General features: G+C 67.0%; 54 protein-coding genes and 1 tRNA gene (1 of these 55 running past the window's edge). 17 read left to right on the top strand and 38 right to left on the bottom strand.

The genetic code is table 11. The features are described from left to right. The coding region (locus VSO01S_RS27480; RefSeq protein ID WP_506016896.1) for an SAM-dependent methyltransferase at nt 1–390 on the top strand (390 nt) is incomplete at its 5' end. Between the two features lie 9 nt (nt 391–399). Here VSO01S_RS27480 and VSO01S_RS27685 read toward each other — a convergent pair. From VSO01S_RS27685 to VSO01S_RS04090, 3 genes are all read right to left on the bottom strand, one after another. Then, nucleotides 400–1,395 (bottom strand): hypothetical protein, encoded by a 996-nt coding sequence (locus VSO01S_RS27685; RefSeq protein ID WP_153305128.1) that lies wholly within the window; start codon nt 1,393–1,395, stop codon nt 400–402. A 188-nt stretch (nt 1,396–1,583) separates the two neighbouring features. Beyond that, nucleotides 1,584–1,658 (bottom strand) — tRNA-Arg (locus VSO01S_RS04085). Between the two features lie 41 nt (nt 1,659–1,699). Then, on the bottom strand, nt 1,700–2,374 hold the full coding sequence (locus tag VSO01S_RS04090; RefSeq protein ID WP_068640528.1) for a TetR family transcriptional regulator: 675 nt from the start codon (nt 2,372–2,374) through the stop codon (nt 1,700–1,702). A 180-nt stretch (nt 2,375–2,554) separates the two neighbouring features. Here VSO01S_RS04090 and VSO01S_RS04095 point away from each other — a divergent pair, with 180 nt between their 5' ends. The 4 genes from VSO01S_RS04095 to VSO01S_RS04110 all read left to right on the top strand — a co-directional run bounded on the left by VSO01S_RS04095 (nt 2,555) and on the right by VSO01S_RS04110 (nt 9,211). Then, on the top strand, nt 2,555–3,820 hold the full coding sequence (locus VSO01S_RS04095; RefSeq protein ID WP_068640529.1) for an efflux RND transporter periplasmic adaptor subunit: 1,266 nt from the start codon (nt 2,555–2,557) through the stop codon (nt 3,818–3,820). Between the two features lie 16 nt (nt 3,821–3,836). After that, nucleotides 3,837–6,998 (top strand): efflux RND transporter permease subunit, encoded by a 3,162-nt coding sequence (locus VSO01S_RS04100; protein ID WP_068640530.1) that lies wholly within the window; start codon nt 3,837–3,839, stop codon nt 6,996–6,998. Between the two features lie 10 nt (nt 6,999–7,008). Beyond that, the gene (locus tag VSO01S_RS04105; RefSeq protein ID WP_373282869.1) at nt 7,009–8,478 is read left to right on the top strand and encodes an efflux transporter outer membrane subunit; all 1,470 of its coding nucleotides are present in this window, start codon (nt 7,009–7,011) and stop codon (nt 8,476–8,478) included. Nucleotides 8,479–8,638: 160 nt separating this feature from the next. Beyond that, a complete protein-coding gene (locus VSO01S_RS04110) occupies nt 8,639–9,211 on the top strand; it encodes a c-type cytochrome (protein ID WP_068640531.1) in 573 nt (190 codons plus the stop codon). Nucleotides 9,212–9,263: 52 nt separating this feature from the next. Here VSO01S_RS04110 and VSO01S_RS04115 read toward each other — a convergent pair whose 3' ends face one another. The 6 genes from VSO01S_RS04115 to VSO01S_RS04140 form a co-directional block, all read right to left on the bottom strand. Next, nucleotides 9,264–9,980: a B3/B4 domain-containing protein gene (locus VSO01S_RS04115; RefSeq protein ID WP_084241675.1), complete on the bottom strand. Its 717-nt coding sequence runs from the start codon at nt 9,978–9,980 to the stop codon at nt 9,264–9,266. 67 nt (nt 9,981–10,047) lie between these two features. Further along, the gene (locus tag VSO01S_RS04120) at nt 10,048–10,704 is read right to left on the bottom strand and encodes an AraC family ligand binding domain-containing protein (protein ID WP_068640532.1); all 657 of its coding nucleotides are present in this window, start codon (nt 10,702–10,704) and stop codon (nt 10,048–10,050) included. Continuing rightward, nucleotides 10,701–11,258 carry a DUF2946 family protein gene (locus VSO01S_RS04125; RefSeq protein ID WP_068640533.1) on the bottom strand — a complete coding sequence of 186 codons (558 nt, stop codon included), beginning with the start codon at nt 11,256–11,258 and terminating at the stop codon, nt 10,701–10,703. The genes VSO01S_RS04120 and VSO01S_RS04125 overlap by 4 nt, the downstream gene beginning before the upstream one ends. A 33-nt stretch (nt 11,259–11,291) precedes the next feature. Then, nucleotides 11,292–12,275 carry a YheT family hydrolase gene (locus tag VSO01S_RS04130; RefSeq protein WP_068640534.1) on the bottom strand — a complete coding sequence of 328 codons (984 nt, stop codon included), beginning with the start codon at nt 12,273–12,275 and terminating at the stop codon, nt 11,292–11,294. 4 nt (nt 12,276–12,279) lie between these two features. Beyond that, the gene (locus VSO01S_RS04135) at nt 12,280–12,726 is read right to left on the bottom strand and encodes a YybH family protein (RefSeq protein WP_068640535.1); all 447 of its coding nucleotides are present in this window, start codon (nt 12,724–12,726) and stop codon (nt 12,280–12,282) included. Between the two features lie 31 nt (nt 12,727–12,757). Continuing rightward, nucleotides 12,758–13,537 carry a Rossmann-fold NAD(P)-binding domain-containing protein gene (locus VSO01S_RS04140; protein WP_068640536.1) on the bottom strand — a complete coding sequence of 260 codons (780 nt, stop codon included), beginning with the start codon at nt 13,535–13,537 and terminating at the stop codon, nt 12,758–12,760. Between the two features lie 58 nt (nt 13,538–13,595). Between VSO01S_RS04140 and VSO01S_RS04145 the strand changes: the two genes are divergently transcribed. The 3 genes from VSO01S_RS04145 to VSO01S_RS04155 all read left to right on the top strand — a co-directional run bounded on the left by VSO01S_RS04145 (nt 13,596) and on the right by VSO01S_RS04155 (nt 15,779). After that, nucleotides 13,596–14,198 (top strand): LemA family protein, encoded by a 603-nt coding sequence (locus tag VSO01S_RS04145; RefSeq protein WP_174544708.1) that lies wholly within the window; start codon nt 13,596–13,598, stop codon nt 14,196–14,198. A gap of 113 nt (nt 14,199–14,311) precedes the next feature. Beyond that, complete coding sequence (locus VSO01S_RS04150; protein ID WP_176579522.1) at nt 14,312–15,250, top strand: TPM domain-containing protein; 939 nt, start codon at nt 14,312–14,314, stop codon at nt 15,248–15,250. Between the two features lie 4 nt (nt 15,251–15,254). Then, nucleotides 15,255–15,779, top strand: coding sequence for a TPM domain-containing protein (locus tag VSO01S_RS04155; protein WP_068640538.1), 525 nt, complete (start codon nt 15,255–15,257; stop codon nt 15,777–15,779). On the opposite strand, the gene pdeM is transcribed toward VSO01S_RS04155, so the two are convergent. From pdeM to VSO01S_RS04250, 19 genes are all read right to left on the bottom strand, one after another. Further along, entirely contained in the window at nt 15,776–16,444 is a 669-nt protein-coding gene (pdeM, locus tag VSO01S_RS04160) for a ligase-associated DNA damage response endonuclease PdeM (protein WP_068640539.1), read from the bottom strand. The genes VSO01S_RS04155 and pdeM overlap by 4 nt on opposite strands. A gap of 4 nt (nt 16,445–16,448) precedes the next feature. Beyond that, entirely contained in the window at nt 16,449–19,007 is a 2,559-nt protein-coding gene (locus VSO01S_RS04165) for a ligase-associated DNA damage response DEXH box helicase (protein WP_084241676.1), read from the bottom strand. Further along, nucleotides 19,004–20,656 (bottom strand): ATP-dependent DNA ligase, encoded by a 1,653-nt coding sequence (locus VSO01S_RS04170; RefSeq protein ID WP_068640540.1) that lies wholly within the window; start codon nt 20,654–20,656, stop codon nt 19,004–19,006. Before VSO01S_RS04170 ends, VSO01S_RS04165 begins: the two co-directional genes overlap by 4 nt. Next, nucleotides 20,653–21,690, bottom strand: coding sequence for a ligase-associated DNA damage response exonuclease (locus tag VSO01S_RS04175; RefSeq protein WP_068640610.1), 1,038 nt, complete (start codon nt 21,688–21,690; stop codon nt 20,653–20,655). The genes VSO01S_RS04170 and VSO01S_RS04175 overlap by 4 nt, the downstream gene beginning before the upstream one ends. Before the next feature lie 153 nt (nt 21,691–21,843). Further along, on the bottom strand, nt 21,844–22,407 hold the full coding sequence (locus tag VSO01S_RS04180) for a DUF3617 domain-containing protein (protein WP_245684101.1): 564 nt from the start codon (nt 22,405–22,407) through the stop codon (nt 21,844–21,846). A gap of 60 nt (nt 22,408–22,467) precedes the next feature. After that, nucleotides 22,468–23,631, bottom strand: coding sequence for a Gfo/Idh/MocA family protein (locus tag VSO01S_RS04185; protein ID WP_068640611.1), 1,164 nt, complete (start codon nt 23,629–23,631; stop codon nt 22,468–22,470). A 156-nt stretch (nt 23,632–23,787) separates the two neighbouring features. Then, complete coding sequence (locus VSO01S_RS04190) at nt 23,788–24,750, bottom strand: substrate-binding domain-containing protein (RefSeq protein ID WP_068640542.1); 963 nt, start codon at nt 24,748–24,750, stop codon at nt 23,788–23,790. A gap of 53 nt (nt 24,751–24,803) precedes the next feature. Beyond that, nucleotides 24,804–25,835, bottom strand: coding sequence for an ABC transporter permease (locus VSO01S_RS04195; RefSeq protein ID WP_068640543.1), 1,032 nt, complete (start codon nt 25,833–25,835; stop codon nt 24,804–24,806). Continuing rightward, nucleotides 25,795–27,324 (bottom strand): sugar ABC transporter ATP-binding protein, encoded by a 1,530-nt coding sequence (locus VSO01S_RS04200; RefSeq protein ID WP_068640544.1) that lies wholly within the window; start codon nt 27,322–27,324, stop codon nt 25,795–25,797. The genes VSO01S_RS04195 and VSO01S_RS04200 overlap by 41 nt, the downstream gene beginning before the upstream one ends. After that, complete coding sequence (locus VSO01S_RS04205) at nt 27,321–28,490, bottom strand: ROK family protein (RefSeq protein ID WP_068640612.1); 1,170 nt, start codon at nt 28,488–28,490, stop codon at nt 27,321–27,323. The genes VSO01S_RS04200 and VSO01S_RS04205 overlap by 4 nt, the downstream gene beginning before the upstream one ends. 280 nt (nt 28,491–28,770) lie before the next feature. Next, nucleotides 28,771–29,190 (bottom strand): F0F1 ATP synthase subunit epsilon, encoded by a 420-nt coding sequence (locus VSO01S_RS04210; RefSeq protein WP_068640545.1) that lies wholly within the window; start codon nt 29,188–29,190, stop codon nt 28,771–28,773. A 125-nt stretch (nt 29,191–29,315) separates the two neighbouring features. Next, nucleotides 29,316–30,731, bottom strand: coding sequence for a F0F1 ATP synthase subunit beta (gene atpD / locus VSO01S_RS04215; protein WP_068640546.1), 1,416 nt, complete (start codon nt 30,729–30,731; stop codon nt 29,316–29,318). Between the two features lie 52 nt (nt 30,732–30,783). Next, nucleotides 30,784–31,659 (bottom strand): F0F1 ATP synthase subunit gamma, encoded by an 876-nt coding sequence (atpG, locus tag VSO01S_RS04220; protein ID WP_068640547.1) that lies wholly within the window; start codon nt 31,657–31,659, stop codon nt 30,784–30,786. Nucleotides 31,660–31,689: 30 nt separating this feature from the next. Beyond that, the gene (gene atpA, locus VSO01S_RS04225) at nt 31,690–33,243 is read right to left on the bottom strand and encodes a F0F1 ATP synthase subunit alpha (protein WP_068640548.1); all 1,554 of its coding nucleotides are present in this window, start codon (nt 33,241–33,243) and stop codon (nt 31,690–31,692) included. Between the two features lie 37 nt (nt 33,244–33,280). Beyond that, nucleotides 33,281–33,811, bottom strand: a complete 531-nt coding sequence (locus tag VSO01S_RS04230) for a F0F1 ATP synthase subunit delta (RefSeq protein ID WP_068640549.1) — start codon at nt 33,809–33,811, stop codon at nt 33,281–33,283. A 22-nt stretch (nt 33,812–33,833) separates the two neighbouring features. Then, nucleotides 33,834–34,304 carry a F0F1 ATP synthase subunit B gene (locus tag VSO01S_RS04235; RefSeq protein WP_068640550.1) on the bottom strand — a complete coding sequence of 157 codons (471 nt, stop codon included), beginning with the start codon at nt 34,302–34,304 and terminating at the stop codon, nt 33,834–33,836. An 81-nt stretch (nt 34,305–34,385) separates the two neighbouring features. Then, nucleotides 34,386–34,649 (bottom strand): F0F1 ATP synthase subunit C, encoded by a 264-nt coding sequence (gene atpE / locus VSO01S_RS04240; protein ID WP_068640551.1) that lies wholly within the window; start codon nt 34,647–34,649, stop codon nt 34,386–34,388. 61 nt (nt 34,650–34,710) lie between these two features. Next, complete coding sequence (gene atpB / locus VSO01S_RS04245; protein ID WP_068640552.1) at nt 34,711–35,580, bottom strand: F0F1 ATP synthase subunit A; 870 nt, start codon at nt 35,578–35,580, stop codon at nt 34,711–34,713. Between the two features lie 25 nt (nt 35,581–35,605). Continuing rightward, entirely contained in the window at nt 35,606–36,076 is a 471-nt protein-coding gene (locus tag VSO01S_RS04250; RefSeq protein WP_245684107.1) for an ATP synthase subunit I, read from the bottom strand. A 201-nt stretch (nt 36,077–36,277) separates the two neighbouring features. On the opposite strand from VSO01S_RS04250, the gene VSO01S_RS04255 reads away from it, so the two are divergent. From VSO01S_RS04255 to lipA, 3 genes are read left to right on the top strand one after another with little or no spacing between them, the layout of a single operon-like run. Continuing rightward, nucleotides 36,278–36,586 (top strand): YbeD family protein, encoded by a 309-nt coding sequence (locus VSO01S_RS04255; RefSeq protein WP_068640554.1) that lies wholly within the window; start codon nt 36,278–36,280, stop codon nt 36,584–36,586. Nucleotides 36,587–36,594: 8 nt separating this feature from the next. Further along, nucleotides 36,595–37,290 (top strand): lipoyl(octanoyl) transferase LipB, encoded by a 696-nt coding sequence (lipB, locus tag VSO01S_RS04260; protein WP_174544707.1) that lies wholly within the window; start codon nt 36,595–36,597, stop codon nt 37,288–37,290. A 16-nt stretch (nt 37,291–37,306) separates the two neighbouring features. Continuing rightward, the gene (gene lipA, locus VSO01S_RS04265; protein WP_068640555.1) at nt 37,307–38,302 is read left to right on the top strand and encodes a lipoyl synthase; all 996 of its coding nucleotides are present in this window, start codon (nt 37,307–37,309) and stop codon (nt 38,300–38,302) included. A 15-nt stretch (nt 38,303–38,317) separates the two neighbouring features. Here lipA and VSO01S_RS04270 read toward each other — a convergent pair whose 3' ends face one another. Beyond that, nucleotides 38,318–39,085, bottom strand: a complete 768-nt coding sequence (locus VSO01S_RS04270) for a fimbrial biogenesis chaperone (protein WP_068640556.1) — start codon at nt 39,083–39,085, stop codon at nt 38,318–38,320. 240 nt (nt 39,086–39,325) lie between these two features. Between VSO01S_RS04270 and VSO01S_RS04275 the strand changes: the two genes are divergently transcribed. Then, complete coding sequence (locus VSO01S_RS04275) at nt 39,326–40,708, top strand: SdrD B-like domain-containing protein (RefSeq protein ID WP_084241678.1); 1,383 nt, start codon at nt 39,326–39,328, stop codon at nt 40,706–40,708. Between the two features lie 73 nt (nt 40,709–40,781). On the opposite strand, the gene VSO01S_RS04280 is transcribed toward VSO01S_RS04275, so the two are convergent. From VSO01S_RS04280 to VSO01S_RS04295, 4 genes are all read right to left on the bottom strand, one after another. Continuing rightward, nucleotides 40,782–41,801, bottom strand: a complete 1,020-nt coding sequence (locus VSO01S_RS04280; protein ID WP_068640558.1) for a fimbrial protein — start codon at nt 41,799–41,801, stop codon at nt 40,782–40,784. Then, nucleotides 41,798–44,533 carry a fimbria/pilus outer membrane usher protein gene (locus tag VSO01S_RS04285; RefSeq protein WP_084241680.1) on the bottom strand — a complete coding sequence of 912 codons (2,736 nt, stop codon included), beginning with the start codon at nt 44,531–44,533 and terminating at the stop codon, nt 41,798–41,800. The genes VSO01S_RS04280 and VSO01S_RS04285 overlap by 4 nt, the downstream gene beginning before the upstream one ends. A gap of 12 nt (nt 44,534–44,545) precedes the next feature. Then, complete coding sequence (locus VSO01S_RS04290; protein WP_245684102.1) at nt 44,546–45,391, bottom strand: fimbrial biogenesis chaperone; 846 nt, start codon at nt 45,389–45,391, stop codon at nt 44,546–44,548. Nucleotides 45,392–45,473: 82 nt separating this feature from the next. After that, entirely contained in the window at nt 45,474–46,001 is a 528-nt protein-coding gene (locus tag VSO01S_RS04295; protein WP_068640560.1) for a fimbrial protein, read from the bottom strand. A 385-nt stretch (nt 46,002–46,386) separates the two neighbouring features. Between VSO01S_RS04295 and VSO01S_RS04300 the strand changes: the two genes are divergently transcribed. Next, a complete protein-coding gene (locus VSO01S_RS04300) occupies nt 46,387–47,031 on the top strand; it encodes a glutathione S-transferase family protein (RefSeq protein WP_218002317.1) in 645 nt (214 codons plus the stop codon). A gap of 5 nt (nt 47,032–47,036) precedes the next feature. Further along, entirely contained in the window at nt 47,037–48,038 is a 1,002-nt protein-coding gene (locus VSO01S_RS04305; RefSeq protein ID WP_068640561.1) for a pyridoxamine 5'-phosphate oxidase family protein, read from the top strand. Between the two features lie 60 nt (nt 48,039–48,098). Here VSO01S_RS04305 and VSO01S_RS04310 read toward each other — a convergent pair whose 3' ends face one another. Then, entirely contained in the window at nt 48,099–48,998 is a 900-nt protein-coding gene (locus VSO01S_RS04310) for a LysR family transcriptional regulator (protein WP_068640562.1), read from the bottom strand. 173 nt (nt 48,999–49,171) lie between these two features. Here VSO01S_RS04310 and VSO01S_RS04315 point away from each other — a divergent pair, with 173 nt between their 5' ends. From VSO01S_RS04315 to VSO01S_RS04325, 3 genes are read left to right on the top strand one after another with little or no spacing between them, the layout of a single operon-like run. Continuing rightward, a complete protein-coding gene (locus tag VSO01S_RS04315; protein WP_068640563.1) occupies nt 49,172–49,654 on the top strand; it encodes a nuclear transport factor 2 family protein in 483 nt (160 codons plus the stop codon). A 27-nt stretch (nt 49,655–49,681) separates the two neighbouring features. Then, entirely contained in the window at nt 49,682–51,259 is a 1,578-nt protein-coding gene (locus tag VSO01S_RS04320) for a class I adenylate-forming enzyme family protein (RefSeq protein WP_068640564.1), read from the top strand. Nucleotides 51,260–51,265: 6 nt separating this feature from the next. Next, complete coding sequence (locus VSO01S_RS04325) at nt 51,266–52,423, top strand: SLC13 family permease (RefSeq protein ID WP_068640565.1); 1,158 nt, start codon at nt 51,266–51,268, stop codon at nt 52,421–52,423. Nucleotides 52,424–52,445: 22 nt separating this feature from the next. Here VSO01S_RS04325 and VSO01S_RS04330 read toward each other — a convergent pair whose 3' ends face one another. The 4 genes in view from VSO01S_RS04330 to VSO01S_RS04345 are tightly spaced (at most 40 nt apart) and all read right to left on the bottom strand, a layout consistent with a single transcriptional unit that may run on beyond the window. After that, the gene (locus VSO01S_RS04330; RefSeq protein WP_068640566.1) at nt 52,446–53,492 is read right to left on the bottom strand and encodes an NADP-dependent oxidoreductase; all 1,047 of its coding nucleotides are present in this window, start codon (nt 53,490–53,492) and stop codon (nt 52,446–52,448) included. After that, nucleotides 53,489–54,883: an ATP-binding protein gene (locus tag VSO01S_RS04335; RefSeq protein ID WP_084241681.1), complete on the bottom strand. Its 1,395-nt coding sequence runs from the start codon at nt 54,881–54,883 to the stop codon at nt 53,489–53,491. The genes VSO01S_RS04330 and VSO01S_RS04335 overlap by 4 nt, the downstream gene beginning before the upstream one ends. After that, nucleotides 54,880–55,581, bottom strand: coding sequence for a response regulator transcription factor (locus tag VSO01S_RS04340; RefSeq protein ID WP_068640616.1), 702 nt, complete (start codon nt 55,579–55,581; stop codon nt 54,880–54,882). Before VSO01S_RS04340 ends, VSO01S_RS04335 begins: the two co-directional genes overlap by 4 nt. Before the next feature lie 40 nt (nt 55,582–55,621). After that, nucleotides 55,622–55,727, bottom strand: partial view of a DUF4260 domain-containing protein gene (locus VSO01S_RS04345; protein ID WP_084241682.1) — the 3' portion only. It continues 401 nt past the right edge of the window; only the last 106 of its 507 coding nucleotides appear in the window; its start codon lies off the right edge, out of view — the gene reads right to left on this strand; it ends in the stop codon at nt 55,622–55,624.

Below are 55,727 nucleotides of genomic sequence, written 5' to 3' on the forward strand. Positions count from 1 at the left end.
GTGCTGCTGCTGGAGGCGCCCCACCGCATCGAGGCACTGGCGCGCGCCCTGGCGGCGCTCGGCCCGCGCCCGATCACCGTGGGCCGCGAGCTGACCAAGCAGTTCGAGGAGATCGACACCGTGCCATGCGACGCACTGGCCGGCTGGCTGGCCGCCAAGGACCAGCGCACGCGCGGCGAGTTCGCGCTGGTGCTGCATCCGCAGCCCGCGGGCGGCGATGCGAAGGCCGATGAAGGCGAACGGGTCCTGCAACTGCTGCTGCCGGAGCTGCCCGTGAAGACCGCGGTACGCCTGGCGGCCGAGATCAGCGGCGCGCCGCGCAATGCGCTGTACGAACGCGCGCTGCAGCTGCGCAAGGCTGGCGAGGACGAGCCCGGCGAAGAAGACTGAGCCGCGCGCTCAGGAGGCAGCCGCCTGCACCGCGGCGAGCCAGAGCTGTGCCCCCTGCAGCGGCGTCGATGTCCAGGTGACGTTGTAGCTGCCGGCCGCCTCGACCTGTCGGACGGCCACCGCGCATTGCACCAATGCGCCCGAAGCCAGCACCGTGTCGATGACGGTGAAGCCGTTGTCGGGCACGGCTGTCTTCTCCTCGTACACGCCGGAATCGCCCCACCACCATGCCACGAGCAGCGCGGGGCCGGTGGTGCTGACACTGGCGCTGGTCAGGGGCTGGCCGGCCAGCACTTCTTTCCACTGGACGTCGCGCACCAGGCCTCCGTTGGCAATCTCGACGACGCTCAATGTCACTTCATCGCCGGGGTCGGGCTTCGCCACGGCGACCCCAAGGCCATCGATGCCACGCGCCTGCACGCAGGCGTACAGCGTCGTTCCCGAAGTGGGCCACAGCGTGTAGACATGCGACGCGCCCAGCCGGGTGTAGACATTGCCTGCGCTGTCCGTGGGCGGGACATCGGCCGACAGCAGGCCTCGGCCGACACAGGCCAGCACGGTGCTTGCGCTCGCGCGCGTCGACAGGCCGGCAACGGAGAGCGACGGCTGGCTTTCGCCGAAGCGGTGGAAGCTGAGTCCATGGGCACCCAGGGCCGGCGCGGCCAAAGGAGGCGCCGGTGGAGCCGGCGATGGGCCGGGGTCGGACGGCGTTCCTGGTGTGCCAGGAGCTGGGGCCGGACCGGGTGCAGGCGCAGATCCGGGTGCAGGCGCAGATCCGGGTGCAGGCTCAGGACCGGGCGCAGGCGCGGGACCAGCCCCCGATGGGGCCGCCGCGCCGCCCGCCGAGCCCGTGCCGCCGCCGCCTCCTCCTCCTCCGCAAGCCAGCAGCACAGCCCCACCGCCGGACGCCACGCCGAGCGCCGCCAGTGCCCAGGTGCGGCGCATCAGCCGGCGGCGCTCGTCCAGCTTGGCCTGCTGCGCGGCATGGAAGGGAGGGTGGCGCATGATGGTCACTCCGTCGTGTTCGGGCTGCCATTTTGAATGGCCGAAGCTGCAAACCAACGTAGTACCGCTGTCGGCGGTGTTGCGATTGCGGCCGCCCCAATGGGCTCGCGCAAAAAAGCAAAAACCCGCTACGCTGGAAAACGTGCGGGTCGTCGGTGCATGACGCGAGGGGCTTTGAGCCAGATGGATGGTCCCGCCGCCAGGAATCGAACCTGGATCTCAGCCTTCGGAGGGCCGAATTCTATCCATTGAAATACAGCGAGATCTCTGACGCGGCGCTGCCACGTCAAACCGCGATTATCGCTTATCGGCAGGCGCCCGCTCCGGGCACCGCCTTTGCTTCATCGGCGGCGATGCTTCTGCCGCCGAAGCCCAGTCCGCAGAGATAGACATGGAAGACCCGTTTTCCCGTCGACACCAGCTCGAAGGCCGCGGGGTCGAGAAGCCAGTCCTCGATCAGGCCGCCGATGAGCGCATGCAGCCCCTGCGCCGCGGAAGCGACCGGGATGGGCAGCTTGCGGCCCTCGATGCGCGAAGCCGCCTTGAGCGCCTGCTCGAATCCGGTCAGGAAAAGCTGGCGCGACTCCAGGTGGCGGCGCCGCACCGAATCCATCTCGTCGGTGTATTCGATCTTGCGGGTGGCAATGTCGAACACGCGCCGCACCTGCGGGTTGGTGGTGATCAGGCGCAGCGCGTCGAGCAGCGAGCGCTCCACCGCGGCCAGCGGCTGCTCCTCCGCGGCGGCGATGCCGGCGCGGTTGGCTGCCTCCAGCGGCAGGGTGACCCGGTCCATCATGGCGTTGAACAGGTCGGCCTTGTCCTTGAAATGCCAATACACCGCGCCGCGCGTGGCATTGGCCGCCTGTGCAATCTGTTGCAGGGTGGTTTGCGACACGCCCTGGGCCTGGAACAGCATTTCGGCTGCGTCCAGCAGGCGTTCGCGGGTGGCCTGTGCCTCTTCCTTGGTGCGCCGGGCCATGCTCGATGTCTCTAAAAATGATTGGGTCTTGTGCCGAAGCCCTAACTATACATCCATGAATGTATGTAAACTAGCGGACTTTCCGGCGAACAATCCGTCCCTTCACGCGCGCCCCTCTCGGCCGCGGCGGGCGTCGCGCCCGTTCCAAATCCCGTTTTCAAATCCCATCAAAGGATTCGCATGCCTGTTCTGCATGAAGTCTCTCGCTCCGTTCCCTTCTCGGCACGCGTGGCCGCCGTTGCACTGGCAGCGCTGGCCCTGACCGCCTGCGGCAAGGGCGATGCGCCGGCCGCGGCCCAGGGCGGCGGCGGCAAGATGCCGGCACCCGAAGTCGGCGTGGTGGTTGCCACGCCGGGCGACGTCGGCCTGCTGGTCGAACTGCCCGGCCGCCTGGAAGCCTCGCGCGTGTCCGAAGTGCGCGCCCGCGCCGCCGGCATCCTGCAAAAGCGCCTGTTCCGCGAAGGCAGCGACGTGAAGGCCGGCCAGCCGCTGTTCAGCATCGACGCATCGCCGTACGAGGCCACCCTGCGCAGCGCCCAGGCCAGCCTAGCCCGCGCCGAAGCCAACGTGGTGCAGACCAAGGCCCTGGCCGAGCGCTACAAGCCGCTGGTGGAAGCCAATGCGGTGAGCAAGCAGGAGTACGCCAACGCCGTGGCATCGTGGAAGCAGGCCGAGGCCGATGTGGGCGTGGCCCGCGCCTCGCTCACCACGGCACGCATCAACTTGGGCTACGCCACGGTGACGGCGCCGATTTCGGGCCGCATCGGCCGCGCGCTGGTCACCGAAGGCGCGCTGGTTGGCCAGGGCGAGGCCACCCAGCTGGCCGTGATCCAGCAGATCAACCCGATGTACGTCAACTTCACCCAGTCGGCCAGCGACGTGCTGCGGCTGCGCCGCGCGCTCGATGCGGGCCTGTTCAAGCGCGCCAGCGGCGGCGAGGCGGCCAGCGTGCGCATCGTGCTGGAAGACGGCACCGAGTACCCGCAGGAAGGCAAGCTGCTGTTCTCCGACCTGACCGTGGATGCCACCACCGGCCAGATCACCCTGCGTGCCGAGGTGCCCAATGCCAACGGCACGCTGCTGCCGGGCCTGTACGTGCGCGTGCGCCTGGAGCAGGCGCAGGTGTCCAACGCCATCACGGTGCCGCAGCAGGCCGTCACCCGCACGCAGCAGGGCGACACGCTGATGGTGGTGGGCGAGGACGGCAAGGTCACGACCCGCAACGTGAAGATCAGTGCCGGCCAGAACAACCGCTGGGTGGTGCTCGAGGGCCTGAAGGCCGGCGAGCAGGTCATGGTCGACGGTTTCCAGAAGCTGCAGATGATGCCGCCTGGCACGCCCGTGAAGGCCGTGCCGTGGCAGGCCCCGGGCACGGCGCAAGCCGCGGCCCCGGCGGCCGGCGCCCCTGCCAAGCCGGCGGCCAGCGAGCCGGCGGCCAAGCAGTAAGGAGCGCAGCCGCATCATGGCCAAGTTCTTCATCGACCGCCCCATCTTCGCGTGGGTGATCGCGCTGTTCATCATCGTGATGGGCGCGGTCTCCATCACGCAGCTGCCGATCTCCCAGTACCCGCCGGTGGCGCCGCCCGCCATCGTGGTCAACGTCGCCTACCCGGGCGCTTCCGCGCAGACGCTGGAGGACAGCGTGCTGTCCGTCATCGAACGCGAAATGAACGGCTCGCCGGGCCTGATCTACATGGAGTCGGTCGCGCAGGCCGACGGCACCGGCACCATCACCATCACCTTCGAGACCGGCACCAACGCCGACCTGGCGCAGGTGGATGTGCAAAACCGCCTGTCGCGCGCCACGCCGCGCCTGCCCTCCGCGGTGACGCAGCAGGGCGTGCGGGTGGACAAGTCGCGCAACAACTTCCTGCTGTTCACCATGCTCTCGTCCGAAAGCGCGGCGGTCGACGACACCGCGCTGGGCGACTACGCGGCGCGCAACATCGTGCCCGAGCTACAGCGCATTCCCGGCATCGGCCAGGTACAGCTGTTCGGCTCCGAGCGCGCCATGCGCATCTGGATCGACCCGGCCAAGCTGCGCGGCTACAACCTCTCGGCGGCTGACGTGAACGCGGCCATCCGCGCGCAGAACGCGCAGGTGGCCTCGGGCGTGCTGGGCGACCTGCCCAACTCCCCCGGCCAGGCCATTGCCGCCACGGTGGTGGTCAACGGCCAGCTCACCAACGTGGAGCAGTTCGGCAACATCGTGCTGCGCGCCAACACCGACGGCTCCGCCGTGCGGCTGAAGGACGTGGCCCGCATCGAGCTGGGCGCGCAGACCTATGCCACCTCGGCCCGCCTGAACGGCAAGAGCGCGGTGGGCATGGGCGTGCAGCTGGCGCCCAGCGGCAACGCGCTGGCCGCCGCCAAGGCCATCCGCACCAAGATGGATGAGCTGTCCAAGTACTTCCCGCAGGGCGTGAAGTGGACCATTCCGTACGACAGCTCGCGCTTCGTGAACATCTCCATCACCGAAGTGGTGAAGACGCTGTTCGAGGCGGTGGCGCTGGTGTTCGTGGTGATGTTCCTGTTCCTGCAGAACTGGCGCTACACCATCATCCCCACCATCGTGGTGCCCATTGCACTGCTGGGCACCTTCGCCACGCTGCTGGCACTGGGCTTCTCGATCAACGTGCTGACCATGTTCGGCATGGTGCTGGTGATCGGCATCGTGGTGGACGATGCCATCGTGGTGGTGGAGAACGTCGAGCGCATCATGGCCGAGGAAAAGCTGCCGCCGCTGGAAGCCACGCGCAAGGCCATGAAGCAGATCTCGGGCGCCATCATCGGCGTGACCGTGGTGCTGATCTCGGTGTTCGTGCCGCTGGCCTTCTTCGCCGGCTCCACCGGCAACATCTACCGCCAGTTCTCGGCGGTGATGGTGGCCTCCATCGCCTTCTCGGCCTTCATGGCGCTGTCGCTCACGCCGGCGCTGTGCGCCACGCTGCTCAAGCCGGTGGACGACGACCACCACGAGAAGAAGGGCTTCTTCGGCTGGTTCAACCGCAGCTTCTCGCGCACGGCCAAGGGCTACGAAAGCATCGTGGCGCGCATCCTGCGCCGCGCGGCGCGCTACCTGATCATCTACGCGGCCATCGCGGGCGCGGTGGTGATCGTGTTCCGAAGCCTGCCCACCTCCTTCCTGCCGCAGGAAGACCAGGGCTACATCATCGTGAACGTGCAGCTGCCGCCGGGTGCGACGCAGGAGCGCACGCTGTCGGTCATGCAGCAGGTGGAGAACTACATCCTCAAGCAGCCCGAAGTGCAGAGCATGGTGGCGGTGATGGGCTTCAGCTTCTCCGGCCAGGGGCAGAACGCGGGCCTGGCCTTCGTGACGCTGAAGGACTGGCACGAGCGCAAGGGCCCCGGCGAATCGGCCGATGCGATCGCCGGCAAGGCCTTCGGTGCGCTGTCGGGCATTCGCGACGCGTTCATCTACCCGCTGTCGCCGCCGCCCATTCCCGAACTGGGCAGCGCCAGCGGCTTCAGCTTCCGCCTGCAGGACCGCAGCGGCGCGGGCCACGAGGCCCTGACCAACGCGCGCAACCAGCTGCTGGGCATGGCCAGCAAGAGCCCGCTGCTGGCGCTGGTGCGCCCGGACGGCCTGGAAGACGCGCCGCAGCTGCAGATCGTGATCGACCGCGACAAGGCCAACGCCCTGGGCGTGACCTTCGACGCGATCAACACCACGCTGTCGACCGCGCTCGGGTCGTCCTACATCAACGACTTCCCGAACCAGTCGCGCCTGCAGCGGGTGGTGGTGCAGGCCGACGCGCCGGCGCGCATGCAGCCCGAAGACCTGCTCAAGCTCAATGCCGCCAACAGCAAGGGCCAGCCGGTGCCGCTGTCCACCTTCGCCACCACCAAGTGGGTGAACGGCGCGCAGCAGACGGTGCGCTACAACGGCTACCCGTCCATGCGCATCTCCGGCTCGGCGGCACCGGGCTACAGCTCGGGCGCGGCCATGGCCGAGATGGAGAAGCTGGCGTCCCAGCTACCGGCCGGCTTCGGCTACGAATGGACCGGCCAGTCGCGCGAGGAACGGCTCGCCGGCTCGCAGGCCATCATCCTGTACGGCTTCTCGATCCTGGCGGTGTTCCTGTGCCTGGCGGCGCTGTACGAGAGCTGGACCATCCCGCTGTCGGTGATCCTGGTGGTGCCGCTGGGCGTGCTGGGCGTGCTGCTGGCCACCTGGCTGCGCAGCTATTCGAACGACGTGTACTTCCAGGTGGGCCTGATCACCATCATCGGCCTGTCGGCGAAGAACGCGATCCTGATCATCGAGTTCGCCAAGGATCTGCAGGCCTCGGGCAAGGGGCTGGTCGAGTCGGCCCTGGCCGCCGCCCACCTGCGGTTCCGGCCGATCATCATGACCTCGCTGGCCTTCGGCCTGGGCGTGGTGCCGCTGGTGATCGCCTCCGGCGCCGGCTCGGCCAGCCAGCGTGCCATCGGCACCGGCGTACTGGGCGGCATGGTGACCGGCACCGTCCTGGCGGTGTTCTTCGTGCCGGTGTTCTTCGTGGTGGTGCGCTCGATCTTCAAGGGCAGCGCGCGCCAGCACGAGGCCGACCTGCGCCATGCGCACGCGGCCGGAATCGAGGACGAGCCCCGCCATGCCTGACCCCAACAACATGAAGATGAGGAACCCCCTCGTGCCTGCCAAGACCCTGGCCACCTCGCTGGCCGCGGCCCTGCTGCTGGCCGGCTGCTCGATGGCCCCCACCTACGAGCGGCCTGTCGCGCCGGTGCCGCAGTACTTCCCCAACAACCCGGCGCAGATCGCGGGGCAGCCGGCCACGGCGCAGATCGCGTGGCAGGACTACTTCACCGACCCGCGCCTGGTGGGGCTGATCAACACCGCGCTGCAGAACAACCGCGACCTGCGGGTGGCGGTGCTCAACATCGAGACCGCCCGCTCGCAGTTCCGCATCACGCGTTCGGCGCAGGTGCCCAACCTCAACCTGAATGCCGGCGGCACGCGCCAGCGCCCTTCGCTGCTGGGCAACACGGTGAGCGAGAGCGACTACGTGAACGTGGGCATCCCGGCGTGGGAGCTGGACTTCTTCGGCCGCATCCAGAGCCTGAAGGACGCGGCGCTGTCGCAATACCTCGCCACCGAAGAAGCCCGCAAGGCCACGCAGATCAGCCTGGTGGCCGCCGTGGCCACCGGCTGGCTCGCGGTGATCGCCGACGAAGAGTCGATGCAGATCACGCGCGACACGCTGGCCACACGCGAGGAAGGCCTGCGGCTGTCCAAGCTGCGCTTCGACAACGGCGTGATCTCCGAGATCGACCTGCGCCTGGCCGAGTCGCTGGCCGAGAGCGCCCGCGCCACCTACGCGCAGCAGCAGCGCCTTCGCCTGCAGGACGAGAACGCCCTCGCCCTGCTGCTAGGCACGCCGGTGCCGCCCGAGTCGATCAAGGGCGGGCTGGGCGCGCTGGACGCCGTCGCGCCCATGGCCGACGTGCCGGCCGGCCTGCCGTCCGAACTGCTGGAGCAGCGCCCCGACATCCGGGCGGCCGAGCAGCAGCTGCTGGCGGCCAATGCCAACATCGGCGCGGCGCGGGCCAACTTCTTCCCGCGCATCACGCTCACGGCCACCTACGGCACGGCCAGCAACGAGCTGTCGGGGCTGTTCGACAGCGGCACCAAGGCCTGGTCGTTCGCGCCGTCGCTGGTGCTGCCGATCTTCGACTACGGCGCCAACAGCGCCCGCCTCGACTCGGCCTGGGCGAACCGCGACATCGCGCTGGCGCAGTACGAGAAGTCGATCCAGAGCGCCTTCCGCGAAGTGGCCGACGCCCTGGCCGGTCGCGCCACGCTGGGCGACCAGCTCGATGCGCTGCGCAAGACCGCCCTGGCGGAAGAAGCGCGCTTCAAGCTGTCGGACCTGCGCTACCGAAACGGCGTGGCCAACGCACTGGACCTGCAGGACGCGCAGCGCTCGCTGTTCACTGCCCAGCTGGCCGCCACCCAGACCCGGCTGGCGCAGCTGCAGAACCAGGTGACCTTGTTCAAGGCGCTGGGCGGCGGCTGGGCCAGCCGCGAAACGGCTGCGGCGGCGCCAACCACCAGCCAGGCGAACCAGGCCACCCGCTGAGCGGCCGGCGGCCCGCCCGCCACGCGGTTGCGGGCCGTTGATGCGGCGCCACAAGGAGGGCCTACCCGGAGCCGGGTGTGCGGGGGGCCCTTCTATAATCCCCGGTTGATTTCAGGTCCCCCTAACGAGACAGCCCCCCGATCGATAACTTGAGGACTCCATGAGCGACGCCGCGCACACCGAAGAAGCCCACACTGGCCCCATCAAGAACCCGAAGCAGCTTCTCATAGCGGTTTTCTTCTCCTTCGTTGCTCCCATCCTCATCATCACGGGCCTGGTGGCCTACGTGGTCTCGGCCTACAAGCCCTCCGGCGCCGCCAGCGGCGACCTGGACCTCTACGGTGTTTCGCAGCAGGTGCGCGACCGCGACGTGGCCGCCCGACTGGCCCGCGTGGGCACCGTGGAAATCCGCGATGCCAACCGCGAACTGGCCACCGGCGAAGCCGTGTTCAAGGCCCAGTGCGTGGCCTGCCACGGCAGCCCCGGCATTCCCGGTGCCCCGCACCTGAACGAGGCGGCCGCCTGGGGTCCGCGCATCGGCCAGGGCTATGCCACGCTGCTCGAACATGCCCTCAAGGGCAAGGGCGCCATGCCCGCCCAGGGCGGCGGCGACTTCGAAGATGTGGAAATCGGCCGTGCGGTGGTCTACATGGCCAATTCCGGCGGCGCCACCTTCCCGGTACCGGATCGTCCTGCGGCGGCAGCGCCTGCAGCCGAAGCACCGGCCAAGTAAGCGCCACACATCCAAACAAATAGCCGGCCTTGTGCCGGCTTTTTTCTTTGGTTCATCCCAGCGCGAGCGGCAGCAAGGGCGCTTCCCGCCCAAGGTGCCGCGCATCGACCACGGTGGCGCCGAGCGCGCCCAGGAGCTCGCCCAGCACCTGCCGCAACAGTTCCAGGTCCTGGGGCGCGCCATCATGCATCGCCTCCGCGACGATCAGCACCTGCGCCGTGCCGGGCTGGATGGTCGATCTGGCGCTCTGGCGGTGGCACCAGCGACGTGCGTGGGCATGGCCATCGGCGTCGGCAAAGATCACCTCGCCCGACTCGGGTTGCTCGGCCTCGCCGCCGAAGGCCAGGTACTGTTCGTTCCCCAAGGCAGGCCGCACCTGCAGCGAGCCCGAGACCTGTGCCAGGTCGAACACCGCGATCGGGATCGCGAAGGCCAGCGAGGCGGCGTTGCAGGCATCCACCAGCGGATGCAGCGCGGGCAGCGCATCGTCCTTGCGAAAGCGCCGCAGCAGCGACTCGGCAGCGCAGCGGTACTGGGTGGGCTTGAGTCCCATGCGGGCAAAGGCGCGGCGCCAGGCCTGGATTTCGGGAAACTCGCCTTCCTGCGCGATGCCCAGGCGGGCCCGCGCCCGGTCATGCAGTTCGGCGATCTGCGCTGCGGGCGCCATGGTATCGGGCCTCAGGCCACGGGCATGCAGGGCCAGCGCGGCCAGCGAGGGGTGGGCCGCCCAGAGGGTGTCGGCGTGGGAGAAGAAGTGATTCGGAGGCATCGAGGCTGCTCGTCGGGGGTGGCAAAGCGCCGAACTCTGCGCGCCGCGGGCCGCACGGTCTTGAACGCTATTGCGCCATCGCGCGCTGCCAGGCCCCGGGGGTGAAGCCCAGGTGGCGGGTGAAGGCGCGTGTCATGTGGCTCTGGTCGGCAAAGCCCGACTCGGCCGCCGCCTGCAGCTCGTCGCCCAGGCGCTCGCGCAACCGCGCCACATGGTCGCCGGCATCCAGGGACAGCGGCGCCGCGCTTGCGTGCGCCGCCAGCAGGCGGCCCAGCACCACGGCCAGCGATTCCTCGCAAGCGAGCAGGTCCAGGTCGGTGCCGGCCCGGCCCGCCTGCCAGGCTTCGAGCTGGCCCAGCAGGTGGCGCAGCGCAGCCTGCAGCTGCGGATCACAGATGACCGGGCGCGTGAGCTCGATGTCTTCGCGGCCAGCGGCAGCGGCCAGCACCGCGCGGTCGAAATGAACCATGCGCCAGCGCCTCGCGCCACCACCGAGGGGCCGACCGTCGTGCACCTCGCCGGGGTTGCAGGCCAGCAGGTCGCCGGCCTGGGCGTCGACCTCGCCGCGGCCGCTGGCCGAGCGCTGTGCGCCCTGCTCAAGCACGCCGATGCCGTAGGTGTCATGCCAGTGCCGGCCGAAATGGCGTTCGCTCTCGGTGCGTACGCTGTGCACGCCCGCCCAGGGCGCGCGGGCCACCCGGCATTGGTGGCAGGGCGCCGTCAAGCGGGTGCTGCCTTGGGCACGGGCTGTGGCGGGCGCTGCGCCTGGGGGCTGAGCACGTAGCCAAAGCGTGCGGGCAGGTCCTGCGCCTTCACCGTCTCGGGCTTCCAGCGGCCCTGCTCGATCGCATCGGCCGCGGCTTCCATGTCCTGCGTGTGCACGCGCCCCAGGCCCAATTCGGTCGCGAGGTAGACCCGGCCCTCCTCGTCGACGAGGCAGCCAGCCGCCTGTACTGGCAAGCCGCTGTGCGTGGCGACCTTTGCGCCGGCATCGTCCACGCGCAGCACCCAGGGGGTCGACTCCAGTTCCACATACACGCGCTGCGGCCCGTTCTGGAAGAACCACTGGCCGGCCTCGTCGTGCTCGTAGTTGCGCTGGATGAAGTCGATGAGCTTCTCGTGCCGCAGCAGCGAGCCCTTGGCCTGCACGAAGGGGCCGGCGGCCTGGGTGCGGTCGTCGCGCATGTACCAGTTGCCGCGCGCATCCAGACCCAGCCAGCCGTAGCAGTGCGGCACGTTGGGCCACTTGGCCAGAGCCTGCTTGACGATGTCGTCCATGGGCGGATTCTGCTCCTGATGGGTGCCGGGGATCTACGCGTGCTGCGCCAGCCAGCCGCCCACCTCGTACGGCAGGCCGAAGACATGGCCCGGTGGCCATCCGGCGGCAAAACCCACGTGGCCGCCGTGGGCGGGCTGCCACAGCGTCACGTAGCGGCCCACGTCCTGTTGGCGCGGCAGGCTGGCCGCCGGAACGAAGGGGTCGTTGCGCGCGTTGACCACCAGCGCCGGAACGCGGATGGCATCCAGGTGCGGCTTGGCCGAACCGCGCGACCAGTAGTCGTCGGTGTCCCGGAAGCCGTGCAGCGGTGCGGTGAAGATGTTGTCGAAGGCGTAGAGGTCACCGGCCTGCAGCAGCGCGTCGCGGTTGAACAGCCCCGGGTGCTGCGCCAGCTTGGCCAGTGCCTTGGGCTTCATGGTGTTGAGGAACATGCGGGTGTAGACCAGCCGGTTGAAGCCGCGCCCGATGGCCGCGCCGCCAGCCGCCAGGTCGACCGGCGCGCAGATGGAGGCCACGGCGCTGGCGACGCGGCCGGCCTCGCTGCCCGCCTCTTCCGCCCAGCGCAGCAGCGCATTGCCGCCCAGCGACACGCCCACCACCAGCATGGGCCCGCCGCCGAGCGCATCGTGCTGCGCGCGCAGCCTGGAAAGAATCCAGCCGATTTCCTCGTAGTCGCCCGAGTGGTAGGCCCGGGGCGCCAGGTTGATCTCGCCGCTGCAGCCGCGAAAGTGCGGCACGGCGTACGCCATGCCGCCCTGCTGCGCGAAGGCGGCGAAGGACTGCGCGTAGTGGCTGCGCGATGAGCCTTCCAGGCCGTGGAACAGCACCAGCAGGGGCCGGGGGCCGGGCGCCTGGGTTCCCTCGAGGAAGTCGACGTCGATGAAGTCGCCGTCGGGCGTGTTCCAGCGCTCGCGCCGGAACGAAGGGCGTGCGCCGCGTACGCTCTTTGCGGCGATGGCGGACCAGATGGTCTGCAGGTTGCCGCCGGGCAACCAGAAGGGCGCGACGTACTCCATCGGCTCAGTGTAGAAGTTGCGGCGCGTCGTGGGTGTCGGACGGCTCCTGCACCGTGCCGGGGCTGGCATGGTGCGCCACCATGCGCCAGCCCTGCGCAGTCTTGTGATAGACGTTGGTGGCCAGCACGAAAGCCAGGCGCGGCCCTTCGGTGGTCAATACCTCGATGCGCTCGAGCACGTTGTGCACCGAGCTGCCCAGCGACTCGACCTTGCGCACGCGCGCCGGCGTGGCGTGGATGCTGCCATTGCCGAACATCTGCTCGAAGGCGGAGCGGATGGCCTCGGTGCCCACCAGGCGAGGGCCGCCCGGGTGCACGCAGAACACCTCGTCGTCGTCCGCCCAGCAGGCCATCAGGGCGTCCAGGTCGCCGCGCTGCAGGGCTTCATAGAAAGAGGCTTCCACGTCGTCGGCGGTGCCGCCGAAATGGCTGGTGTGTCGGGTCTTGGCCATGGGGGTGGATTTTGCCTGCAGGGCGGACGGATCAGGCGCCGCCCAGCAGCCACTCGCGCACCGCGGCCTCGCAGGCCTCGGCGTTGCCCTGCGCGGCCCGCCACACCAGCTCGGGCGCGGCCACGTGCGTGCCGTGGGGTGCCAGCCGCAGCGCGACGTCGACGAATTGCGCCACCACGGCAGCGCGCACCGGCTGCTCGCTGGCCGGCACCATGAAGCGCGCAATCGACAGCATCCATTCGGCCACCCGCTGCGGCAGGCTGCCGCGCACGCCCTGGGCGGGCTTTTGCGCCGAGCGCACCAGGATCAGGCGCTCGAAGCCCAGCGCCGCCACCGACTGCTCGTCCAGGCTGGCCAGGCCGCGCTTGAGCGCCTCGGGCAGGCGGCCTTGCGCATGCGGCTGCACCACGGCCAGCGTGCGCACGCCGCAGCTGCGCAGCCAGGCGGCAATCTGCGGCAGCTGCTGCGGCGCGGGCGCCCACAGGGCGCGCTCGCGGTCGTGGTACAGGCGCGGCGGATCGAAGCTCACCAGCGCCACGTCGGCTTGCACGCTGGGCCACGACCGCGGGTCGTCATCGGGCGGCACCAGCACGGTCTGCACGCCGCGCAGGCCGTCCTGCATCGGCTCGCGCGCCAGCACCTTCGCCTGTGCATACCGATGGCTGCCGGCCAGGCGGCGCAGCAGCTCGTTGCCCAGCGCGCCCGTGGCGCCGGCGATCAGCAAGGTGGTCTCGGGCCGCGCCCCTCGTTCCGGCGTACGCGCAATCGGCCGCTGGGCGGCCTGCAGCACCTGGATGGGGTCTATTGCCATGCAACCGATGCTACCTGTGCTAACTTTGCGCCCTTCTCAGCAAGGGGTGAACAAGATGATGACGATGACGAAGCGTTGGCTTGTGATGATGGCGGTGCTCCTGTCCCTGACGGGCTGCGGCTACAACGACTTCCAGCGGCTGGACGAAGCCACCAAGTCGGCCTGGAGCGAAGTGCTCAACCAGTACCAGCGGCGCGCCGACCTCGTGCCCAACATCGTCGCCACGGTGAAGGGCCAGGCCAACTTCGAGCAGGAGACGCTCACCAAGGTGGTCGAGGCACGCGCCAAGGCCACCAGCATCCAGGTCACGCCCGAGACGCTGAACAACCCCGAGGCCTTCAACAAGTTCCAGCAGGCGCAGGGCGAGCTCACGGGCGCGCTGTCGCGCCTGATGGTGGTGGCCGAGCGCTACCCCGAGCTGCAGGCCAACCAGGCCTTCCGCGACCTGCGCGTCACGCTCGAGGGCACCGAGAACCGCATCACCGTGGCGCGCAACCGCTACATCCAGACGGTGCAGGAGTACAACGTGCTGGCGCGCAGCTTCCCGACCAACCTGACGGCCATGGTCTTCAGCTACTCGCCCAAGCCCAACTTCACCGTGCAGAACGAGGCGCAGATCTCCACGCCGCCCACGGTCGACTTCAGCGCGCCGAAGAAATAGTTCTCCCCCCAGGCTTCGTGCACTTCGTGTCGCTACGCCAACCCCCTCGCCGGGGACAACACCTGCGGCCCGGCAAAGCCGGTTCCGCGGTGTTCCCGGATGGGGGGTGGGTCGTGCGCTGGCTGGTTGCACTGGGCACGGTCTGGTCGCTGCTGACAGCGGGGGTCGCGCTGGCGCAGGGCCTGCTGCCCGTGCCCGCGCTCAGCGGCCGCGTCATCGACCAGACCGGCACGCTGAACGCCAGCCAGCGCCAGGCGCTGGAAGCCAAGCTCGCCGCCATCGAAGCCGAGAAGGGCTCGCAGGTGGTGGTGCTGATGGTGCCCACCACGCAGCCCGAGGACATTGCCGGCTACGCGAACCGCGTGGCCAACGAATGGAAGATCGGCCGCAAGGCGGTCGGCGACGGCGTGCTGGTGATCGTGGCCAAGGACGACCGGCGCATGCGCATCGAGGTGGCCAAGACGCTGGAAGGCGCCATTCCGGACATCATGGCCGCGCGCATCATCGACAACGCGATGAAGCCGCGCTTCAGGCAAAACGACTTCGCGGGCGGCCTCGACGCGGCGGTCGACCAGATCGGCGCCCTGATCCGCGGTGAGGCGCTGCCGCCGGTGCAGCAGCACCCCAGCGGCACCTTCGAGGGCAACGGCGGCGGTTTCGACTGGGGCACGCTGGGCATCTTCCTCTTCTTCGGCGTGCTGGTGCTGGGGCGCGTGCTGCGCGGCGTGTTCGGCAACAAGCTGGGCGCGCTGGCCACCGGCGCGGCCACCGGCGGCATTGCCTTCTTCGTCACGGCAACCATGTGGGTGGCCATTGCGGCCGGCATCGTGGCGCTCTTCTTCACCCTGATCTCCAGCGCCTTCGTCGGCATTCCGACGCTGGGGCGCGGCCACGGCGGACGCGGAGGCTTCGGCGGCTTTCCGGGCGGCTATGGCGGCGGCAGCTGGGGCGGTGGCCACGGCGGCTTCGGCGGTGGCGGCGGAGGCGGCGGTGGATTCAGTTCGGGCGGCGGCGGCGACTTCGGCGGCGGCGGCGCTTCGGGGGATTGGTAGCACCATGGGCAGCAGAACCTTCTTCGGCAAGCTCGCACGCATCTGGCGCCATCGATGGATCGACCGCGCCGAGATCGCGCGCGCCCTGCCCCCCGACCTGCTGGAGCGGCTCGCGGCCCGGGTGGGCGCCAGCGAGCGGCGCCACAGCGGCGAGATCCGCATCTGCGTCGAGGCCGGGCTGCCCAACTCCTACCTGTGGCGCGACGCCACCGCGCGCGAGCGCGCCGTGGCCATGTTCGGCAAGCTGCGCGTGTGGGACACCGAGCACAACAACGGCGTGCTCATCTACCTGCTGCTGGTGGAACACGCCATCGAGGTCGTGGCCGACCGCGGCATCGCACGCAAGGTGAGCGAGCAGGCGTGGGCCGCCATGACCCAGCGCATGAGCCAGGCCTTTCGCGAGGGCCGCTTCGAGGACGGTCTGACACAGGCGCTGGCGGAGGTGTCGGCGCTGCTGGTGGAACACTTTCCGCTGGCGCCGGGCGAGGCGGACGGCAACGAACTGCCGGATGCACCGGTGGTGATCTAAGGCAGCGTCCACACGGCATCGTCGCCGATGGGATAGAAGCGCCGGCCTTCTGCCCGCTCCACGTACCAGCCACCGGTGAATTCTCCGAACGCAGGCAGCACAGCCTGCGCCCTCTCCTGGACAAAGCAGGGCAGCCGCATGCTGTCGCGCCCGCTGCCGTGCAGCCCGCACACCGGATGAAGATGGCCGGCCAGCACGAAGTGCGTCGGATGCTGCTGCGGATGGTGGCAGCAGGCAAAGGGACCGACGAGCCAGGGCTCGGTGACGATGTCGATTCGAAGGCCCGGCGGCGGATCGCCGGCGCGGCTGTCGTGGTTGCCGCGCACCAGCGTGCAAGCCAGGCCCGCATGCCGTTCGCGCCAATCCTCGAGTGCGGCCAGCAAGGCCGGCGTGCGCGCCTGCGCCGCATGCAAAAAGTCGCCCAGCACCACCAGGTGCCGCACCGCATGCGCTGCCAGCAGTGCATCCAGCCGCGCCAGGTTCTGCGCCGTGGTGCCGCCGGGCACCGGCTGGCCCAGGGCACGAAAGGTGGCGGCCTTGCCCAGGTGCAAGTCGGCCACGAAGAGCACGCCGGCCGCCGGCCAGCTGATGGCACGCTCCGGCAGCAGCAAGAGCCGCTCGCCCGCCCATTGCACTTCGCACGCACCGCCGCCGCCGTTCGACATCGCGCTAGTTTGCACCCTGCGCGCCGAACACCAGGCTCTTGCGCACCTCGTCCACGTGGCCGGCGCCCATGCTGCCGCCGGCCGCCTTCTCCAGCTGCGCCACCATGCGCGCGATGCGGTCGCCCAGCTTCTCGTTGGTGAGCTTTTCGCGGAACAGCTCGACCATGAGCGGAAAGGAAAAAGGCGTGGGCCGCTCGATGCGCCGCATGACCAGCTGCTGTGCATTCATCCGTTCCAGGCTGGCCTGCAGGCGGCCGATCTCCAGCTCCTGCGCCAGCAGCTCCTGCTCAGCCTGGGCCAGCAGGCGGTTGCCGGGGTCGTACTTCCTGAACACCTCGTAGAAGAGCGAGCTGGAGGCCTGCAACTGCCGGTTGCTGCGCTTCTCGCCAGGGTAGCCCTGGAAGATCAGGCCCGACACCCGGGCAATCTCGCGAAAGCGCCGGCGCGCCAGTTCGCTGGCGTTGAGGCTGGCCAGCACTTCATGCAGCAGCGCCTGTGCATCCGTCGCACCGTGCAGGGTGCGCGGCAGCAGCGTCGCCCAGTCGACCTCCACCGCGCTCAGCAGTTCGAAGCCGTAGTCGTTGAAGGCAATGGAGAAGGTGCGCGGCTCGTGCTGCGCGATGCGCCACGCCAGGAGGCTGGCCAGGCCCAGATGCACCGGCCGGCCGGCAAAGGGGTAGACGAACAAGTGCCAGCCTTCGCGCGTCTGCAGGCTCTCGGCCAGCAGGTGCTCGTGCGACGGCAGCGCGGACCACTGCCGCTGCAGCTCCAGCAACGGCCGCAGGCTCTGCAGTTCGGGCGAGTCGAACACACCCGCGCCGGCCCGGGCCAGCTGCTGCACCACCGCGTCGCCCAGGGTGCTGGTGAAGGCCATGCGCCCGCCGCCCCAGCGCGGCACGGCCGGGCGCTGGCCGCTTGCACGGCGAACCAGGGCCGTCATGTCGTGGATGCGCACCAGCTCCAAAAGGCGGCCGCCGAAGAGAAAGCAGTCGCCGGGCTTCAGGCGCGCAACGAAGCTCTCTTCCACACTGCCGATGCGACCGCCGCTCAGGTACTGCACCGAGATGCTCGCGTCGCTGACGATGGTGCCGATGTTCATGCGATGGCGCCGCGCCAGCCGCGCATCGGGCACGCGCCACACGCCTTCGGCATCGGGCACCACGCGTTTGTAGTCGGGATAGGCCACGAGCGACGGCCCGCCCCGGGCGACGAAGTCCAGGCACCACTGCCAGGTGTCCGCCGGCAGGCTCGCATAGGCGGCGGTGCTGCGCACCTCGTCGTACAGCGCTTCGGGCGTGAAGCCGCCACCCAGCGCCACCGTCACCAGGTGCTGCACCAGCACATCCAGCGGCTGGTGCGGCGTCTGCCGCGCCTCGATCTGCCCGGCGGCGATGGCGGCGCGCGCGGCCGCGCCCTCGATGATCTCGATGCTGTGCGTGGGCACCAGGGTGATGCGCGAAGGCCGCCCGGGCGCGTGGCCGGACCGACCGGCGCGCTGCAGGAGCCGCGCGATGCCCTTGGCCGAGCCGATCTGCAGCACGCGCTCCACCGGAAGAAAGTCCACGCCCAGGTCCAGGCTCGAGGTGCACACCACCGCCCGCAGGCTGCCCTTCTTCAAGGCCAGTTCCACCCACTCCCGCACGGCGCGGTCCAGCGAGCCATGGTGCAGCGCGATCTCGCCCGCCCAATCGGGGCGCGCATCGAGCAGGGCCGAATACCAGATCTCCGCCTGCGACCGGGTGTTGGTGAAGACCAGCGTGGTGCTGCTGGCAGCGATTTCTTCCACCACCTGCGGCAGCATGGTCACGCCCAGGTGGCCGCCCCATGGAAAGCGCTCCGACCGGCCGGGCAGCAGCGTATCGACGATGAGCTCCTTGGGTGTTTCGCCGCGCACCAGCACGCCGCCTTCCGCGCCGGGCCCCAGCAGTGTCCGCAGTGCTTCGTCCAGGTTGCCGAGCGTGGCCGACATGCCCCACACCACCAGGTCCGGCCGCCAGCGCTTGAGGCGCGCCAGCGCCAGCTGCACCTGCACGCCGCGCTTGTTGCCCATGAGCTCGTGCCACTCGTCCACCACGACCAGACGCACGCTGCGCAATTGCTCCTTCGCGTCGGCGCGCGAGAGCATCAGCGACAGGCTCTCGGGCGTGGTGACGAGGGCGGTGGGCAGCCGCTTGTCCTGCGCGCTGCGCTCGGCGGAGGATGTGTCGCCGCTGCGCGCGCCAGCCTGCCAGTGGGGGGCCAGCGATTCCAAGGGCAGCTGCAGCGCGCGCAGCGTGTCGGCGGCCAGCGCGCGCATGGGCGTGATCCACAGCACCTGCAGTGGCGCGGCGACAGTGGCGGCGTCAGGCGCCTCTGCCTTCGCGCGGCTTCGCCGGCGACCGCCTGCAACGTCAGACAGCGCCAGCAGCGCACCGAACCACAGCGCGTAGGTCTTGCCGGCGCCGGTGGTGGCATGCAGCAGCCCCGACTGCCCCTTGGCCACGGCGACCCACACCTCGCGCTGGAAGCCGAAGGGCCGCCAGCCGCGCGCGGCGAACCAGGCCTGGACGTCGCTCGGTTTCATTCGGTGGGTGGCAGCAGCGCGGCCAGCGTCTGCAGCGTGTCGGCCTCTTGCACCGGCTTGTCCTCGCGCCAGCGCAGCATGCGGGGGAAGCGCACCGCAATGCCGCTCTTGTGCCGCGTGCTGCGCGCGATGCCTTCGAATCCGAGTTCGAACACCATGGTGGGCGTGACGCTGCGCACCGGCCCGAAGCTTTCGATGGTGGTGCGGCGTACGAGTGCATCCACGCGTGCCATCTCCTCGTCGCTCAGGCCCGAATAGGCCTTGGCAAAAGGCACCAGCTTGCGCTGCGATGCCTCCGGCGGCAAGTCCCACACGGCGAAGGTGTAGTCGCTGTACAGGCTGGCGCGGCGGCCATGGCCGCGCTGCGCGTAGATGAGCACGGCATCGACGCTCATCGGGTCGATCTTCCACTTCCACCACACGCCGGACTCCTTGGTGCGGCCCACACCGTAGGCGGCATCGCGCTGCTTGAGCATCAGCCCTTCCACGCCGAGTTCGCGCGCCTGTTCCCGCTGGCGCGCAAGCTCGGCCCAGCCGTCGCCGGTGAGCATGGGGCTGGCGATGAGCGCGGGGTGCTGCAGCTGCGTCACGACGTCGTCGAGCAGCTCGCGCCGCTGCGCCTGCGGGCGGCTGCGCATGTCGCGCCCTTCCCATTCGAGAATGTCGTAGGCGAGCAGCACCACGGGCAGGTCTTTCATGAGCCTGGCGCTCACCGCCTTGCGGCCGATGCGTTTCTGCAGTTCGGCAAAGGGCTGGACGCGGTCATGGCGCCAGACCACGATCTCGCCGTCGAGCACCGTGCCGTCGGGCAGTGCCTGGCCCATCTGCGCGAGCTCCGGAAACCGCTCGGTCACCAGTTCTTCACCGCGCGACCAAAGCCAGGCCTGGCCGCCGCGCTTGACCAGTTGCGCGCGGATGCCGTCCCACTTCCACTCGACGATCCACTGCTGCGGCGGCCCGAGTGCGGCATCGAACTCGGCCAGCGGCAGGTTGAAGGGATGCGCAAGAAAGAAGGGATAGGGATGGCCGCCGGCGCCGATCTCGTGCTGGCCTTCCTCGACCGGTGCAGCGAGCGCGACATAGCTTGCGCCCGACGGGCGCGCCCCGATGTGCGTGTAGCCCATCAGGCGCTGCGCGATGCGCTTGGCGTCCACCCCGCTGACCGCTGCCAGCGCCTGCGTCACCTGCAGCCTGGAAACGCCGACGCGGAAGGCGCCGGTGATGAGCTTGAAGTAGACCAGCCGCTCCGATGGCGCGAGCCGGCGCCACTGGGCGCGAAGGCGATCGGCGAGATCTTCCGGCGGCAGGCCGCGCAGGGGCAGCAGCTCGTCCTGCACCCACTGCGCCAGTCCGAGCTCGTGCGTGTCGTCCGGCTCGGGCAGCAGCAGCGAGATGGTCTCGGCCAGGTCGCCCACGGCCTGGTAGCACTCTTCGAACAGCCACTCGGGCAGGCCGGCCGCTTCCTGGGCCAGCAGGCGCAGCAGTTTCACCGGCGCGATCTGCCTCGGCTTGCCGCCGGCCAGGAAATACACGGCCCAGGCCGCGTCCTCGGGCGCCGCACGGCGCAGGTAGGCCTGCAGCGCGGCCTGCTTGGCCAGGCTCGACGTGGTGGCGTCCAGCGCGGCGTAGAGGGCGGCGAAGTCCTTCACGTGGCGCCCGCCTCCTGCTGCGCATTCGCGCCTGCGGCGCTGCTTGGCGACTCGTCTTCCTGCTCGCCATATTCGGTGTGGAAGGTATGCGCCGGCAGGCCGGCTTCGCACAGCCAGCGCACCAGCACGGCCGCGCTGCCATGGGTGACCACGACACGCTCGGCGCCGGTGCCCGCGATGGCCGACTGCAGCCCGGGCCAGTCGGCATGGTCGGAGAGCACGAACCCACGGTCGACCGCACGCCGGCGGCGCGCACCGCGCAACTGCATCCAGCCGCTGGCGAAGGCGTCGGAGTAGTCGCCGAAGCGGCGCAGCCAGGGCGTGCCCTGGGCCGACGGCGGCGCCAGCACGAGCGCGCGGCGCAGCAGCGACGCATCGACACCGGCATCCGTGACGCGCACCGTGTCCGGCAACGCCACGCCGGCCGCGCGGTAGGCCGCGTTGAGCGGTTCGAGCGCACCGTGCACGACGATGGGCCCGATGCCGGCATCGACGCCATGCAGGATGCGCTGCGCCTTGCCGAAGGCATAGCAGAAGAGCACCGATGCACGGCCCGCGAGCGCATTGGCATGCCACCATGCGTTGATCTCGCCGAAGGTCTGCGTCTGTGGCGCCCAGCGGTAGATCGGCAGGCCGAAGGTCGACTCGGTGACGAAGACCTGGCAGGGCACCGGCTCGAACGGTGCGCAGGTGCCATCGGCCTCGGTCTTGTAGTCGCCCGATACCACCCAGACGCGGCCTTGATGCTCCAACCGGACCTGGGCGGAACCGAGCACATGGCCTGCGGGGTGCAGCGAGATCGTCACGCCGTTGTACTCGATGGCTTCGCCATAAGGCAGCGTCTGCAGGTCGATCTGTTCGCCCAGCCTAGCGCGCAGGATGCCGGCACTGTCGGCATGCGCCAGATAGTGGCCGTGGCCCATCCGTGCATGGTCCGAATGGCCATGGGTGATGAGCGAGCGCTCCACCGGCTGCCAGGCATCGATGAAGAAGCCGCCCGGCGGGCAATAGAGCCCCTCGGGCCGCGCGACCACGAGGTCGTCGGGCCGCGCGGCAACCGCGGGGGCGGCAGGGCTGGAGGGGCTGGAGAGGCTGGAGAAGCTGACACTGGCCACCATGCGAACATCGTAGTGGCTGGCGTGCGCGCTTGCGGCGCCCCGCTGGCGTCAAGCGCTGTGGGCCGCGGCCTACTTCTTCTTTTTCTGCATGGACTGCATGTCCATGAAGTTCATGGTCTGCCCATTGGGCATGACCATGTCGCCAGGCTTCTGGCCGGCCTTGCACGGGCCCAGCCACTTGGCCTGCACGATGGCCGTGCCCTTGGCGCGGCCGGCCATGGGCGGCTCGTAGGTGGTGTGCGACTCCATGCGGTAGCTGCTGGAGAAGTCGCCGCTGATTTCCGAATGGCTGGTGAGGGTGGTGGCGCCCATCTTGCAGACCGAGTCGACCACGATCTTGTCGCCGTCCTTTCGCATGTCCTGCTTGGAGCAGGCATCGCGGCTGGCGCCCTGCCCCATCTCGCGCATGGCGACGTCGGACTTCGCATCGATGCACTGCTGCACCACATGCGGCTGGGCCTGCGGATCGTCGCCCTGCGCCATGCTCATTTCCCACAAGCCGGGCTTGCGCGGCGGATAGTCGAGGTTGGCGGCGCCGGCTGCACACGCGGCGAACAAGAGCAGCAGCAGCGCCGCGGCGGGAAGGGGCTTGCGCAAGGACATCGTCAGCTCCGGCAGGAGAGTGGTCGTCAAGGACGATGTTCTACCCCGCCGGGCGCGCCACTGGAATAGGACGATGGCGCTATCGCCGTGCTACCAGGGTGTCCATTTGGCCGCGCTGGCCGCCGAGGCCACCGTGCGCTCGATGAAGCGCACGCCCCGCGCGCCGTCTTCCACCCGTGGGTAGTCGGCCAGCAGCGGATCGGCAGCACGGCCCTCGATGCGGGCGCGGATGTCCTCGATGACGCCCGCGTAGATGTTGGCGAAGGCCTCGATGAAGCCTTCCGGATGGCCCGCGGGAATGCGACTGGCACGCTGCGCGGACGGATGCAGCCACGGCGCGCCGCGGGTGAACACGCGCTTGGGGCCGTCGTGCGGGTAGTGGACGAGCTGGCTGGGCTGCTCCTGGCGCCATTCCAGCGTGCCGAGCGTGCCGGAGATGCGCACGCGCAGGTCGTTCTCCAGCCCGGTGTTGATCTGCGACGCGATCAGCACGCCGCGCGCGCCGCCGGCAAAGCGCAGCAGCATGCTGGCGTCGTCGTCCAGCGCGCGGCCCGGCACCATGTGGGTGAGGTCGGCACACAGGCTCTCGATCTGCAGGCCGGTGATGGTGGCCACGAGGTTCTCGGCATGCGAGCCGATGTCGCCGATGGCGCCCGCCGCGCCGCTCTTTTGCGGATCGGTGCGCCAGGCGGCCTGCTTGTTGCCGCTGGACTCCAGCTGCGAAGACAGCCAACCCTGGTTGTATTCGACCACCACCTTGCGCAGCTCGCCCAGCTCGCCCGCCCGCACCATGGCCCGGGCCTGGCGCACCATGGGGTAGCCGGTGTAGTTGTAGGTCACGCCGAACACGGTGCCTTGCCGCTGCACCGCGGCCACCAGCGCATCGGCCTGTTCGCGCGTGTGCACCAGCGGCTTGTCGCACACCACATGAAAGCCCGCGTCGACGAAGGCTTGCGCGACCGGGTAGTGCACATGGTTGGGCGTGACGATGGATACGAAGTCGATGCGCTCCTCCGCCGGGCGCTTCAACTCGTCGGCCAAGAGCGACTGCCAGTCCCCGTGATTGCGACCGTCGGCCAGCAGAAGCTCGCGCCCCGACACCCGCGCCTTGTCCGGCGTGGAAGACAGCGCCCCCGCCACCAGCTCGGCCTGCCCGTCCAGCGCAATCGCGTGCCGATGCACCGCCCCGATGAAGGCCCCCTGCCCGCCACCCACCATGGCGTAGCGCAGTTTGCGAGAAGAAGTTTCAGACATGTGCATCAACCAAAGTGCCGGAACGAATGCCAGGCCGCGCAAAGCGCAGGCCGTTCGCGGGCACCCGCGGAACTGGCTTTGCCAGGCCGCTGGGTGCGCCCCCGGAAGGGGGTTGGCGGACCTTGCGAAGCAAGGGCAGCCTGGGGGAGAGCCAAGTCAGAACGGCGAATCCGGATGGTAGAAGTCCTTCGCGTTGTCCTTGGTGATGAGCACCGACGGAATGATCGTGGTGGCCGGCAGCTTCTGGCCCTTCAGGCGTGCTTCGGCGGTGAGCTTGATCGCGTCGTAGATGAACTTGGGCGAGTAGCTCACGTCGGCGGTGATGCGCTTGTCCTTGCCGTCCATGATGGTCTTGACCATGCCCTTGGCGCCGGCGCCGCCGAAGATGATCTTGATGTCGTCGCGCTTGGCCTGCTCGATGGCCTTGAGCACGCCCACCGCCATGTCGTCGTCGGCCGCCCAGATGGCGTCGATGTTCTTGAAGCGGGTGAGGTAGTCCTGCGTGACCTTGAAGGCGTCGTCGCGGTTCCAGTTGGCGTACTTGGCGTCCAGCAGCTTGATGTCCGGGTAGTTCTTGAGCACCGCGTTGAAGGCGTCCATGCGCTCGTTGTCCAGCGTGGTGGCAATGCCGCGCAGCGCCACCACGTTGCCCTTGCCGCCCAGTTGCTTGGCGATGTACTCGGCCGGGATCTTGCCGAAGGCCGTGTTGTCGCCGGCCACGTACGCATCCTGCGCGCTGGTGTCGGTCAGGCCGCGGTCCACCACGGTGACGTAGGCGCCCTTGGCCTTCACTTGCGCCACGGGCTTGGTCAGGGCCGCCGACTCGAAGGGGAAGACCACCAGCGCGTTGATCTTGGTGACGGTCGACAAGTCCTGCAGCTGGTTGGCCTGCTCGGGCGCATTGGCCGCCGTCTTGATGGTGATCTTCAGGTCCTTGTGCTGCTTCTCCAGGTCCTTTTTGGCCTGGTTGGCCCAGTAGTTGATGCCGCCCATGAAGCTGTGCGTGGCCGCCGGGATCGACACCCCGAGGTTGACCTTTTCCTGGGCCAGTGCCGGCAGGCTGGCGAATGCGGCGGCGCAGGCGGCCGTGAGTGCGAGGCGGCGGGTGAACGTAGTCATGCGGGATGTCTCCTTTGGTTTGGAACGGAACACAGGTGAAGAAAACCGGTGGTTCAACGTCGCCCTCTTTGGAGGAACGCGACGATGATGATCACGAAGCCCTGCACCGCCGCATTCAGGTACACGCTGATGATGCTGGTGAGGTTGAGGATGTTGCTGATGACCGAGAGCAGGATCGCGCCGATCACGGTGCCGGTGATGCTGCCCGCGCCGCCCTTGAGCGCGGTGCCGCCGACGATCACCGCGGCGATGGCCTCCAGCTCCCACAGCAGGCCCGTGGTGGGCGAGGCGGAACCCAGGCGCGGCACGTACAGCAGCGTGGCGATGCCCACGCACACGCCCAGCAGCACGTAGGTGAGGATCTTCACACGGTCCACGCTCACCGCCGCGTAGCGCGCCACCTGTTCGTTCGAGCCGATGGCCTGCACGTAGCGCCCGTAGGCCGTGCGGTTGAGGATGAGCGCGCCCACCACCGCTACGACGACGAATATCCACACCGGAATCGGAATGCCGATCACGCTGCCGTAGTAGACCGGCGCGTACAGGTCCGACAGCTCGTTGTCCAGCGTGAGCGCGCCGCCGTCGGCAAAGTACGTGAGGTAGGCGCGGAAGATGCCCAGCGTGCCCAGCGTGACGATGAAGGGCTCGATGCGCCCCTTGGTGATGAGCAGGCCGTGCGCCAGGCCGAACAGCGCACCCAGCACCACCGCCAGGCCCGCACCGAGCACCACCGCCGTCAGCGGCGATCCGGTGGCCGGTCCCGCCCAGTTGATGAACATGATCACGCTGCCGGCGATGAGCGCCGCCATCGAGCCCACCGACAGGTCGATGCCGCCGGAGATGATCACGAAGCACATGCCCACCGCGATGATGCCGATGAAGGCCGTGCGGGTGAGCACGTTCATCGCGTTGTCCAGCGTGGCGAAGTCGCTGTTGAGCAGCGTGCCGGCCACGCACAGCAGCGCCAGGCCGATGACGGGGCCGATGCCGCGCAGGCGCTCGGCCCAGCCGTTCTGGGCGGCGGCCCGGTGCCGCGCGGCGGCTTCAGGCGTCGGCGCCGGCGACGGTTGCGGTTCCGGTGGCATGAGCGATCAGCTCCTCTTCAGTCAGTTGGTCGGCATCCAGCGTTCGCACGATGCGGCCTGCGCGCATCACCGCGACGCGGTGGCACAGGCCGATCAGCTCCATCAGCTCGGACGAGATGACGATCACGGCCAGGCCTTCGCGGGCCATGCGCTGGATCAGGAAATAGATGTCGCGCTTGGCGCCCACGTCCACGCCGCGCGTGGGTTCGTCGAGCACCACCACGCGGGGCTGGGGATGCAGCACCTTGGCCAGCGCGAGCTTTTGCTGGTTGCCGCCCGAAAGCGACGAGGCCTTCACGTTCAGCGAGCCGGTGCGGATTCCGAATTCATTCACCGCTGCGGACAGCGCTGCGCGCTCTGCTTCGGGCTTGAGCCACGGACGGGCGTAGCTTTCCAGCGCCATCAGGGTGAGGTTCTCGCGCAGCCCGAAGTGGACGTGCAGGCCCTTGCCCTTGCGGTCTTCGCTGAGGTAGGTGAGGCCGTGTCGGGCAGCGTCGCGCGGGTTCCGGATCTGCACCAAGTCGCCATGCAGGCGCACCTCGCCGGCACCGGGGCGCAGGCCCATGATGCCTTCGAAGAGCTCGGTGCGACCCGCGCCGACCAGGCCGGCAAAGCCCAGGATCTCGCCCGGCCGCACCTCGAACGCGGCCTCGTGCGCCCAGCCGGGCACGCTGAAGCCCTTCACCTGCAGGGCGGGTGCCGCCGCCGGGTTCACGGCGTCGCGCGGCGGATAGAGATCGGCGATCTCCCGGCCCACCATGAGGTTGGCCATCTGGTGGCGCGTCAGGTCGCGCGTGGGTGCGCGCGCCACGAAGCGGCCGTCGCGCATCACGATCACTTCGTCGGTGATGCGCTCCACCTCGTCGAGCTTGTGCGAGATGTAGACGATGGTGACGCCGTCGTCGCGCAGCCGTGCGATGAGCTGGAACAGCCGCTCGGTCTCGCCCGGGGTGAGCGTGGCGGTGGGCTCGTCCATGATGAGCAGGCGCGCATGGCGTGCCAGCGCCTTGGCGATTTCCACCAGCTGCTTCTCGGCGACGATGAGCCGGCGCACCTTGGTGCGCGGATCGATGGCGAGGCCCACCTCGGCCAGCGCCTGCGCCGCTTCGCGCTCCATGGCACGGTCGTCCAGCCACGGCCCCTTCTTCTTTTCATGGCCGAGGAAGATGTTCTGCGCAACGCTCAGGTCTTCGGCCAGGTTGAACTCCTGGTGGATGAGGACGATGCCCAGCTGCTCGGCGGCGCGCGAATCGGCAAAGGCCTGCGCCTCGCCGTTGATGCGCACCACGCCGCCGGTCGGCTGTTCGTAGCCCGCGAGGATCTTCATCAGCGTGGACTTGCCGGCGCCGTTCTCGCCCAGCAGGCCGTACACATGGCCGGGCGCCAGCTCGAAGCTCACGCCGTGGAGCACCTGCACCGGGCCGAAGGCCTTGACGATGCCGTCGAAGGCCACGGCCACGCTGCGCCTGGCCACGGGTGCTGCCGTCATGGCGCCACGCCTCGCGCCTTGAGGCTTTCCTGCATGGCGAGCACGCCGGCACCGATCACGCCGCCCTGGGTGCCCAGCGGCGTGTACTGGATCTCGAGGTGGCGCGTCGACAGCGCCAGCGAGCGCTGATAGACGCTCTGGCGCACGGCGGCCAGGAAGAGCGGCCCGATGCGCGTGATGCCCCCGCCGATGAAGATGTGCGAGGGGTTGAAGAAGTTGACCACCGAGGCCAGCATCTGCCCGATGAGCTTGCCGGCGTGCTGCACGATGGCATTGGCCGCGGCGTCCCCGGCGCGGCTGGCCTCGCCCACGTCAACCGCTTCGAGGCGCCCGTGGTCGCGCAGCGCGTTGGCGAGTGCCTCGCTCTCGCCCTTGTCGGCCGCCTCGGTCGCCATGCGCGTGATGGCCGGGCCGGCCGCCATGGCCTCGACACAGCCCACGTTGCCGCAATGGCAGCGCGGCCCTTCCTGGTCGACGCAGATGTGGCCCACGTCGCCCGCCGAGCCCGCTGCGCCGCGGTAGACCTCGCCATGGCAGACGATGCCGCAGCCGATGCCCGTGCCCACCTTGATCACCAGGAAGTTGGTCAGCGAACGCTGCAGGCGCCACAGCTCGCCCAGTGCCATCAGGTTGACGTCGTTGTCGACGAACACGGGGGCGGCGTATTCCTCGCGCAGGAAGTCGCGGATCGAGAAGCTGTCCCAGGCCGGCATGAGCGGCGGGTTGACCAGTTGGCCGGCCGCGAAGTTGACCGGGCCAGGCACCCCGATGCCGATGCCCAGGACGTCTCTGGCTTTCAGCTGGCATCGCGCGAGCAGCTCGCGCATCAGCACCAGCACGCGCGCGAGCACCACGCCCGGGCCCTGGCGCACATCGGCCGCCTCGCTGTGCTGCGCGAGCACGCTGAGGTCCGGCCGCAGCACGGCGACGTCCAGGCTGGTGGCGCCGATGTCGATGCCCACCACCACGCCCAGCGCCCCGTTCAGCTGCAGGTTTTCTGCCCGCCTCCCGCCCGAGGAGGCCTGCAGGCCCGACTCGGCCAACAGCCCTTGTTCAATGAGATTGGCAATGAGCGCATTGGCCTTGCTCTTGGAAAAGCCCAGCTGGTCGGCCAGACCATGGCGCGACCCGCCGCTGGACCAGAAGGCGGTCTCCAGCAGCTGCATTTCGTCGGCAGTGAGGCCGCTCCAACGGTCCAAGGCCTTGTCTCCAGTTCTGTTGCCGGCCTCTGACGTGCCGGGCGAAGGCGAATACTAGGAGCGAGGCTTTCGCCGGACAAGGCTTAACTTCAGCCAAATATGGGCTGAAGTGACGGCTCTGGTGCCGGCGTGCCCGCACCGATGCGGGAGCGGCCGGCCCTGTGGCGGTCGATACGGGCACGAAAAAGCCGCCCGAAGGCGGCTTTTTCGACTGTCGAAGGTGTGCCTGGCCAGACCAGGCAGTGCCTTACTTCTTGTCGCGGTACTTGCGCAGCGCCGCGATCTGGGCAGCCATCACGGCCAGCTCGGACTGCGCCATGGCGATGTCGATGTCGCTCTTGGCGTTCTTCAGCGCCTCTTCGGCGGCCTGCTTGGCCGTCTTGGCCTTTTCCTCGTCCAGGTCCTTGCCGCGGATGGCGGTGTCGGACAGCACGGTCACCGTGTTCGGCTGCACCTCGAGGATGCCGCCGGCCACGAACACGAACTCCTCGCCGCCTTCGGCCGTCTCGATGCGCACGGCGCCGGGACGGATGCGGGTGATCAGCGGGGTGTGGCGGGGATAGATGCCGAGCTCGCCGGCTTCACCGGGCAGCGCGACGAACTTGGCCTCGCCGGAGAAGATCGACTCCTCCGCGCTGACCACGTCCACATGAATGGTGTTTGCCATGAGCGTTCCTTTCGTCTGAAGAAAGTCGAATGAGCAAGCAGACGGGAGGGCCCGCTAGGCGCCGCGCGGAGCCGTACACACGTACGGCGAGCACGGCAACAACGCAGGCTGCCCGTATGCGCCGCTCAGGCGACCTTCTTCGCCTTTTCGAATGCTTCGTCGATGGTGCCGACCATGTAGAACGCTTGTTCCGGCAGGTGGTCGCACTCGCCATTGACGATCATCTTGAAGCCGCGGATGGTCTCGGCCAGCGGCACGTACTTGCCGGGCGAACCGGTGAACACTTCGGCCACGTGGAACGGCTGCGACAGGAAACGCTGGATCTTGCGGGCGCGGGCCACGGCCAGCTTGTCTTCCGGCGCCAGTTCGTCCATGCCCAGAATGGCGATGATGTCGCGCAGTTCCTTGTAGCGCTGCAGCGTGCCCTGCACGGCGCGGGCGGTGTTGTAGTGATCTTCGCCGACCACGTTCGGATCCAGCTGGCGCGAGGTCGAGTCCAGCGGGTCCACGGCGGGGTAGATACCCAGCGAAGCGATGTCACGCGACAGCACCACGGTGGAGTCCAGGTGGGCGAAGGTGGTGGCAGGCGACGGGTCGGTCAAGTCGTCGGCAGGCACGTACACGGCCTGGATCGAGGTGATCGAGCCGACCTTGGTGGAGGTGATGCGCTCTTGCAGGCGGCCCATTTCCTCGGCCAGCGTCGGCTGGTAGCCCACGGCGGAAGGCATGCGGCCCAGCAGGGCGGACACTTCGGTACCGGCCAGCGTGTAGCGGTAGATGTTGTCCACGAAGAACAGCACGTCACGGCCTTCGTCGCGGAACGACTCGGCGATGGTCAGGCCCGTGAGCGCCACGCGCAGACGGTTGCCCGGGGGCTCGTTCATCTGGCCGTAGACCATGGCCACCTTCGACTCGGACAGGTTCTCCTGAACCACGACCTTGGAGTCGGACATTTCGTGATAGAAGTCGTTGCCCTCGCGGGTACGCTCGCCCACACCAGCGAACACCGACAGACCCGAGTGAGCCTTGGCGATGTTGTTGATGAGTTCCATCATGTTCACGGTCTTGCCCACGCCGGCGCCGCCGAACAGGCCCACCTTGCCGCCCTTGGCGAACGGGCACACCAGGTCGATCACCTTGATGCCGGTTTCCAGCAGCTCCTGCGACGGCGACAGCTCGTCGTAGGCCGGTGCCTTGGCGTGAATGGGGGCCGTGAGTTCGCCGCTGACCGGACCGCGCTCGTCGATCGGGTTGCCCAGCACGTCCATGATGCGGCCCAGGGTGGCCTTGCCCACGGGCACGGTGATGGGGGCGCCGGTGTTGGTCACGACCAGGCCGCGACGCAGGCCGTCGGAAGAGCCCAGCGCAATGGTGCGGACCACGCCGTCACCCAGCTGCTGCTGCACTTCCAGGGTCAGGCCGCCGCCTTCGTACTTCAGGGCATCGTAGACCTTCGGCATCTTGTCGCGCGGGAACTCCACGTCGACCACAGCGCCGATGCACTGAACGATCTTGCCTTGAACTGCATTTTCTTGAGCCATCTTCTGCTCCGGTAAATATTTGAATCTGTTGAGGGCTAACGAGTGCTCGGACTCATTCCCCGGTGGCCGCCGCAGCGCCCGCCACGATTTCCGACAGCTCCTTCGTGATGCCGGCCTGGCGGGTCTTGTTGTAGACCAGCTTGAGCTCGTTGATCACGTTGCCTGCGTTGTCGGTGGCGGCCTTCATGGCCACCATGCGGGCGGACTGCTCGGACGCCATGTTCTCGGCCACGGCCTGGTAGACCAGCGACTCCACATAGCGCACCAGCAGCTCGTCGATGACGCTCTGCGCATCGGGCTCGTAGATGTAGTCCCACGAGTGGCTCTTGCCTTCGCTTTGCAGCGACTCGGCCTTGAGCGGCAGAAGCTGCTCGACCACCGATTCCTGGCGCATCGTGTTGATGAACTTGGTGTAGCTCAGGTACACGGCGCTCAGCTTGCCCTCCGCGTACTGGTCCAGCAGCACCTTGACGGGGCCGATCAGCTTGTCGAGGTGCGGCGTGTCGCCCAGCTGGGTGACATGCGACACGACGCGAGCGCCGATGCGGTTCAGGAAGGCCAGGCCCTTGTTGCCGATGGCCACCGCGTCCACCGAGTTGCCCGCGGATTGCTCCTCGCGCAGCTTGGCGGTCACGGCACGCAGCACGTTGGTGTTCATGCCGCCGCAAAGACCCTTGTCGGTCGTCACGACGATGACGCCGACGGCCTTGGCCTCGTTCGTCTTCATGAACGCGTGCGTGTACTCGGGATTCGCCTGGCCGAGGTTCGCAGCAATCGCGCGGATCCGCTCGCTGTACGGGCGGGCTGCACGCATGCGGTCCTGCGCCTTGCGCATCTTCGACGCGGCCACCATTTCCATGGCTTTGGTGATCTTCTTGGTGTTCTCCACCGATTTGATCTTGCCGCGAATTTCCTTGCCAGCTGCCATATGGGCTCCTTGGACTCCTAGGGGCCCGCTTTAGGCGAAGGACTTCTTGAACGCGGTGATGGCGGCCGTCAGGTCGGCTTCAGCGTCCTTGTCGATCTGCTTGGCCGAGTCGATCTTCTCGAGCAGCGCAGCGTGGCTGGACTTCAGGAACTGGTGCAGGCCATGCTCGAAGGGCAGAACCTTCTTCACGTCCAGGTCGTCCATGAAGCCCTTGTTCACCGCGAACAGCGAAGCCGACATCAGCGAGATGGGCAGCGGGCTGTACTGGGGCTGCTTGAGCAGTTCGGTCACGCGGGCACCGCGGTCCAGCTGCTTGCGGGTGGCTTCGTCCAGGTCGGAGGCGAACTGCGCGAAGGCAGCCAGTTCACGGTACTGCGCCAGGTCGGTACGGATACCGCCGGACAGGCCCTTGATGGCCTTGGTCTGAGCCGACGAACCCACGCGCGACACCGAGATACCGGCGTTGATGGCGGGGCGGATACCGGCGTTGAACAGGTTCGTTTCCAGGAAGATCTGGCCGTCGGTGATCGAGATCACGTTGGTCGGCACGAAGGCGGACACGTCGCCGGCTTGCGTTTCGATGATCGGCAGGGCCGTCAGCGAACCGGTCTTGCCCTTGACTTCACCCTTGGTGAAGGCTTCGACGTAGTCGGCGTTCACGCGGGCAGCGCGCTCGAGCAGACGCGAGTGCAGGTAGAACACGTCGCCCGGATAGGCTTCGCGGCCCGGCGGGCGGCGCAGCAGCAGCGAGACCTGGCGGTAGGCCACGGCCTGCTTGGACAGGTCGTCATAAATGATGAGCGCGTCTTGGCCGCGGTCGCGGAAGTACTCGCCCATCGTGCAGCCGGAGTACGCCGAGACGTACTGCATGGCAGCCGATTCCGAAGCCGACGCAGCCACGACGATGGTGTATTCCATCGCGCCGGCTTGCTCCAGGGAGCGCACCACGTTCTTGATCGACGAAGCCTTCTGGCCGATCGCAACGTAGATGCAGGTCATGTTCTGACCCTTCTGGTTGATGATCGTGTCGATCGCCACGGCCGTCTTGCCGGTCTGGCGGTCGCCGATGATCAGCTCGCGCTGGCCACGGCCGATCGGCACCATGGAGTCGATCGACTTCAGGCCCGACTGCATCGGCTGGTCCACGCTCTTGCGGGCGATCACGCCAGGCGCAACCTTTTCGATCACGTCCGTCAGCTTGGCGTTGATGGGACCCTTGCCGTCGATGGGCTGGCCCAGGGCGTTCACCACGCGGCCGATCAGTTCGGGGCCCACGGGCACTTCCAGAATGCGGCCGGTGCACTTGACCACGTCGCCTTCGGAGATGTGCTCGTACTCGCCCAAGATCACGGCGCCGACAGAGTCGCGCTCGAGGTTCAGGGCCAGGCCGAAGGTGGGGGTGCCGTCGGCGGTGGCCGGGAATTCGAGCATTTCGCCCTGCATCGCGTCGGACAGGCCGTGCACGCGCACGATGCCGTCGGTCACCGAGACCACGGTGCCTTCGTTGCGGATGTTGGCGCTGACGCCAAGACCTTCGATGCGGCTCTTGATCAGCTCGGAAATCTCTGCGGGATTGAGTTGCATGACTCTTTCCTTCTTTCTTTCAAGGGGGCTGCGGCCTTCAGGCCGACAGCGCAACTTTCATTTGTTCGAGGCGCGCCTTGACGGAGGTGTCGAGCACCTCGTCACCCACCACCACGCGGATGCCGCCGATCAGCGACGGGTCTTGCGCCACAGTCAGCTGCAGCTTGCGGCCGAAGCGCTTTTCGAGCGCCCCGCCCAGCTGCGCCAGCTCGGCCGCGCCGATCGGGAATGCGCTTTGCACCACCGCGTCGGACGAACCGCTCCTGGCGTTGGCCAGCGCGCGGAACTGCTTGGCGATCTCGGGCAGGGCTGCGAAGCGGCCGTTCTCCAGCACCGTGGCGAGGAAGTTGGTCGCGGCGGCGGGGAGCTGCGAGCCGGCAACGCCGGAGATCACGCCGATCACCTGCTCTGCGGAGGCCTTGGGGTTGTCGGCGAATGCCTTGAGCTGCGGATTGGCCGCAATGGCCGCGACCTGGTCGAGCCAGGACGCCGTGCCGCTCAAGTCAGCCGCAGACGCCTTGAACAGCGCTTCCGCATAGGGGCGTGCAATGGTGGCGATTTCTGCCATGGTGGTCCTTGCCTCGGGCTTCTTACAGTTCAGTCTGCAGGCGCGAGAGCAACTCGGCGTGAACGCCGGCGTTGACTTCCTTGCGCAGGATCTGCTCTGCACCCTTGACGGCCAGCACGGCCACCTGCTCGCGAAGCGCTTCGCGGGCCTTGACGGCCTGCTGGTCGGCTTCGGCCTTGGCGGCAGCGATGATCTTGTTGCCTTCTTCCGTGGCGCGCGCCTTGGCCTCTTCGATGATGGCCTGGGCGCGGCGCTCGGCATCTGCCAGGCGCTGTGCGGATTCGTTGCGGGCCTGACCCAGTTCGGCTTCCACGCGCTTGTTGGCGGCGCTCAGCTCGGACTTGGCCTTGTCGGCGGCCGCCAGGCCGTCGGCGATCTTCTGGGCACGGTCATCCAGCGCCTTCGCGATCGGCGGCCACACGAACTTCATCGTGAACCCGACCAGGATCAGGAACACGATGATCTGGACGATGAGGGTACCGGTAATGCTCACTTTTCTTTCCTCTCTTTGGGAAGGGATCCGAAGATGTTCCCGAAGTGGACGTTCAGGTCCGAAGACGAGAAAGGACCGGTATTACTTGGCCAGCGAGGCGATCTGCGCCAGGAAGGGGTTGGCGGTGGCGAACCACAGGGCCACACCGGTACCGATGATGAACGAAGCGTCGATCAGGCCCACGAGCAGGAACATCTTGGTTTGCAGTTCGCCCATCAGTTCGGGTTGGCGAGCGGCCGACTCGAGGTACTTGCTGCCCATGATGCCGATGCCGACGCAAGCGCCGAAAGCGCCGAGACCGATGATCAGGCCGGCGGCCAGGGCAACAAAGCTGATAACTTCCATGATGACTCCTAAGGGACGTGGTTAACGAGAGAAAAACGAAAGGGAAAACGAAAACAGGGGATCAGTGGTGATCGTGCGCCTGGCCGATGTAGACCAGGGTCAGCATCATGAACACGAATGCCTGCAGCACGATGATCAGGATGTGGAAGATCGACCAGATGGTGCCGGCAATGATGTGGCCGATGGCCAGCATGATGCCGGTGGCGGAAAGGGTCCATGCACCGCCCATCAGGGCGATCAGCAGGAAGATGAGTTCACCGGCGTACATGTTGCCGAACAGTCGCATGCCGTGCGAGACCGTCTTGGCGACGAACTCGATGATCTGCATGGCGAAGTTGAAGGGGTACAGCGCCCAGTGGTTGCCGAAGGGGGCGGTGAACAGCTCATGCACCCAGCCGCCCAAGCCCTTGATCTTGACGTTGTAGTACAGGCAGATCAGCAGCACGGCCACCGACAGACCCATGGTCACGCCCAGGTCGGCGGTGGGCACGACGCGCAGGTAGGCATGGTGCGGATCGGCACCGGCGGCGCCATGCAGGGCCGCCCAGATGGCCGGCAGCAGATCCACCGGCAGCAGGTCCATCGTGTTCAGCATGACGATCCAGACGAACACGGTGAGCGCGAGCGGCGCCACGAACTTGCGGCTGGTGGCATTGTGGACGATGCCCTTGGCCTGGTTGTCCACCATCTCGACCAGCATCTCGACCGCCGCCTGGAAGCGGCCCGGCACGCCCGAGGTGGCCTTGCGGGCACCGAGCCAGAGCAGCCAGCATCCCACCACCCCCAGCACGATGGAGAAGAAGATGGAGTCGATGTTGAAAACGGTGAAGTCGGCAATACCTGAAGGCTTGGCACTCTGGAAGTGCGTCAAGTGGTGAATGATGTATTCACCAGCGCTTTGCCCTTGTTCTGCAGCGTTTTCAGCAGCCATCTGATTACTCGTCAATCTTAAAAAATCACTTGCGCCGGGGAGCGAACACGACCGCCGCCCAGTACGCCTGCATTGCCACCACCAAGCCCACCAGCATGGCCGGCCAGCTCAGTTCCGATATCAGCCTTGGCGCGGCAAAGAGCATTGCCACCGTCAAGGCCATCTTGACCAATTCCCACACAAAGAACGCCATCACCGCAGTGCTGGGGTTCAGGGACGCCAAGCGCCCCGTCAGCCCGCGGGCAAAGACCGCCGCCGGAACGATTACCGACAGCGCACCATACCCGGCCGACCAACCTAAATTTTGTCTCCCCGTCAGACCCCAGGCGGCCAGCGCCACCACAAGGCCTGCAATGATCTGCCCCGCGATCACGCGCCACGGCGAGATCTGGGGACTGCGCTCCCGCAGCTGGCGGGCCTCATCGGCCGTCAGCGGCTTGAAATTCCGTGCTTGCTCGTCTAGCTCTTCTTCCTCGCGGTCGAAGGCCGGGGGCATTTTTTTCATTGCTGTCTTGCCCCTATCTCTGTCAGTCACTCTGTCGCTCAATCTCTGCCTGGATTGCAAGCCCGAATTTTCACAAAGCCATTGATTATAAGTAGAAACACATGGCGCCCAAGAGGCCGCGTGCACGGCGCCTTGGAAAGGTGCAGACTGTCCCCATCTGCGACGATTGCCACCTTGCAGGAATCCGAGCCCATGAACAAGCCTCTCTCTCCCGACACGACGCCCGCTCCGGTCGACGCGCGCAAGGAATCGCTGATCGAGTACCCGTCGCAGTTTCCCATCAAGGTGATGGGTGCCAACGTGGACGGCTTTGTCACCGCGGTGACCCACGTGGCCAGGCAGTTCGATCCGACCTTCGACGCCACCACGGTGCAGTTGCGCGACAGCAGCGGCGGCAAGTACCTGGGGGTGACCATCACCGTCACCGCCACCAGCCGCGAGCAGCTCGACGACCTGTATCGCGCGCTGACCAGCCATCCGATGGTGAAGGTGGTCCTCTGACCGAACCAATGGCCGCCACGGCCGTGGCGCCTGGCCTGGCGCTTTCGCACCTGGGCCGGGCCGACTACCTGGCCACCTATGCCGCCATGCGCGAGTTCACCCTCGGGCGCACCGATGCCACGCCCGATGCGCTGTGGGTCTGCGAGCACCCGCCGGTCTACACGCAAGGCCTGGCCGGCCAGGCCAGCCATGTGTTGGCGCCAGGCGACATTCCGGTGGTGCAGACCGACCGCGGCGGGCAGGTCACCTACCACGGGCCGGGCCAGGTGGTGGCGTATCCGCTGCTCGACCTGCGGCGCGCGGGCTACTACGTCAAGGAATATGTCTATCGCATCGAGGAGTCGGTCATCCGCACGCTGGGTTACTTCGGCGTGACGGGCCACCGGGTGGGCGGCGCGCCCGGCATCTACGTGAGGCTGGACGACCCGTTTTCGCATGCCGCACTCAGTGGACCGGCCCATCCCGCGGACCCGTTCCGGGGCCTGGGCAAGATCGCCGCCCTGGGCATCAAGGTCAGCCGGCACTGCACATACCACGGTGTGGCGCTCAACGTCGACATGGACCTGGAGCCCTTCGGGCGCATCAACCCTTGCGGCTACAGCGGGCTGAAAACGGTCGATCTTTCTACAATCGGGGTCCAGGCCACGTGGGATGAAGCCGCGCAGGTGCTGGGCCAGAAGCTCTCCGCCTTCCTGCAACCGTAGACACACCCACGCCGCCATGAGCACCTCCGAAGTCGTCCCTGCCCCCGTAGTAAGAGAGGCGCAAAGCCAGGAAACCTACAACCCGCTGGCCAAGCAGAAGGCCGCGGCGAAGCTGTCGCGCATTCCGGTGAAGGTGGTGCAGGCCGAGGTGCTGAAAAAGCCCGAGTGGATCCGTGTCAAGGCCGGCAGCCCCAGCACGCGCTTCTACGAGATCAAGCAGATCCTGCGCGAGAGCAACCTGCACACGGTGTGCGAGGAGGCCTCGTGCCCCAACATCGGCGAGTGCTTCGGCAAGGGCACGGCCACCTTCATGATCATGGGTGACAAGTGCACCCGCCGCTGCCCCTTCTGCGACGTGGGCCACGGCCGGCCCGATCCGCTGGACAAGGACGAGCCGCTCAACCTGGCCAAGACGATTGCCAAGCTCAAGCTGAAGTACGTCGTGATCACCAGCGTCGACCGCGACGACCTGCGCGACGGCGGCAGCCAGCACTTTGTCGACTGCATCCAGAACATCCGCGAGCTGTCGCCCCAAACCCAGATCGAGATCCTGGTGCCCGACTTCCGCGGCCGCGACGACCGCGCGCTCGAGATCCTGAAGGCCGCGCCGCCGGACGTGATGAACCACAACCTGGAAACCGCGCCGCGCCTGTACAAGGAGGCCCGCCCGGGCAGCGACTACCAGTTCAGCCTGAACCTGCTCAAGAAGTTCAAGGCGCTGCATCCGCACGTTCCCACCAAGAGCGGCATCATGGTCGGCCTGGGCGAGACCGACGAAGAAATCCTGCAGGTCATGCGCGACATGCGCGCGCACGACATCGACATGCTGACCATCGGCCAGTACCTGGCGCCCAGCAACAGCCACCTGCCGGTGCGCCGCTACGTGCACCCCGACACCTTCAAGATGTTCGAGGAAGAAGCCTACAAGATGGGCTTCAGCCATGCGGCGGTGGGCGCCATGGTGCGGTCGAGCTACCACGCCGACCAGCAGGCGCACGCCGCGGGCGTTTGAGCCGCCCCGAGTCGGCTACTTGCCGCCTGACTCGGCCGCGGATTCCGCCTTCACGGCAACCGGCTTGTCGGCCACCGGCACCCGGACCTTTTCCTTGTCCGTCACGCCGCCGTAGTCGTTGATGGTGGAGAACGTCACTTCGATCTCCTGCGCCGACTTCACGGCAGTCAGCAGATAGGCCTGTTCGCCAAAAGGCGCCGCCATCTCCGCATCGATCTCTTGCTGGCCACCGTTGATGCTCAACGTCGTCAACGAGACGTGGTACGGCGTGGGGTTGGCCACTTTGAGCACTGCCTCGCCCTTGTCGTTGGAAGCGACGGCCCATTGCAGCCGATCCTTCGCCTCGGCCACCTTGCCCGGCAAATCCGAGGGCCGATAGAACAGCTTGATGCGCGATCGCACCGCGACCTGCAGCACGTTTTCGTCGGGCGACTTCTCGGGAATCTCCTTCACGTTGAGCCAGAACACCGACTCACGGTCGGTGGGCAGCGCGCCAACGGGCCCACGCATGATCCGCAGGATGTTTTCCCTGCCCGGATCGAGCCGCGACAAGGGCGGGGTAACCACGAAGGGCGTCTTGTTCCGGCCCTCGCCGGCGTCGGACCAAGCCTGGACGATATAGGGCGATGTGCCCGTGTTCTTCATTGAGATGGACCCTTCGCGGTCCTTTTCGCCGAAGACCACGCGCGTGCCGCCGAGCAGGACGCCGGCCATCGTGGCGCAATGAAAACCGAACAAAAGGGCCATGCCGGCGACCCAACGGAATTTGATTTTGCTGTCCATAGGATCCAGCCCAATACGACTGTTAAAAATTGCGGCGCGGGGCGCGCCCATCCGTAAAGTTTAGGCGCGAGAGCCGAAAGCATCAAACCAGGAAATCACAAGACGAACTGAAATATTCAGACGGCATCGAGCCAATTCAGCTCCGGCCACACGCCTGCTCGCCAAAAATTGCGCATCCCCCTAAAATAAAATTGGACGACCCCATCATTCTCAGAGATCGAGAATTCGTGGTGGTCGCTCATGAATTCGATTGATCGAGTTCACATTTTTTCAATTTCAACCAGGGAGAGAATTTTGGCAACCACAACTACAAGTCCATCCGGGAGCATCAGCGGGCGCTATTGGATGGACGCTAACGGCAACGGGATCCAGGATGTTGGGGAGCTTGCTCAAGCGAACGCCCGGGTCTCGCTATATACAGTTACGACCGACCAATGGGGATGGACGGCCATCCACACCACGAGCGTCTTTACCGACGCCAAAGGCAACTACAAGTTCGATCTGCTGGGAGCAGGAACGTATCAGATTGCCTTTGCGTTGCCCAAGGATTCAAAGTCGTCGCCTGCCGACGCGGGGACCAACGACACCAAGGACTCCGATGCAGGCTACACATCCAGCTACCGGGACTCCCACAACTGGGTAATCGAAACCACCAATACTTCAAATATCACGTTAAAGGCTGGAGAAAACAAAATCCGGGTCGATGGAGGATTCGTGCCGCTCACCAGGTCCTACACAAGCGGCTATGTCACTGAATACAAGATTGGCGATAGTGAGCCGAACGCCAACGGTCCGGGCATCGCGGACGTTTCTGTGCGGCTGGTGCACGATACGAATCTCGATGGCAAAACCACCGCAGATGAAGTTGTGGCTGTCACGACCACCAACGCCGATGGCTGGTACGAGTTCCGAAACGACTTCAACGGCGCGGGCTACCGCGTGGAGTTCGGGTTGCCAACTGGCTTTTATGACGATGGCTTTGGCTATGGCTTTGACCACAACGAAGCAAATCGATCCAGATCCTTTGACTTGGTAGACGGCAAGTCTCTTGATGGCATTAATTTAGACCTGGACTGCAACTACTTTTTCAAATTGGGTACGCTAGGTGGCAGCGTCTGGAATGACGCAGACGCCGATGGCGAGCGAGGCGCAAACGAAGGGGGTATGGGTGGCGTGAGGGTCGAACTCTATGCCAACTTTGGCGGAGGATCCACGCCGGATAGCTTCGAGATCATTGACGAGACGATCACGGACAGCAGCGGCAACTACAAGTTCTCCACCGACATCTCCCCGGATGATTACTTGGTCAAATTCGTTGCGCCCGATGGAACCGTGCTAACCACCGCGGAATCCGCAGGCGTCGTAATGCGGTCAGGTGAAACCAACCTATCGGTGAATGCCGGTGTGTTCTCCGACAGCGCTCCCGTTCCGGCGGGTCTCTACGAGATGCTAACGGCTTCCAGCACGCTAGAGGTTTTCCTGGGCGCCGATGCCCAGAGCGCAAGCGGCGCAAACGCGGGGGCGATGCCTCCCCAAACGGCAGCAGGCGACATGTCTCAGGCGGCAGCCGAAATCCTGCGGAAGCTCACTGCCGCAATGGCACAGGAAGCCGTGGCAGCCTGAAGAGCCCGAAAAGAACAAGGGGCGGCCAAACAGCCGCCCCTTGTTGATTGCAGAAGCAGACGCGTTGACTGACCTATTTGTAGTTGAGGCTAAAAGTAGCCATGCCGTTGGCGGGTCCTGCCGTCATTGTGGGCGCCGTCTGGAAATAGCGCGCAGTGAATGGCACAACGTAGCTGCCATCCTGTCCGACCAGGGCGTCTTCACCAAATCGAACACCCGTGCTGTTGGCGTCGAGTACCTGAATGCCTACCCCCGTAGCCGCGCCAGCCCCTTGCGCGACCTGCAGCACACCCTGCTGCCCCGAAGGGTCAGGCGTCGCATCCATACGCAGGAAAACCGAGTTGTTAGCCGATACGCCTGCCGAGCAGTTGAGCTTGATATCGAAGGGGCGGGAGCCCGCCGTCGAGCCCACCCCGCTGAAGCTGTTGGTACGCACCTTGCCGAGTTGGACAACGATGTTCTTCGAGCCGGCATCGACGGTGCAAGAGGGCGTGACCACCGTGATGCCGTTGCCCGGGATGAAGACGGAAGTGAACGGCCTTGTGTCCGTGTCGAACGTCGCCGTCGCAATCTCACCCGAGTTGAACGGTCCGCTTCCCGTCACCGGTCCCGTCTTGAACAATTGGACCGTGTAGGAGGACGATGGAAGCATGTAGACATCCACATTACCGCTGAAGCGGACCTTGTCGGAAAGCACAATTGCGCTGCTGTCACCCGGATTAAATGTCAACTGAATTCCAACCCCCTTCACCCCGGTCTCATAGACTTTGGTGACCCCTGCCACCTCAGCCGGCCGCATGTTGTAGATGGCGCTCCCGCCATTGCTGCACTTGCCCACTTTCACGGGCGTCGAGACCCGGGGAAATGTCCTCGGTTCGCCAATGGGCCCAATAGCCGCATCGGGCGGAATAATGATCGTTCCCATGTTGAGGGTAAAAACAACCGTCGCCAGGCCAGGCGCGATCGTGCATTTCGCCGAAGCGCCGCCAGCACCCGCCGCGAAGACAAGGAGCGCGAACATTGTGCGCAGCCATCCGCTGATAACCTTCTGTTTGGGGAAGGCGCCGAACGCCTTCAGACGCGCATCAGTCATTGCTTCTTCTCCTTGTTCACATCCGCAGCAGCTTGTTGCAGTGCGCCGCACTGGGCGGCCACTTCGCGAATTGGTTGCGGCATTTCGACCTTCGGCAATGTGTAAGACACGCCGCATCGGTCTTCAGGACGAGTCCCCCAGACCACGGTGTATTGACCCGACTCGTCGGCACCTGTCACGAACGCCTGGCCATCCGGTCCAACGACTCCTGCTTCGCGGCCCCAACCGTCTTCGATTCGTGCGCCGAACGGTAGCGGCTGCCCCTTCGAATCGGTGAGGGTCATCATGAGGCGGTAGCCCACCGCGGTATCAAACTTGGCCAGCACAACAGCGCCGCGCGTGGGCACGACTTCGATGGCGGCGTTCTTCACATCCACCGTGTCGCCCAGGTCGGCCGTGCGCATCGCCAGGCGATTGGCGCGATAGGGCGCGAGGTTCGGAATGACTGCGTACCCCGCCGAGTCGGTTGCGACGCCTGGCTGCGATTCGAAGCCGACGCCTTCGGCCTTTGGCGCCTCGACCAAGGCGATGCTTTCGCCCAGAGGTTGCGACAAGGTCACGCCGCCGGAATGCGCCACGATGCCGCCGGCCAGACCCAGCGTCGTCTGTCCGTAGTTGCGGCCGTTCGAATAGCCTGCATCCACACGCCCCACCCGCGACAGGTAGCTCGCGCTGGCGCTGCCGTAGTTGCCGCCGTCGTTGTTGGCATGACCCGCGGTGACGTTGTAGGTCAGGCGGCTGTCGTCGAGTGCAGAACCGTAGATGCTGGCCTGCTGGTTGACGTTGCCGTGGTTGTCGTGGCTTGCGGTGTACTGTGCGTACGACCGCGTCTGGCCCAGCGGAATGCTCAGGGACACCGAAATCTGTCGATTCGATTGGCCGAACAGTGTCGTGCTGTAGTTGTAGAAGATGTTGTAGCTGATCTGCTTGTAGGCGCCCGAGTAGCCGATCTGGAACAGGCGCTCCTTGCGGTCGGACCCCCAGTAGGTCTGCTGCCGGCCGGAAGCGAAGATGGCACCCCAATCGCCGATGCGCTGCGATATGTCGAACCGCAGCTCGTTGCGGCGGTTGTGGTAGGGCGAATCGACGCCCTGGTCCTGCATTTCCACTGCTTCGGGAAAGGTGCGAAAGCCGCTGGTCGAATAGCGGTAGCCCGCCACGCGGAAGTTGGTGCCGGTATCCACGAAGGACTTGCCATACAGGAACCGCAGCGATTGGCCCGTAAAGCTCTGATCCAGGGCGTCGTTCTTGTCGACGGAGGTGCGGGCCGCGGTGATGTCCGCAGAAACCGCCCCGAATTCCTTCAGGTTCTTGCCCACACCTGCCAGTACGGACTGGTACATGTTCGCGGCCGTGAAGCCGCCGTACACGGTGAATTCGTTGCCGATGCCCCGGGCCAGCGTTCCTTGAGCAAAGAACGGCTCCGTCTTCCCCAGCACACGCTCGTCCGTTGAATAGCCGCTGCTGTAGTAGCCGTTGCGGTATTTGCCGACCGTCGCCTGATAGCGCCAGGCGCCTTGGCGCAGCAGCGTGGGCACGGCCGAAAAGGCTTGCGTGTAGCGGGTGACCCGGCCGTCCGCCTCGGTGATGGTCACCTCCAGGTCGCCACTCGACGCCGTGGCATAGAGGTCGTCGATGACGAACGGCCCGGGCGCCACATAGGTGTTGTAGATGATGTAGCCGTTCTGGCGGATCGTGACCCGCGCATTGGTCTGCGCGACGCCTCGGATGGTGGGCGCATAGCCTTGAAGGCTGTCGGGCAACATGGCGTCGTCGGACGAGACCTGCACGCCGAGGAACTGCATGCTGTCGAAGAAGTTGCCGGGCGTGGTGCCTTCGCCGATGAGCAGTTGCCCTTGGATGGAGGCCAGGTCCCGCGCGGCATAGGTGTTGACGGACTGCCAGCGCCCGCGACCGTCGATGTTTTCGCTGTAGTTCGAGAAGCTTCGGAAGCGCCAGTCTCCGTAGTTGGCACCCACGCGGATGCCGGCAAAGAAGGTGTTGCGGTCAACGCGGCGGGCGGCCGAGTCCAGTGGCGCGTCAAACGCACTTTGCGGCTGCGCGTCGATGATGTAGGGATTGACGGTGCCGCCCTTGTTGTTCCTGGACCAGTTCAACTGGTAGTCCAGCATGGCAGCGGTGATGCCCTTGTCCCAGCGGCTGGGGTCGACGGCGCCGCGGGCCGAGCGGCGCAGCGCCGCCTGCGGCACGCTGAGCAGCAGGCGTTGCTGGGCGCTGTCGTAGCTCACCGTCGAATCCGGAATTTCGGCCGGAAGATCGATGCACGCATCGGGCGTCGCCTGGGCAATGGCAGGGAAGACCTTCACGTTGACACCCCACTCGTCGAGCATTGACGGTGTGAGGCAGGGCACGGCGTCGCGGCTGCCCTCACGTTCGACGAAGCGCACCTTGGTTCGGCCCAGAAGCCGGTTTTCCATCTGGACGTCCACCATGTACTCGCCCGGCAGCACCTGGTTGCCGAAAGCGAAGATGGACAGGTCAGCGTGCTGCTGATTGCCGCCGATGCTGAGGAACTCCTCGTTGAAGTTGGAGCCGGCAACTGTGGTGCTGGCCGCCTGGGAGGACTCTGCAGACTTGCGGGATCCCGCCGGCGATTGCTGCACTTGCTGTTGCTGCTGCGCGAATGCCAGACCTGGCGCAGTCAGAAACAGGCAGGTATAGAGCGTTGTGGCCTTCGGCAGACGAAGGCCAGCACTGTTGCGAACACGCATGTTGCTCCCTTGTTATTTCTTTTCGCTGTTCGCGGCAGGCTTCTGGGCAACCTCTGCCTTCACGGCCACCGGCTTGTCGGCAACGGGCACGCGCACCGTTTCTTCCTGGGTTTCCGAGCCGTAGTCGTTGATCGTGGTGAAGTTGAACTGCACCTCTTGCGGCGACTTCACGGCGGTCAACGGCAGGGCAATCTCGCCGAAGGGCGCCACCATTTGCGGGCCGATCTTCTGCTGGCCGCCGTTGACCTTCATGGAATAGAGGGTGATGTGATACGGCGTGGGATTGCCCACCTTGAGCACCGCGCCGCCTTTTTCCGCCGCACTGACCGCCCATTGAAGCTGCAGGCGCGCATCAATGGCGCTCCCTGGAAGGCTGGCAGGGCGATAAAAGAGCTTGACGCGCGTGCGCACGGCAATCTGCAGCACGTTCTCTTCCTTGGCTTTCTCCGGAATCTCCTTGACGTTGAGCCAGAACAGCGCCTCGCGATCGGTCGGCAAGGCGCCCGGCACGCGAAGGATTCGAAGGATGTTTTCCTTCCCAGGGTCCAGGCGCTGCAAGGGCGGCGTGACGACAAACGGGGTCTTGTTCTTACCCTCTCCCTCATCGACCCACGACTGCACCACGAAGGGCGCGTTGCCGGTGTTCTGCACGGGAATCGAGGTTTCGCGCTGGTTCTCCCGCACGATCACGCGGGTGCCGCCAAGCACCACCGCGGCGTTGGCGGTCCAGTGAAGACAGAACATCAACAGAATGCCGGCAACCCAGCGAAGGCCGTTCTTGCTGTACATGGAGTTCTCTTTGAAGCGCGCAAATCGCGCTGAAATTCGATGCCGCATGCGTGCATCGGGACGCGTCACGCGGAGTCGGACGCGCAGCCTTGTGGGGAGCCGCACGGCGCGCGCCGGACGAGTCCGGATCGACGGCCGTGCAGCGATTCGCTTATTCGTAGCGGACCGTGAATTCCGCCGTGGCGTTGGCGATACCGGCAGTCGCGCCGCCGTTGACGGACACGTACTTGGCTTGGAACTGCAGGGAGTTCGCGCCCTGCAGAATCGTGTATTGGCCAGACTCTCTGCCCAGCGGAATCTTCGCGCCGGACGAGTCGCCGATTTCGACGGCAACATTGGTGGCTTGCGTGTTGCCGACCAGACCGCCGGCCAGGCGCAGCAGGGTGGCATCGGTATCCGGCGGACCCGAGAAGGTCACGTAGGCCTTGGCGGGATCGCAGTCCAGCAGTTCGATGGTGAACTTCGAGGGCGTCGACGACGAACCTGCGGCGGCCAGCACGCTCGAACGGACCTTGCCCAGCGGCACGGTCATGTTCTGGCTCTTGGGCGAGACCGAGCAGGTGGCGTTAACGATTTCGCCTTCGAAGTTGATGGTGCCGTCAGCGGCAAAGGCGCCTTGGGACAGAAGACCGACCACAGCGAATGCGGCGGCATTCAAGAAAGCTGTTTTCTTTTGCATTTTGAAATTTCCAAATGAAAGTTAATTGAAATTGAGGCCAAAATCTGCTCGCTAGCGCAAGACAGGCTGCGAAGTCTAATTGCTGCATTGCAATAGGATGAGCAAAAAAGTTCACGTTTAACATTGATCGACATTTGAGCGAATTTCGCCGTGAATTACGCACCACAGCAATGACTCAATTAACAATTCATCGATATTCCGGCGTGAAATTACGCACAGCAAATAACAATTCGAATACATTCAACACGCCATAAGCGAGCATTCACCCTCGTTACTTCCCAAGCTTTCTTTCCAAACCAGAAAGACAGCCTTGTCGGGCACGCAGCTTCTCGATGACGAAGCCAGGCACCACAGTCATGTCTCCAACGTTTCTCATGGAGAAGTCATGACCGGCAACCGCCAATCCCTGCAGCTCTACCGTCATCCCCTGTCCGGACACGCGCACCGCGCACAACTGGCGCTGGGGCTGCTGGGGCTACCCTACGAGTTGATGGAAATCGACCTGAAGAAGGGTGAGCAAAAGACGCCAGAATTCCTGAAGATTTCGCCCTTCGGACAAGTCCCGGTTTTGGTCGACGACGGCACCGCCGTCTTCGATTCCAACGCCATCCTGGTGTACCTGGCCACGCGTTACGACGCGCAGGAACGCCGCTGGCTGCCGCGCGATCCGGTCACCCAGGCCAGCGTGCAGGCCTGGCTGTCGGTGGCGGCAGGCCAGATCGCCTTCGGGCCGGCGGCCGCACGGCTGATCAACGTGTTCGGGGTCCAGCGCGATCCGCAGGAGGCCATTGCGCGGGCGCACGCCTTGCTCGGGGTGATGGAGCGGCACCTGGCCGGGCGGACCTTCCTGGTGGGCGATGCACCCACCATCGCGGACATTGCCGGCTACAGCTACATCTGGGCCGCGCCCGAGGGCGATGTGGACCTCGCGGCCTACCCGGCCGTTCGCAGCTGGCTCGCGCGCATCGAGGCCTTGCCCGGCTTCGTTCCTTTCGTGCAAACACCGGTCGGCCTGCGCACTGCGGCCTGAACACCATGGACAACCTTGGCCCCCGTGACGACAGTCCGTTTCATGCCGGAGAGCGCTCGGTGCAGGAACGCCTGGGCATCGGCGAGCGCATGCTGGGCATCGGCCAGCGTGCCATCCGCACCTGGATGCCCGAGCAGCACCAGCGCTTCTTCGAACAGTTGCCTTTCATACTCGCAGGCTCCGTGGACGGCGAAGGCCGGCCCTGGGCGTCGGTGCTGGTGGGCCAGCCCGGGTTCGTGCAGGCCCCCGATGCGCATCGGCTGGAATTCAGCGCCCGACCCATCGAAGGCGATCCGCTGTCTCAAGCGCTCGTACCGGACGCGCGCCTGGGATTCCTGGGCATCGAACTTCATACCCGGCGCCGCAACCGGGTCAACGGGCGCGTGGTGCAGGTCGGCGCCGACGGCTTCACCCTGGCCGTGGAGCAATCGACGGGCAACTGCCCGCGGTACATCCAGGGGCGCGAGTTCGAATGGGTACGCGATGCCTCGGATCTGCGCCCACGCAGCATCGACGCCCTGACATCGCTCGACGATGAAGCGCGAGCTGCCGTGGCCCGCGCCGACACGCTGTTCGTGGCCACGGCCGTGCCGCAGCAAGATGGCGACGGCGACCGCGGCGCCGACGTGTCTCACCGCGGCGGACGCGCCGGCTTCATCAAGATCGAGGACGACCGCACGCTGCTGGTGCCCGACTACGCCGGCAATCACTTCTTCATGACGCTGGGCAACCTGCAGCTCAATCCGCGTGCCGGCGTGCTGTTCATCGATTTCGACAGCGGCGACCTGCTCTCGCTGACCGGCTCTGCCGAGCTGGTGTGGGACGGTGCGCCGGAGCTGCAGGCCTTCGAAGGCGCCGAGCGCGCCTGGCGATTGCGCATCGAGTCGGGCCTGCGCCTGCGCGACGCCCTGCCGCTGCGCTGGAAGTTTCGCGACTGGTCGCCCAACTCGCTCGCCACCGGCACCTGGGAAGAGGCGCAGAGCAAGCGCCAGGCCGAACAGGACTGAGCGAGCCCTGGCGGCCCCATCGCGTGAACGCTGCGGCGCCGACACCGAGCCGCGCGCCGTTCAGCGCAAGGCAGGATTGGCGCGCAGCGATTCGACGGCCATGTCGACGAAGTTGCGCACTTTCTGGGTGGCGCGCCGTCCCTCCTGGTGGACCACGTGGATCGGCACCGGCGCGCCCTCGAATGCCTCCAGCAACGGCACCAGCGCGCCGCTGGCGATATGCGGCGCCGCCTGGTAGCTCAGCAGGCGGGCGATGCCCAGGCCGGCCAGTGCGGCCGAGATCGCCGAATCGTTGGTGGTGGTGCGCATGCGCGGCGTCACGCGCTGCGTTGCTGCGCGGCCGTCGATGCTGAAGCGCCATTCGGGTTGTGCGGTCAGGCCTGCGGCCGAAATGGTCACGTGCCGGGTCAGGTCCTCGGGCCGGCGCGGCGCCTCGTGTGCCTGCAGATACGAAGGCGCCGCCACCAGCACGCGCCGCACCCGCCCCACACGCACGGCCTGCATCGAAGAATCGGGCAACTCGGCAATGCGCACGGCCACGTCCACGCCCTCTTCCATGAGGTTGACGACGCGATCGAGGAACAGGCACTGCGCATCCACCTCCGGGTAGCGCTGCAGGTAGCTGGCGAGCACGGGCGTGACGTACATCTGGCCGAACAACACGGGCGCCGTGAGGTTCAGCGTGCCGCGCGGCGCGCCGTGGGTGCCCGCCGCGGCAGCCTCGGCTTCCTCGATGTCGGCCAGGATACGCCGGCAATCCTCCGCGTACCGGGCACCGGCTTCGGTGACACGCACCATGCGGGTGGTACGGGTGAGCAGGCGCAGTTGCAGCCGCTCTTCCAGTTCGGCCACCGCACGGGTGACGACAGGCGGCGACAGGTTCAGCTGGCGCGCGGCGCTGGCAAAGCCACCGCAGTCGACCACCGCGACAAAAGTCGTCATGGCTTGCAGACGGTCCATGGGCTCCTTGTTTCCCGAAGACGGAGTCGGGGCGGGCGCGATTATCAGGCGCGGCGCGGCATTCTTCTTGCAGGCGCAATGCACACTTGCGCGCCGCAGCGATTCCCTCGCAAGCTGCCCCGCCCCATAGTTGATCCCATGCGCCATCGCATCAAGACGCCAAGGAGCCACAAGTGACCTCGACATCGCCTGAAGCGCGCCCACCGCTTCCACCCTTCACGCTCGAAACCGCCCGGCAGAAAGTGCGCCTGGCCGAAGACGCCTGGAACTCGCGCGATCCCAAGCGCGTGGCCCTGGCCTACACGGTCGACAGCGTCTGGCGCAATCGCGCCGAATTCCCCGTGGGCCGCGAGCAGATCGAGGCCTTCCTGCAGCGCAAATGGGCACGCGAACTCGACTACCGCCTGATCAAGGAGCTGTGGGCGCACGACGGCCACCGCATCGCCGTGCGCTTCGCTTACGAATGGCACGACGATGCCGGCAACTGGTTCCGCTCCTACGGCAACGAGAACTGGGAGTTCGACGCTCACGGCCTCATGGCCCGGCGCTTCGCCAGCATCAACGACCTGCCCATCGCGCAGGCGGACCGCAAGTTCTTCTGGCCGCAGGGCCGGCGCCCGGATGAACATCCGGGACTCAGCGCGCTTGGCTTGTAGTGTCGCTTGGCCGTAGGCTCGGGGGCTATGTCAGCCTTATCCCCCCTGCCCGACTTCGAGACCGCCATCAACCAGGAATTCGGCACCATTGCCGGCCTCATCGGCCTGCATGCCGCGCTGCGCCCGGACAACCCCGCCCTGCGGGACGATTCGCGCACCCTCAGCTACCGACAGCTGGACGAACTCATGAACCGCGCGGCCGCCGCGCTTCAGCGGGATGGCCTGAACAAGGGTGACGCGGTGGCGGTGTGCGCCGCCTCGTCGGTCAACTATGCGGCGCTGTTTCTCGGCGCCCTGCGCGCCGGTGTTGCGGTGGCGCCGCTGGCCCCGAGCTCGACGCCGGCCAGCCTGGTGCGCATGGTGCAGGACGCCGGTGCGCAGGCTCTCTTTCTCGACGCCAGCACCGCCGATGCGCTGCGGGAGGTGGCCGGGGTTCGCCGCATCGCCCTCGATGGCAGCGGCAGCGAAGCCTTCGAGGCCTGGCTGGCCGCCCCCGGCAGCCGGCCTGCACCAGTGAATGTGGAGCCGGGCACCCCCTTCAACATCATCTATTCCTCGGGTACCACCGGCGAGCCCAAGGGCATTGTGCAGGGCCACGGCATGCGCTGGGCCCACGTGCGGCGCGGGTCGAAATACGAGTACGACGCGCAGACCGTCACGCTGCTGTCGACGCCGCTGTACTCCAACACCACGCTGGTGGTGTTCTTTCCCACCCTGGCCTACGGCGGCTGCGCCACCCTCATGCCCAAGTTCGACGCCGGCCGCTACCTGCAGCTGGCGGCGCAGCAGCGTGTGACGCACACCATGCTGGTGCCGGTGCAATACCAGCGGCTGATGGCCCGGCCCGACTTCGACAGCCACGACCTGTCCTCGTACCGCTACAAGTTCAGCACGAGCGCGCCGTTCAATGCGGCACTGAAGGCCGACGTGCTCGAGCGCTGGCCCGGCGGGCTGGTCGAGTTCTACGGCATGACCGAAGGCGGCGGCACCTGCATCCTGGAAGCGCATCTGCACCCCGACAAGCTGCACACGGTGGGCCGCCCGGCCGAAGGCAGCGACATCCGCCTGATCGACGAGGCGGGCCAGGAAGTCGCACCCGGCGAGGCCGGCGAAGTGGTGGGCCACTCGGCCGGCATGATGACCGGCTACCACGGCCAGCCCGAGAAGACGCGCGAGGCCGAGTGGTTCGATGCAGGCGGCAAGCGCTTCATCCGCACCGGCGACATCGGCCGCTTCGACGCCGAGGGCTTCCTCACCCTGTTCGACCGCCGCAAGGACATGATCATCAGCGGCGGCTTCAACATCTATCCCAGCGACCTGGAGGCCGTGCTGCGCCAGCACCCGGCCGTGCTGGAGGCCTCAGTGGTGGGCGTACCGAGCCAGGAATGGGGCGAGACACCGGTCGGTTTCGTGGTGGCGAGGGAAGGCGCCGAACCCATCGATGCCGAGGCCCTGCGCGCATGGGCCAACGCACAGCTGGGCAAGACGCAGCGGCTGGCCAGGCTCCTGTTCGTCGACGAGCTGCCGCGCAGCGCGATCGGCAAGGTGCTCAAGCGCGAGCTGCGTGATCGGCTCGCCTCCGCTGCTGCGAACCCGGGGGCCTGAACGGGCATGACGCGCAACCCAACGCCGCCCTCTTCATCTCGCGCCGCGCCACGTGAACTGAGTTCGGACCACCAGGCCGATGCCGGCGGCGGCAACTGGCTGCTGTGGATCCTGGTGGGCGCCGCGATCGTGCTGGGCATCATCCAGCCGCAGTCGCCCATGGACTACGTGCGGCTGGTCGACTGGCACACCGTCGGCGCGCTGGCGGGCCTGCTCGCCATCACGCAGGGCGTGGAGCGAAGCGGCATGCTGCAGTCGGCCGCGCGCCGGCTGCTGGCGCATACGCACCATGAACACACGCTCGCAGCGGTTCTGACCGCCACCGCCGCCCTGCTCTCGGCGCTGGTGACCAACGATGTCAGCCTGTTCCTGCTGGTGCCGCTCACGCGGGCACTGGCGCAACAGGCGCATCTGCCGCTGGCGCGGCTGGTGGTGCTGCAGGCGCTGGCGGTCAACGCCGGTTCGGCGCTCACGCCCATCGGCAATCCGCAGAATCTCTTTCTCTGGCAGCGCTCGGGTGAGAGCTTCATCGGCTTCATGGGAATGATGGCGCCCACCGTGGCGATCATGCTCGGCTGGCTGGTGGTGGCCTGGTGGCTGCTCGTGCCGCGCACGCCCATCACGTTGCGCGAATCGCAGGACGAGTCACCGCGCGAGCCGCGCCTGCTGGCCGTGTCCGTGCTGCTGTTCATCCTGTTCGTCGTGGCGCTGGACAAGGGGTGGCTGCCCTGGGGCCTGGCGCTGGTCCTGGGCGCCTACGCCGTGTGGCGACCGCGCCTGCTGCTGGCCATCGACTGGACCTTGCTGGCCATCATCGGCCTGATGTTCATCGACCTGCGCCAGCTCGCTGCGCTGCCCGCGCTGGCCAGCTGGGCCAGCCAGCTGCCCATCGGCAGCGGCTGGCGCGCCTACCTGGCGGCCGTGGCCACCTCGCAGTTCATCAGCAACGTACCGGCGGCCATCCTGCTGGAGCGCTATGTGCACGACCTGCCGGCGCTGGCGGCGGGCGTGAGCGTGGGCGGCTTCGGCTGCGTGATCGGCTCGCTGGCCAACCTGATCGCACTGCGGCTGGCCAAGCTGCCGGACGGCCTGCGCGAGTACCACCGCATCAGCATTCCATTCCTGCTGGCCTGCACCGCATCGGCGCTGCTGCTGCGGTTGTAGGGGCGTTGCCCGCCCCAACGGCTCAGTCCGCGACCTTGAGCACGAGCTTGCCGAAGTTCTCGCCGGTGAAGAGCTTGAGCAGCGCCTCGGGGAAGGCAGCCACGCCGCCTTCGACCACGTCTTCGCGGCTCTTCATGCGGCCATCCTTGAGGTAGCCGGCCATTTCCGCGGCGGCCAGGTGGTAGCGGTCGGCATAGTCGAACACCACGATGCCCTGCATGCGTGCGCGGTTGACCAGCAGACTCAGGTAGTTCTTCGGGCCCTGCACCGGCGTCGTGTTGTTGTACTGGCTGATGGCGCCGCAGATGATGATGCGGGCGCCGCGGGCCAGCCTGGCCAGCACCGCATCGAGGATGTCGCCGCCGACGTTGTCGAAGTAGATGTCCACGCCCTGGGGGCAATGGGCCTTCAGACCTTCGCGCACGGCGGCGGGGCCGGCCTTGTAGTCGATGCAGGCGTCGAAGCCCAGCTCCTTGACCACCCAGTCGCACTTGGCCTGGCCGCCGGCGATGCCGACCACGCGGCAGCCCTTGATCTTGGCCAGCTGGCCCACCGTCTGCCCGACCGCACCGGCCGCGCCGGACACGACCACCGTCTCGCCGGCCTTGGGCAGGCCCACGTCCATCAGGCCGAAATACGCGGTCATGCCAGGCATGCCCAGCACGTTGAGCCACTGGCCGATGGTGCCGGCGCGCAGGTCGACCCGGGTCAGGCCCGAGCGCTTGATGTCTTCCTGCGCAACAAGGCAGTACTCCTGCACGCCCAGCGTGCCGTACACCATGTCGCCCACCGCGAAGGCGGCATTGCGCGAGGCCACGACGCGGCCGATGCCGCCGGCGCGCATCACCGCGCCCAGTTCCACCGGCGGGATGTAGCTCTTGCCTTCGTTCATCCAGCCACGCATGGCCGGGTCCAGCGAAAGAGACAGCGTCTGCACCAGCACGCCGCCATCGGCGGGCTGCTGCACGGACTCGGAAGTGAAGGACCAGTCGTCCCGCTTGGGCGTGCCTTCGGGCCGCTTGGCCAGGCGTACCTGGTGGTTGGTGATCGAGGTGGTGGTGCTGTTCATCCAATGTCTCCTTGCGGGCGGGCGGCCCGGGCGCGGATGGTAGCCGGGGCATCGCCTTCCGGCGGTTGCGCAAGCGACAGCCGTACCTGCACCGACAGGCCCGGCGCGGCGTTGCGCAGCTCGAAGCTGCCGCCGTGCGCCAGCGCCACCAGCTTGCACAGGTACATGCCCAGACCCACGCCGCCGGTGGCGCGCTGGCGCGCACTGTCGGTGCGGAAGAAGGGCTCGGCCAGATGCTCGATCTGGCTCTCTTCCACACCGGGACCGAAGTCGCGCACCTCGATCTCCACCGCGCCATCCACCCGTCGAAGCGAAAGCTTGGGCGGCTGCTGGGCGCCTGCCAACTTGCCGCCATGGCGCAGCGCGTTCTCCAGCAGGTTGCGCAGCAGCAGGCGCATGCGGGTGCGATCCAGCGACATGATCGGCACGTCCGGCGGCAGGTCCAGTTCCACCTCGTCCTCGTGCGGCAGTTCGGCCACCACGTCGTGCACCAGCGTGGCCAGGTCGATCTGCTCGCGCAGCAGCGCCGCATGCGGGCTGGCGAGGCGCTCGCTTTCGAGCAGGTCGCTGATGAGGTCGCGCATCTCGCCCAGGTCACGCAGCAAGGCGGCGCGCTCGGCCGCGCCCTCCGGCGTGGCCGGCAGCAGTTCGGCATTGAGCCGCGCGCGGGTCAGAGGCGAGCGCAGCTCATGGCTCAAGGCCAGCAGCAGCGCTCGCTTGGCGTCCAGCATGTCGCCGATGTCGCGCGCCATGGTGTTGATGCGCTGGGCCAGGTCGCCCAGTTCGTCGTTGCGGCGGATCGGGATGGGCTGGTCGAAATCGCCGCGGCCGAAGCGCTGCGCGCCGGCGCCGATGTCGTCCAGGGGCCTGAGCAGGCGCCTGACCACGGCGTAGGCGGCCAGCACCAGCAGCAGCAGCACGCCCAGCGTGAGCCAGACGATGCCGTGCGGGCCGCGCTGCCACGGCAGGCTCCCCAGGCCGAAGCTGACGCGATGGCCATCGGCGGTGGTGCGGCTGAAAAAATTGCCGGCGCGGGACTCGAAGCCGCGCCCCTGCATGCGGCCCGGGTGCGATTCCCAATTGACCACCGGCCCTTCGATGCGCACCGCCAGCGGCAGCCGTTCGGTGAGCGCCTTGGCGCGTTCCACATCGGGCGGCGTTCCCACTTCGGCGGCGAGCCGGTCGACGTAGTCGGCGATCAGCGGCCGGCCCGCATCGCGCCAGCCGCCGGAGATGACGCTGCGCATGCCGCCGACGAAGACCGCCGTCATCACCAGGGCCATGACGACGAACATGGTGACCAGGCGCCAGCGCAGCGAATGCCGCCAGCGTCGATGCCACGAGCGCCCGTGGCCCTGCAATTGATCCGGGCTGCGGTGCCTTCGCTTCACGCCGCGCCGCTCTTTCCGACCGCCAGCGCATAGCCCGCATTGCGCAGCGTCTTGATGCAGTCCAGCGGCTCGAGCTTCCTGCGCAGCCGGCTGATCACGATGTCGACGGCGCGCGAATACAGCTCGGCCTCGTGGCCGCGCAGGCGATTGAGGATGTCGTCGCGCCCGAACACCTTGCCGGGTTCGCTGGCCAGCAGGGCCAGCAGCTCGAACTCGGTGCCGGTCAGGTCCACCCGTTCGCCCTGGCGCAGCACCTCGCGCTTGTCCAGGTCAATGGAGAGTCCCTCGAACTCGCGCCGCGATGCGGGAGCAGCGCCCCCCTGCGCGGCAGCCGCGCGATGATGGCGCCGCAAGATGGTCTGCAGCCGCGCCACCAGCTCGCGCGGCTCGAAGGGCTTGGGCAGGTAGTCGTCCGCACCCAGCTCAAGGCCGACCACGCGGTCCATCACCTCGCCGCGTGCGGTGAGCATCACGATCGGGATGTCGCTGGTCCTGCGGATCTCGCGGCACAGGGCGAAGCCGTCCATCTCAGGCAGCATCACGTCGAGGATGGCGGCGTCGTAGCCACCCTGACTCAGCTTGGCCAGCCCTTCGCTCGGATGCGAGGCGCTGTCCAGCGCAAAGTCGAAGCGCGAAAAATAGCTGGCCAGCGGTGCCGCCAGATGCTCGTCGTCGTCGATCAGCAGGATGCGGGGCATGGCGCGATTGTCCGTCACGCCGTGCTCCCTGGATGCCGTCTCACCAAGGATCCACCGGCCCCAGCTGGCCCAGGTGCGTATAGGCAAAGCCGCGTGCGTACTTGAGGCCGAAGCCCAGGGCGCGATCCAGCCCGATGTGGGCCGCC

This window comes from Variovorax soli NBRC 106424 (assembly GCF_001591385.1).
Lineage (GTDB): Bacteria > Pseudomonadota > Gammaproteobacteria > Burkholderiales > Burkholderiaceae_C > Variovorax > Variovorax soli.

What these genes read in the sequence shown, in the direction of transcription:
- VSO01S_RS04285 (WP_084241680.1), bottom strand. Translation starts at nt 44,533, where the DNA reads ATGCGTGTTCGCAACAGTGCTGGCCTTCGTCTGCCGAAGGCCACAACG.
- VSO01S_RS04325 (WP_068640565.1), top strand. Translation starts at nt 51,266, where the DNA reads ATGACGCGCAACCCAACGCCGCCCTCTTCATCTCGCGCCGCGCCACGT.
- VSO01S_RS04125 (WP_068640533.1), bottom strand. Translation starts at nt 11,258, where the DNA reads ATGGACGACATCGTCAAGCAGGCTCTGGCCAAGTGGCCCAACGTGCCG.
- VSO01S_RS04090 (WP_068640528.1), bottom strand. Translation starts at nt 2,374, where the DNA reads ATGGCCCGGCGCACCAAGGAAGAGGCACAGGCCACCCGCGAACGCCTG.
- VSO01S_RS04255 (WP_068640554.1), top strand. Translation starts at nt 36,278, where the DNA reads ATGAACAAGCCTCTCTCTCCCGACACGACGCCCGCTCCGGTCGACGCG.
- VSO01S_RS04250 (WP_245684107.1), bottom strand. Translation starts at nt 36,076, where the DNA reads ATGCCCCCGGCCTTCGACCGCGAGGAAGAAGAGCTAGACGAGCAAGCA.
- VSO01S_RS04095 (WP_068640529.1), top strand. Translation starts at nt 2,555, where the DNA reads ATGCCTGTTCTGCATGAAGTCTCTCGCTCCGTTCCCTTCTCGGCACGC.
- VSO01S_RS04115 (WP_084241675.1), bottom strand. Translation starts at nt 9,980, where the DNA reads ATGCCTCCGAATCACTTCTTCTCCCACGCCGACACCCTCTGGGCGGCC.
- VSO01S_RS04155 (WP_068640538.1), top strand. Translation starts at nt 15,255, where the DNA reads ATGGGCAGCAGAACCTTCTTCGGCAAGCTCGCACGCATCTGGCGCCAT.
- VSO01S_RS04130 (WP_068640534.1), bottom strand. Translation starts at nt 12,275, where the DNA reads ATGGAGTACGTCGCGCCCTTCTGGTTGCCCGGCGGCAACCTGCAGACC.
- atpG (WP_068640547.1), bottom strand. Translation starts at nt 31,659, where the DNA reads ATGGCAGCTGGCAAGGAAATTCGCGGCAAGATCAAATCGGTGGAGAAC.
- VSO01S_RS04190 (WP_068640542.1), bottom strand. Translation starts at nt 24,750, where the DNA reads ATGACTACGTTCACCCGCCGCCTCGCACTCACGGCCGCCTGCGCCGCC.
- VSO01S_RS04275 (WP_084241678.1), top strand. Translation starts at nt 39,326, where the DNA reads ATGAATTCGATTGATCGAGTTCACATTTTTTCAATTTCAACCAGGGAG.
- atpA (WP_068640548.1), bottom strand. Translation starts at nt 33,243, where the DNA reads ATGCAACTCAATCCCGCAGAGATTTCCGAGCTGATCAAGAGCCGCATC.
- VSO01S_RS04295 (WP_068640560.1), bottom strand. Translation starts at nt 46,001, where the DNA reads ATGCAAAAGAAAACAGCTTTCTTGAATGCCGCCGCATTCGCTGTGGTC.
- VSO01S_RS04205 (WP_068640612.1), bottom strand. Translation starts at nt 28,490, where the DNA reads ATGCAGCTGCTGGAGACCGCCTTCTGGTCCAGCGGCGGGTCGCGCCAT.
- VSO01S_RS04280 (WP_068640558.1), bottom strand. Translation starts at nt 41,801, where the DNA reads ATGACTGATGCGCGTCTGAAGGCGTTCGGCGCCTTCCCCAAACAGAAG.
- VSO01S_RS04305 (WP_068640561.1), top strand. Translation starts at nt 47,037, where the DNA reads ATGGACAACCTTGGCCCCCGTGACGACAGTCCGTTTCATGCCGGAGAG.
- VSO01S_RS04230 (WP_068640549.1), bottom strand. Translation starts at nt 33,811, where the DNA reads ATGGCAGAAATCGCCACCATTGCACGCCCCTATGCGGAAGCGCTGTTC.
- VSO01S_RS04200 (WP_068640544.1), bottom strand. Translation starts at nt 27,324, where the DNA reads ATGACGGCAGCACCCGTGGCCAGGCGCAGCGTGGCCGTGGCCTTCGAC.
- VSO01S_RS04105 (WP_373282869.1), top strand. Translation starts at nt 7,009, where the DNA reads ATGAAGATGAGGAACCCCCTCGTGCCTGCCAAGACCCTGGCCACCTCG.
- VSO01S_RS04330 (WP_068640566.1), bottom strand. Translation starts at nt 53,492, where the DNA reads ATGAACAGCACCACCACCTCGATCACCAACCACCAGGTACGCCTGGCC.
- VSO01S_RS04310 (WP_068640562.1), bottom strand. Translation starts at nt 48,998, where the DNA reads ATGGACCGTCTGCAAGCCATGACGACTTTTGTCGCGGTGGTCGACTGC.
- VSO01S_RS04195 (WP_068640543.1), bottom strand. Translation starts at nt 25,835, where the DNA reads ATGCCACCGGAACCGCAACCGTCGCCGGCGCCGACGCCTGAAGCCGCC.
- VSO01S_RS04145 (WP_174544708.1), top strand. Translation starts at nt 13,596, where the DNA reads ATGACGATGACGAAGCGTTGGCTTGTGATGATGGCGGTGCTCCTGTCC.
- VSO01S_RS04135 (WP_068640535.1), bottom strand. Translation starts at nt 12,726, where the DNA reads ATGGCCAAGACCCGACACACCAGCCATTTCGGCGGCACCGCCGACGAC.
- VSO01S_RS04270 (WP_068640556.1), bottom strand. Translation starts at nt 39,085, where the DNA reads ATGGACAGCAAAATCAAATTCCGTTGGGTCGCCGGCATGGCCCTTTTG.
- atpE (WP_068640551.1), bottom strand. Translation starts at nt 34,649, where the DNA reads ATGGAAGTTATCAGCTTTGTTGCCCTGGCCGCCGGCCTGATCATCGGT.
- VSO01S_RS04210 (WP_068640545.1), bottom strand. Translation starts at nt 29,190, where the DNA reads ATGGCAAACACCATTCATGTGGACGTGGTCAGCGCGGAGGAGTCGATC.
- VSO01S_RS04320 (WP_068640564.1), top strand. Translation starts at nt 49,682, where the DNA reads ATGTCAGCCTTATCCCCCCTGCCCGACTTCGAGACCGCCATCAACCAG.
- atpD (WP_068640546.1), bottom strand. Translation starts at nt 30,731, where the DNA reads ATGGCTCAAGAAAATGCAGTTCAAGGCAAGATCGTTCAGTGCATCGGC.
- pdeM (WP_068640539.1), bottom strand. Translation starts at nt 16,444, where the DNA reads ATGTCGAACGGCGGCGGCGGTGCGTGCGAAGTGCAATGGGCGGGCGAG.
- VSO01S_RS04300 (WP_218002317.1), top strand. Translation starts at nt 46,387, where the DNA reads ATGACCGGCAACCGCCAATCCCTGCAGCTCTACCGTCATCCCCTGTCC.
- VSO01S_RS04340 (WP_068640616.1), bottom strand. Translation starts at nt 55,581, where the DNA reads ATGCCCCGCATCCTGCTGATCGACGACGACGAGCATCTGGCGGCACCG.
- VSO01S_RS04110 (WP_068640531.1), top strand. Translation starts at nt 8,639, where the DNA reads ATGAGCGACGCCGCGCACACCGAAGAAGCCCACACTGGCCCCATCAAG.
- VSO01S_RS04140 (WP_068640536.1), bottom strand. Translation starts at nt 13,537, where the DNA reads ATGGCAATAGACCCCATCCAGGTGCTGCAGGCCGCCCAGCGGCCGATT.
- VSO01S_RS27685 (WP_153305128.1), bottom strand. Translation starts at nt 1,395, where the DNA reads ATGCGCCACCCTCCCTTCCATGCCGCGCAGCAGGCCAAGCTGGACGAG.
- VSO01S_RS04185 (WP_068640611.1), bottom strand. Translation starts at nt 23,631, where the DNA reads ATGTCTGAAACTTCTTCTCGCAAACTGCGCTACGCCATGGTGGGTGGC.
- lipA (WP_068640555.1), top strand. Translation starts at nt 37,307, where the DNA reads ATGAGCACCTCCGAAGTCGTCCCTGCCCCCGTAGTAAGAGAGGCGCAA.
- VSO01S_RS04165 (WP_084241676.1), bottom strand. Translation starts at nt 19,007, where the DNA reads ATGAAACCGAGCGACGTCCAGGCCTGGTTCGCCGCGCGCGGCTGGCGG.
- lipB (WP_174544707.1), top strand. Translation starts at nt 36,595, where the DNA reads ATGGCCGCCACGGCCGTGGCGCCTGGCCTGGCGCTTTCGCACCTGGGC.
- atpB (WP_068640552.1), bottom strand. Translation starts at nt 35,580, where the DNA reads ATGGCTGCTGAAAACGCTGCAGAACAAGGGCAAAGCGCTGGTGAATAC.
- VSO01S_RS04100 (WP_068640530.1), top strand. Translation starts at nt 3,837, where the DNA reads ATGGCCAAGTTCTTCATCGACCGCCCCATCTTCGCGTGGGTGATCGCG.